Genomic DNA, 57,671 nt, shown 5'->3' on the forward strand with positions numbered 1-57,671 from the left:
ACTTCACCTACTTCAACGCGGTCGCCACGGTCGAAAACGCCCTGTCGAAGGCGAAAGACGAGAAGGCTCTTGCCCGCGTCAACAAGTACCTCATCACCCGCACGTGCCCGGCTTGCGACGGCACGCGCCTGGGGGAGCGGGTGCGTTCCACACTGATTGACGGCATGGATCTGGGCGAGGCCTCTCGCCTGACCCTCACGGAACTGCGCGAGTGGGTCCAGCGCGTCCCCGGCCTCGTCCCGGAGGAAGTGGCACCCATGGCCCGCGTCATTGTTGATGAGATGACCGAGCCGATGCAGCGCCTCGTGGAACTCGGTCTGTCCTATCTGTCTCTCGACCGCGCCTCCTCGACGCTGTCCAATGGCGAGCGTCAGCGCGTGCAGCTCGCCCGCGCCGTGCGCAACCAGACGACTGGGGTCCTCTACGTCCTCGACGAGCCGACCATCGGCCTGCACCCGGCCAACGTTGACGGTGTCCTGGTAATCATCCGTCAGCTCATCGCCGACGGGAACTCCGTTGTCGTCGTCGACCACGATACGCGCGTTCTGGGGGCCGCCGACCACCTCATCGAAATCGGGCCGGGTGCAGGCGCGGACGGCGGTCGCGTCATCTTCCAGGGGTCCATCGACGAGGCCTCCCGTGCCCCCGCTTCTCGCATCGGCCCGTACATGGCTGGGCTGCGTCGGGTTGAGCGTGTGGTGGGGGAGTCTGGTCGGGGCGCGGACGTCGACAGGCGCGGCGCGCTTCACCTGGAAACCTCGCAGATACACACGGTGCAGTCCCTGAGCGTGGACATACCCGTTGGCTCTCTGACGGCCGTCACGGGCGTGAGCGGCTCGGGCAAGACAACGCTCGTGCTGGAGTCGCTGGTTCCCGCACTGCGTGCGCGCCTGGCGGGTGACCCGCTGCCGGCGCACGTGCGCGACGTGGATGCCGCCGGGATCTCCCGCGTCAACCTGATCGACGCGACACCCATCGGTGTCAACGTTCGTTCGACCGTGGCCACGTATTCCTGTGTGCTGGACGAGCTGCGCCGGGCGTTCGCACGCACGGAGGAAGCACAGGCGGCTGGGCTCAAGCCCGGCGCGTTCTCCTACAACACGGGTTCGCTGCGCTGTCCCACATGCGACGGGACCGGGCAGATCACCCTGGACGTGCAGTTCCTGCCGGACGTAGACATCGAGTGCACCGAGTGCCGGGGAAGCCGCTACGGCGCGCAGGCCGCATCGATTCGCCGCGATGGCCTCTCGTTACCCGATATTTTGGCGATGAGCGTCGATGAGGCCCGGGTTGCTGTGCGCGGCCTGAAGAAAGTGGGCGCGCTCCTCGAGACGCTGTCCGGCCTTGGTCTGGGGTATCTGACGCTCGGCGAGGCCACGCCTGCCCTGTCCGGTGGCGAGGCGCAGAGACTCAAGCTGGCCTCGGAGATGGGGAGGCGTCAGGACGGCGCGCTCTTCGTCTTCGACGAGCCGACCATCGGCTTGCACCCGGACGACGTGCAGGTCCTCTTGGATGTGCTCCAGCGCCTCATCGAGCGGGGAGCGACGGTCCTCGTGATCGAGCACGACCTGGATTTGATCCGCTGCGCTGACTGGGTCATCGACATGGGTCCAGGCGGCGGCATAGAAGGCGGTCGCATCGTCGCACAGGGCACCCCGAGCGATATTGCGGCCAACGAGGCCTCGGTGACGGGCCGTTACCTGCGCTGACGGGGTCATCATTACCGGCTCGGCGCCCTGTGCCCGGTCTGGTTGTGGGCCAGGAGTGACTCGGTTTGCCAGTTCCGCGTTTATTCTTGTGTGTTGGGGCGCTGCACCCGATCCGTAGGCAATGCACCTCTTCTGATCGGGTGTAGTGCCCCTGATCGGGTGTAGTGCCCCTGATCGGGTGCAGCGCCCCCGTGCTTCTGGCAGTTGTGGCGGTTGCCGGGGATGTGGGTGGCTTCTGGGAGTTGCCTTCTGCTGGGGGTTCTTTGCGGCCTCGTGTTGTGGTCCTCAGAAATGTTGCATGCAATTCCCGTGTGAACATTTCAAACATTGAAATCGTATCGTTGAAATTGCAATGTTTTGAGGTGCTGCAGAAAGTTCGGGCACCCGAATTGCATGCGACTGATGGTTGATGAAGCGCGTCAGGTGAACTCCTGTGTGCGCACGTCGGCCCACGACACTGTCCGTGATCCCCGGGACGCTTCGACCTGTTGGGCTCAGCTGCGATGTCGTGGTTTGCGGTGCCACCCGTAGGATCCAGCTGCGCGTTGAGGAGCTTACGGTGCCACCCGTAGGGCCGAGCTGCCATGCCCCTGGACAGAACAGCTCACGAAGAAGGCATAACGCAGCGCCCGGCTGCGCAATGGCAGCCGGGCACCGCTGTACCGTGATCAGATCACTTGACGATGACGACTCGCAGGAAGCGGGGGCCGTGCACGCCGTTGACACGGACCAGCTCGATGTCCGAGGTCGCCGAACCGCCGGCGATCCAGGTCATGGGACGCGTCGGGTTCTTGCCGAGGATGTCCACCGCCTGGGGGACCGTGGGAACGATGTCGGCGGCCTTGAGGACGACGACGTGGGTGTCGGGCACGAGCGTGATCGCGCGTCGACCCTGATCGGGCTCTCCGTCGAGAACGATGGTGCCGGAGATAGAGATGGCAACGCGGCAGCGCGTGACGACCGCGTCGATCTCGTCCAGTTCCAGCGTCGGGATGGCCTGCTCGCGGCTATCCTCACGGACCGTGCGGCCGTCGCGGGCGGCGGCCTTCTTGAAGGTCTCGTCCAGCCCGGTCGGCACGACGACGGAGGTGGCCTTCTGGTCGGCCAGGAAGGTCGAGATCGCGTCGGCGACCTCGGACTCCTTGGAGACCACGACGACCTTTGCCGAGTAGTCCTCAAGCTTTTCGATCATTTCGTCGATGACGGCCTGCGAACCGGGCGCGTGCTCGGTGGAACGGATGTAGTCGCGGGGGATCGGGCGCACGGGACGGCCCTGCTGGGAACGGGAGATGGCGTCGCGTGCGCGAGCCAGGATCGCGGTTTTTGCGTCCATGGTGGTGGTGCTCATGTCACGCCTCCTTCGGGGTCGTGTTGGTGGTCATGCCGTGTTCGGAAGCGAGCGGGAGTCCCGTAGCGGGGCGGTCCGTGCGCGGCGCGTTGGCGTCGGAGTCCTTGTGGGTGCGCTTCCACCACTGACGGAAGGTCTCCTTCGGGGCGACCGGCAGGTCGCGTGCGCGCGTCCACAGCGAGGCCGGGAACGGCAGCGCGCCGATGGCACCCTTCTTGGCGAACAGGCGGGTGGCCTTCGTGCCGGTTCCAGCCATCTTCCACAGCGTCGAGTTCGACATGACGGGCGTGGCAACGCCCAGCGCGAGGTCCCACACGTCGGGCACGAGGTTGCGCTTGACATCAACCGTGCGCGCTCGCATGTGGATGAGGATCGTCGGGATGTCGATCTTGACGGGGCAGACCTCGCCACACGCGCCACACAGGGAGGAGGCGAAAGGCAGGGTGTGCACCGGATCGTCCTCGGCGAGGCCCTGGGTGAGCTGCGGGGTGAGGATCGCGCCGATGGGGCCCGGGTAGACGGAGCCGTAGGCGTGGCCGGAGGTGTGCTGGTAGACCGGGCAGATGTTCATGCACGAGCCGCAGCGGATGCAGGCGAGGGCCTGGCGGCCGATCGGGTCGGTGAGGACCTTGGTGCGGCCGTTATCCATGAGGATCAGGTGGAACTCCTGCGGGCCATCGCCGGGGGTGACGCCCGTCCACATGGAGGTGTAGGGGTTCATGCGCTCGCCGGTCGCGGAGCGGGGGAGCAGCTGGGAGAAGATCTCCACGTCCTGGAAGCGGGGGACCAGCTTCTCGATGCCCATCAGGGTGATGAGCGTGTCGGGTAGGGTCAGGCACATGCGGCCGTTGCCCTCGGACTCGAAGATGGAGACGGTGCCGGTTTCCGCGATACCCATGTTGGTGCCGGACACGGCGACCTTGGCGTGCAGGAACTTCTTACGCAGGTGGGCGCGGGCGGCGGCCGTCAGTTCGGTCGGGTCGTCGGAGAGGTCGCGGGGCGCGTCTTCCATGCGATCCAGGAAGATACCGCGGACCTCGGAGCGGTTGCGGTGGATGGCGGGGACCACGATGTGGCTGGGCATGTCGTCGGCCAGCTGGACGATCATCTCGGCGAGGTCGGTCTCGCGAGCGCTGATGCCCTGGTCCTTCAGGTACTCGTTGAGGTTGGTCTCCTGGGTGGCCATGGACTTGACCTTGACGACCTCGGTGACGCCCTTGGACTTGATGATGTCCGCGACGATGCGGTTGGCCTCGTGCTTGTCGCGCGCCCAGTGGACGATGCCGCCGCGGGCGGTCACGTTGCGCTCGAACTCCTCGAGCAGCTCGGGCATGCGCGAAGCGACCTCGAACTTGACGGCCTCGGCGGCGCTGCGCAGCTTCTCCCAGTCCGGCATTTCCGCGACGCGCTGGGCGCGCTTGGAGCGGATCGTGCGGGTGGCGTGGCCCAGGTTGCGGCGCATCTGCGTGTTGGCCAGCGTCTTGTGGGCACCCTCGGGGAAGGAGGGACCCCAGCGGAGGGTGTCCTCGGGGATGGTGACGGTGGTGCGCCAGCCGCCGGTGTGGGAGTCGGGGGCGGAGGGCATTCCGATGAACGTTGCGGTCATGTCAGATCACCTGTGCGCTTTCGGGTGCGAAGGAGATGTTGCCCTCGAAGGGCTGGTCCTTGGTGGATGCCAGGATTTCGGCGAGGTGCATGGGGCGGATGCCGGAGTTGAGGCGGGAGAGGCCGCCGCCGACGTGCATGAGGCAGGAGTAGTCGCCCATGACGAGGACTTCGGCGCGCGTGGACATGACGTTGGTGACCTTGTCCGCGAGCATGGAGGTGGAGGTCTCGGAGTTCTTCATGGCGAAGGTGCCACCGAAACCGCAGCAGACCTCGGCGTCGGGCAGGTCGACGAGGGTCAGGCCCTCGACGGCGTGCAGGAGGCGGTAGGGGCGATCGCCGACCTTGGCGATACGCAGCGAGTGGCAGGTCGGGTGGTAGGTGACGGTGTGGGGGAAGTAGGCGCCCACATCCTCCAGGCCGAGAACGTCGGTGAGGAGTTCGGTCAGGTCGTAGGTGTGCGCGGCGATGCGCTGGGACTGCTTGGCCAGTTCGTGGTCACCCACGTGCTCGGCGACGACCTTCTGCTCGTGGCGCACTGCACCGGTGCAGGAGCCGGAGGGGACGACGATGGCGTCCCACTCGCCGTCGAGCACGGGCTCGAAGGCCTTGACGTGGTTGCGGGTGATCTTGGCTGCGTCTTCGAAGTAGCCGGTGTTGGCGTGCATCTGTCCACAGCACACCTGGCCTTCAGGGAAGACGACTTCGTGGCCGAGGCGCTCGAGCAGCGTTACTGTCGCCTGGGCGGCCTGGGGGAACATGACGTCTGCCAGGCAAGTGGAAAAGAGAGCGATTCGCACTGGGGATCCTTCCTCGTGGGTGCTGTCGCCCATTAGTATGACTGGGTCTGAGGTCCCGGGAGAACAATTCTGTGGGGTCGCCGCTAACTTACCTGTAGAAGTGGCGGAAACGTGCGGAAAAGTCGGGATAAATAATCTGTTGAAAACTGCCTCCGAACGGGTCATCTAGGACCTATGGGACCCGACTTAGAGCAAGGCGATCTTGCGTTTATCGTTTCTCTCTCGTCGCGTGCTCACACGCAGCAACCACGGCCTCGTTCATGGAGGGTTCATGGACGAGGCCGGGGCAGGCAATCGTGGGCGTGGCTCGGTCAGCCGGTGGTGCCCTCGCCGGTGACGATGATGAGGTGGCAGTCGGTAGATGCCGCGAAGTTGGTGATGGTGAACGACCCCCAGTCGGAGTAGATATCGTTCGCCTGTGTGTTGAGGACGTCGTTCGCGTGATCGGAGGGGACCGTGTAGAAGTGGCAGTCCTGCGGCACGTACTGGTAGAGACCCGGGTAGATGCCGGGCAGGAGGGAGTTGTTCCCGTCTGCGCTGTCCGTGAGCATCTGGATAGTGTCGGCGGGGACGGTCGCGACGCCGGTCACCCAGAAGTGGTGGTCGGGGGAAGGCAGCCCGCGTCCCTCGGGGAAGTTGGCCGCCGCGACGTGCCCCTCGGTCGCGCCCAGGGTGGGCATGCGTACGTTAAAGGAATCGGTTCGCTCTTGGACCGTGATCTCCCCGTCGGTCTTGTAGGTGAATTCCGCGAAGCGGGGATCCCCGGGGAGGCGCTCACGTGAGGATGTTGAGCCGAAGGGGTTGCAGGCGGTGGTGAGAGCTGCGACTGCTGCGAGCGTGGCAAGCAGGCGGAGGGGAATCTTCATCGGAGGGCCTTCCTGACGGAGGGACGCGACGGGCGTCGTTGCGGCATTCAGTGCGTCGAGGCTACAAGGGCGCGCAACGTGCACGCAAATAGGGTGGGGCCCGGCAGACGCGCGTCTACCGGACCCCACCGCACACAATGACGGGAATTAGTGCGGCATGTAGGAACCCAGCCACCCCTGGGAGGCGACGAACACCAGGACGCACAGCACCAGGAGCAGGCCAATCGAGTACGGAGCGGCCTTCTTGAGGATCTCCGCGTCCGAGCCCTCCGAATCGACGGAGGTAGCGGCAATCGCCAGGTTCTGCGGGGACACGATCTTGCCGATGCCACCGCCGATGGTGTTGGCGGCCAGAAGGATGGACGGGTCGAGGCCCGCACCCGCAGCGGCGGTCGACTGGAGGTTCGCGAAGAGCGCGCCCGCCGAGGTCGCGGAGCCTGCGACGGCGGTGCCGATCCAGCCCAGGATGGGGGAGAGGAACGCGAAGGCGGCACCCGTCGTCGCCAGGGCGGCACCGATGGAGGTGGTCTGGCCTGAGAAGTTCATGACGAAGGCCAGCGCCATGACGGAGGCGATGGTCAGGATCGCCATGCGCAGCGAGTAGATGGTGCGCGGCAGGACCGTGAACATCTCACCCACGGAGGTCTGGAAGCGACCGTTCGAGGAGTTCGTGCCGTACACGATGGCGACGATGATGCCGGTGACGAAGATCCAGGTGCCGGGGTTGGACAGGATCGACAGCGAGTAGATCGCGGCGCTTGAGGGGGTGCCGTCGGCGGTCAGCAGGTTGCCGTAGACGCCGGGCCAGTGGATCTTGACATCCGTGGAGGAGAAGAAAGCAGCGACGGGCTTGGCCAGCTTCGTGATCGCAATGATGACGACGACGAGGACGTAGGGCAGCAGGGCCAGGCCGATGCGCGACCCGGTGGGCTTGTCGGATTCGTCGGTCGTCGTGGCGAATTCCCCGGGGGTCGTGGGACCCCAGAAGAGGAGGAAGACGTAGCAGGCGGCGAAGCCGAGGAGCGAGGCGACGACCGCGGTCAGCTCGTAGGAAACGGAAGGAGTGAAGAAGTGGCCGACGCCGGCTGCGGCACCCGCGACGAGGGCGAGGGGCCAGAGCTGGCGCACGCCGCGCCCGCCGTCCAGGATGAACAGCATCAGGAACGGGATGAACAGACAGAAGATCCAGGTCAGGTGGCCCATGTCGCCTGCGACGATGACGGGTTCAGCGCCACCGAGCTTGCCGGCGGTCGTCGTGGGGATGGCCATAGCGCCGAAGCCGACGTTGATGGCGTTGCCGACGACGGTGACGACGGCTGCCTTGATCTTCGGGACACCCAAGGTCACGAGCATGGCGCAGGTGATGGCCACGGGCGCGCCGAAGCCAGCCAGGCCCTCGAGCAGGCCGCAGAAGCACCAGGCGACGAGGAGTGCCTGGGCGCGCTGGTCGCCGCGACCGATCGTGTTGAACACGGCCTTGAGATCGGATGATCGGCCCGACTTTTCCGTGAGGTTGTAGAGCCACACGGCCGCGATGATGATGTAGATGATGGGCATGAAGCCCATGGCTGCGCCCTGCGTACCGGCCAGGAGCGCCATGCCGATGGGCATCTTGAACGCGAGGACCGCGATGACGAGGGACGTGACGAGCGAGATGATCGCGCACCAGTGGGTGGCGACCTTGAACACGCCCATGAGGACGAAGAAGAGGACGAGGGGGAGAAGGCCGACGATGGCCGTCAGGAAGACGTTGCCCGCGACGGACGTCGTCGAGGGGGTAAAGGATTGGGCTAACAACAGGGGGGTCATGACTGCTCCGCGCGTCGTTGTGTGGGACATTGGACCTATTTATCATGACATATGAATGGCGCGATTGACGAATGTTGGCGCGGATTTTCAGGCCGTTGGTCCTTGACGCATCCGACGTGTCCGGGTGATGCGTCGTCGGATCGTCGCGCCGCATCTCACGTCCAGTATGCGCAGCCCTCTCTCACGTGACCAGGAGCGTCGATAGACTACGAAGTGTGAAGACTACATCTGACGTTCCCGTTCCCACCGGCTCGCGCATGCCTATTGGCAAGTACCGCGCGTTCCTGGATACGAATCCGATCAACCTGCCGGATCGCCAGTGGCCCTCCAAGCGCATCACGAAGGCGCCGCGCTGGATGTCTACCGACCTGCGCGACGGCAACCAGGCCCTCATCGAGCCGATGGACCCGGCTCGCAAGCGTCGCATGTTCGACCTGCTCATCAAGCTGGGCTACAAGGAGATCGAGATCGGTTTCCCCGCGGCCTCACAGACCGACTACGACTTCGTGCGCTCCCTGATCGAGGACGACGCGGTGCCCGAGGATGTGACGATCTCGGTGCTCACGCAGTCTCGCCCCGAGCTGATCGAACGCACGGTCGAGGCCATGGTCGGCTTCCCGCGCGCGACCGTGCACCTCTACAATGCGACGGCTCCCGTGTTCCGCGAGGTCGTCTTCCACGCTGATAAGGCGCAGACGGTTGAGCTCGCTCAGTCCGGTGCGCGCGAGATTATTGCGCAGGCTGAGAAGCGCCTGGGGGACGAGACGATTTTTGGCTTCGAGTACTCTCCGGAGATTTTTGTCGACACGGAGCTGGATTTCGCGCTCGAGGTGTGCGAGTCCGTCATGGACGTCTGGGAGCCGGGCGAGGGGCGCGAGATCGTCCTGAACCTGCCCTCCACGGTCGAGCGCGCAACGCCGAATGTCTTCGCCGACCAGATCGAGTGGATGAGCCGTAACCTGAGCCGCCGCGAGTACGTGGCGCTGTCCGTGCACCCGCACAATGACCGCGGCACGGGCGTGGCGACGGCTGAGCTGGCGCTGCTGGCCGGCGCGGATCGTATCGAGGGTTGCCTGCTGGGCCAGGGTGAGCGCACCGGCAACGTCGACCTGCTGACGCTGGGCCTGAACCTGTTCAGCCAGGGTATCGATCCGGGCATCGACTTCTCGGACGTGGATGCTATCCGCCGCACGGTGGAGTACTGCACGCAGATGGAGACGTCCCCGCGTGCCCCCTACGTCGGCGACCTCGTTTATACGAGCTTCTCCGGTTCGCACCAGGATGCGATTAAGAAGGGCTTCACCGCCCGCAAGGCCAAGGTCGACGCGGCCGGCGGCGACGAGAACGCTGTCGTGTGGGAGCTGCCCTACCTGCCGATCGACCCGCACGACGTGGGCCGCTCCTACGAGGCCGTGGTGCGCGTGAATTCGCAGTCCGGCAAGGGCGGTGTCGCCTACCTCATGTCGACCGCGCACTCCCTGGAGCTACCGCGCCGCCTGCAGGTGGAGTTCTCCCGCATCGTTCAGCGTCACACGGACACCTACGGCGGCGAGATCAACGCGGCGACGCTGTGGAAGATCTTCGCGGACGAGTACCTGCCCACCAGCGCTGCTCCCGGCCTGGAGCCGTGGGGCCGTTTCGAGATGCGTTCCTCGCAGGTGTCCTCTATCGACGACGAACACGTCGAACTCAATGCGACGCTCATCGACGGTGGCGAGTCCGTGAAGGTCCAAGCGGTAGGTACGGGCCCGATCGACGCCTTCGTCTCGGCGCTGCACGAGTTCGACCTGGACGTGCGTATCCTCGACTACTCTGAGCACGCGATGAGCCAGGGCCGCGACGCGCGCGCCGCAGCCTACGTGGAGGCAGCCGTGGATGGCCAGATCGTGTGGGGTGTCGGTATCGACTCCTCGATCACGCGCGCCTCGTACAAGGCCGTTATTTCGGCGGTCAACCGCGCCCTGCGCTGAGCGCATCGACATAAGAAACACCGGCCTCGTCCCAATGAGCGAGGCCGGTGTTTTGCTGCGCGTCAGGCGCGTGCCGAGGTCATGGTCGGCTTCTGCGCGAATATGGTGAGCGCGTGCAGTACCTGGCCGTCGAGGATGCGGGAGATCCTCTCCGTGAGGATATAGGGGTCGGAACTCATGCCGGAAGCCAGCCACTGGCTGACGTGTCCGAGCACGCAGAGCGTGAAGTGGTCGGCGATGAACACGCGGTCGCCCTCGGTGACTCGCAGGTCTTGGCTCAGCTCGTCAACGATGGGTTCCATGACGGAGTGCAGCTGCTTGTAGAGGAAGATCTGGAATTCCTCCATGCCGAGCGAGGAGAGGACCGAGCGGGTCTCCTCCGGGTGGGACTGCATCCACACGAGCACGGCGAGCAGTCCGTCGGACCATTCGTCGTAGGTGGAGTGGGTGGCGACCTGGTTGCCGACCTCGCGCTTAAAGACCCACACGGTCAGGTCGCGAATGTCGGAAAAATGATAGTAAAAGGCCTGACGGGTCACGCCGGCGGCGCGCGTGAGACCGGAGACTGTCACCTTAGACAGGGGTGTGGTTGTCAGCGCGTCGCGTAAGGCGCGCGCGAGTGCCGTTTTGGCATCAGGATGGGGCATCAGAAGTCCTCGTCAGCGGTAAAAGAGAGGTTACGTGCGGACTGTACATGTCAGAATGCGGAACCGCTAGATACCGCGCCTAGACACAGTTGCCTGTTTGGGTAGCGTGTCCTCTCTTACACGTGAATACGCCGCATATTTTGTGTCTTGACACCATGTTCTGACCGTAATCAAGAAGTTACATTTGGCATTGTAGTAAAGCTTTGTCGCTGTGTCATGCGTGGTGTGTGGGGTCGTTGTTGTGCCCCTTCCTTGGTTGCCTGGTCAGGTTATGGTGCAGGGGTTGTCGTCACAGGGGGTGTGGGGGAGGTGTGTAGAAAGAATCCGGGTGATAGGACATGTTGTGTTGCTGGGGTGGGTCCCTTGTGTCCCTTGGTGTGGCCTTCTCATCCGCACGTGGACCCGCTATTCCGAGCCTGGGCAACCCCGCCCACATGCGGAACAGGCGGCCCACGTGCGGGATAGCCGGTTGATGTGCGGAACAGGCAGACCGCGTGCAGGAGGAGGTAGCCCTACACCAGGCTCGCCGCATCGCGTGCGAACCCGCTATGCGGAGCCTGGGCCTTCTCGTCCGCACGTGGACCCGCTATTCCGAGCCTGGGTAATACCGCCCGCGTACGGAACAGGCGGCCCGCGTGTGGGATAGCCGGTTGATGTGCGGAACAGGCGGACCGCGTGCAGGAGGAGGTGGCCCTACACCAGGCTCGCCGCATCGCGCGCGAACCCGCTATGCGGAGCCTGGGCCTTCTTGTCCGCACGTGGACCCGCTATTCCGAGCCTGGGCAATGCCGCCCGCGTACGGAACAGGCGGCCCGCGTGTGGGATAGCCGGTTGATGTGCGGAACAGGCAGACCGCGTGCAGGAGGAGGTAGCCCTACACCAGGCTCGCCGCATCGTGCGCGAACCCGCTATGCGGAGCCTGGGCCTTCTCATCCGCACGTGGACCCGCTATTCCGAGCCTGGGCAACCCCGCCCACATGCGGAATAGGCGGCCCGCGTGCGGGACAGGTGGTCCGCGTGCGGGATGCGAGGGAGCCTGAGTCGTTGTCGCATGCGGCCAATCCGTGACGGATCGTGGGGCAGCCGCGCACGCTCGCGATGCAGTATGTGCATAGACGAGACAATTGCAACCGACGACGGCGTCGACTTTTCTGTACTGGCGAGGTTGAAAAGTCACCCTTCCAGCAATATGTAGTGTCCTATTGCTCTAAAACCCCGGCCTCGTCGATGTGGACGAGGCCGGGGTGGGGCAAGCTGTGCACCTTCGCGCGGTTGGTGGGAGGTCCGCGTTACTGTGCCAGGCGCGCCAGAGCCGGGGTGGTTTGGTCGGTCATGAGGACGCGCATGCGAGCGATCGCCAGTGAGGGATTGACCTCTAGGCCGGAGAGCATCCACTGGGCGATGTGGGCGGTGGTTGCCAGGGCGAAGTGCTGGGCGACGACGTCGCGCGCGGTGGCCGTGGCCGTACCGGGCAGGCGAGACTCGATGAGTTCCTGGATGTGTGAGGCAAAGAAGGCCCACAGGTCATTCGGCTCGATGGTCTTCATTGCGGAGGCGGTTTCGTCACGATGTTCATGCATCCACAGCATCGTCGTCTCGATGGCGTCGAGCCATTCTCCCGAACCGGTGGTCAGGCGGGCTGTGACCTCCTCGCGGAAAACCCAGGAATTGAGGTCGTTAAGCGAGCTGAAGTGGTAGTAGAAGGCTTGACGGGTGACCCCCGCAGCGCGTGTCAGTGCGCTGACAGAGATCTTTGACAGCGGCATTTGCGTCAGTGCCTGACGCAGCGCAGTACCAAGCTTTTCACGGGCATCAATCGGGGGAGCCATATCTTTCCTTCCTTCGACGGTTACGAGTAAACCATACCACTTACGAGAAAACTATCTACTCGAAAACTACCTTCAAGGTGTTAGACCGACCACGCTGTCAGTTTCTCATACTTTGTTGACAACGCCCACAGATAGACTTGTCGGTGATTCTTACACCACACTTCACAACGAATTTCGCTGGTCGCGACGCCCCGAGCGCGAGGCAACCCCGGCCTCGTACCCGTGACACAATGTGTCCGTGATGAAGTCCTATCGAGACGAGGCGATCGTCCTGCGCACCCACAAACTGGGCGAAGCCGACCGCATCATCACCCTGCTCACTGCCGAACACGGTCAAGTCCGCGCCGTCGCCAAGGGCGTACGCAAGACGACCTCGAAGTTCGGTGCGCGCGTCGAACCCTTCTCCGTCATCGACGCCCAGCTCTACATCGGGTGCACCCTCGACACCCTCACCCAGGTCACCTCCATCGCCCAATACGGCGACGCCATCGCCGCCGACTACGACCTCTACCTGGCGGCAACCGTCGTCGTCGAAACCGCGCAGCGGCTGACCGCCGACGCGCAAGACAGCACCCACTCCCAATACCTGCTGCTCCTCGGTGCCCTCAACGCGCTCGCCCGAGGCCGGCACGACCCCACTCTCGTCCGTACCTCCTACACGCTGCGAGCCCTCGCCCTGGCGGGCTGGGCGCCGTCCTGCTTCGACTGCGCTGTCTGCGGCGCGCAGGGGCCGCACGGGTCGTTCTCGATCCCCGACGGCGGTACCATCTGCGACACCTGTCGTCCGCCCGGCGCATCCTCCCCGGCACCCGACACCGTCGCACTCCTCGGCCAACTCCTCAGCGGCGACTGGGTGCGCGCGGACCGCTGCGAGGCATACGCGCGCACCGAGGCCTCGGGCCTCATCTCCTCCTATACTCAATGGCATCTCGAGAGGCGCCTGCGCTCGCTGACCGTTATCGACAGGAGTCACCAATGACCACCCATCGCCCCACCCCCATGGACCGCGCCCCCAGCGATCCCACGGCACCCCTGCTGGGACCCGGCCAGTGGCACGTGAATGCACCCTCCTTCGGGCGCGGCGAAGTCCCCGCACATGTCGCCCTCATCATGGACGGAAACGGGCGCTGGGCGAACTCGCGCGGCCTGACCCGCACCGAGGGTCACCGGGCGGGAGAGTATGCGCTTATGGACACCATCGCCGGCGCAATCGACGCGGGCGTGCGCTACCTGAGCGTCTACACCTTCTCGACAGAGAATTGGAAGCGATCGCCCGCCGAGGTCTCCTTCATCATGAACTACGCCTCCGACGTACTCGCACGGCGCACCGACCAGCTGGCGCAGTGGGGCGTGCACGTGCGCTGGAGCGGACGTCGCCCGCGCCTGTGGACCAGCGTGATCAAGGCATTGGAAAAGGCTGACCGAGCGACCGCTCATTGCAAGACTCTGGACCTGATCATGTGCGTCAACTACGGTGGGCGCGCCGAGCTGGCCGACGCCGCGCGATCCATCGCCGAGGGCGTGGCTGCGGGACGCCTGAGTCCGCGCGGCGTCAATGAAAAGACCTTCGCGCGCCACCTGTACCTGCCCGACGTCCCCGATGTGGACCTCATGATCCGCACGTCGGGGGAGCAGCGCCTGTCCAACTATCTGCTGTGGCAGATGGCCTACGCGGAGATGATGTTCGTCGATACTCCCTGGCCCGCATTCGATCGCGAGGAGCTGTGGGGCTGCCTGGAGGAGTTCGCGGGGCGTGATCGCCGCTTCGGCGGGGCGATTGACCACGTTGTGCAGTCTTAGTTGCGGTCCTCGGCCAATGAACGGTCGACGGCGGTGCGCTTACGGCGGCCCCACACGACCTTGGCGGTGATGAGACCGATAATGAACGCCAGGCCGGCCCACCCCCACGGGGATCCGGCAATCGCTCGGATCGCCGCGGCGAACACCGCAAGCATGCCGAGGCCGTAGAGCAGCGCCCACAGAACGCACCCGGGGATCATCGCGAACGTGTAGGTGCTCCAGCGCATGCGCACCAGGCCAGCGCCCGCGTTTACCGCCGTCTGGATGCCGACCGTCAGAAAGCACAGAGGGATCGCGATAATGCCCCACTTGTCGAGCATGGCCGCGCCCTTGCGGGGAACCGGGCCGTCAAACCAGCGGGCCATGGCCCCCAGGAATCCGGTGCGTCCGGAGGCGCGCATCGCGCCGGAGGCGACGCCGCGCGCGAGCCAGTAGGTTGACTGCGCGCGGAAGAAAACGACCCCGAACAGAAAGACGAAGAGGAAGATCCCCTCGCGGGCGAATTCCGGGACCATGTTGTCGATTCCTGCGGTGTGCACAAACCCTCCATCGGATACGTAATAAAACGTAGGTTATCCTAACCTATCTATCAGGGTGGAGGGAATCCCCTGCTGCCGCCCGGGTGCCCCTAGTGCGTGGCGGCCTTGGCCTGGCACGAGGAACAGGTGCCGAAGAGTTCCAGGGAATGTTCGACGCCCGCGAATCCGTGAGCCTGTGCGACGCTGGTCACCCACGACTCGATCTGAGACTGCTCGATTTCTTCGGTGAAGCCGCACTCGCGACACACCAGGTGGTGGTGATGATGGTTGCTCGTGCACGAGCGATACAGGGACTCGCCGTCGGAGGAACGCAGCGTATCGACGCGCCCGTCCTCGGCGAGTCCCTGCAGTGAGCGGTAGACCGTCGCAAGGCCCACGCGATGGCCCTGGGAGTGCAGGTCCTCGAAGATCTGCTGGGCGCTGCGGAAATCAGTCACGCGCGTCAGCTCGTCCAAGACGGCCTGGCGTTGCTTGGTCATGCGCTGCATGTGTGGTCCTTACGTGGTGGCGAATTTAGTGGGCGACCGCCTGCTCGGGGTGCTGGTTGTGCGTGCGAGCCACGCGCAGCCGGCGCACCCGGCGAACGTGGTCCACGACTGCCCTGATCATAAACCCGACCGCGTACAGTCCGATGGCACCGACAACGATGGTCGCGCCGGGGGACAGGTCGATGAAGTAGGTCAGGGACAGACCACAGGTGCAGATGAGGACGCCGAGCACCATGGCGATACCCATGGTTGAGCGGAACGAGCGTGCCCCCAGCTGCGCGATGGCAACGGGAATGACCATGAGCGCGCTCACCAGGAGCGAGCCGACGACGCGCATTGCGACCGCCACGGTCAGGGCCGACAAAATCGCGATGAGGAGGGAAAGCGTGCGCACGGGCAGACCCGTCGAGCGCGCAAAGTCCTCGTCGTTGGTCACGGAGAAGAGGGCGGGTGCCAGGCCCACGCCGAGCACAATGATCGCGAGTCCCAGGATCGTAATGAGCGAGATGTCGCTCCAGCGCACGGTCGAGATTGATCCGAAGAGATACGAGTTGAGCTGGGCGGACGTGCCGCCCGCCAGGCCGATCAGCAGCACGCCTCCCGCGATGCCGCCATAAAAGAGCATCGCCAGCGCAGTGTCGCCCGACGTGCGTCCGCTCTGGCGGACCAGCTCGATCGTGATCGCACCCAGCAGGGAGATGATCACCGCGCCCGGGACGGCCCACGAGTCTGCCGGGGATACGTTCGCGAACGTGCCGACCAACCAGCCGAGCGCAACCCCGGTCAGAGAAATGTGCCCGATGCCGTCGCCGAGCATCGCGAGCCTGCGGTGTACCAGATACGTGCCGATGATCGGCGCGGTCAGCCCGACGATGAGCGCGGCCAGGAGGGAACGCTGCATCATCTGGGAAGAGAGAAGGGTGGTCAGGGCGTCAATCATGCGTCTCTCCCGTCCAGATTCCGCTGACGAGGCCTCGGTCGCCCTGTGAGGGAGCGGTGGCCTCAGTGGGGTGACAGTGGTCGCCTCCTCCATGGTGCTGTTCGTGGTCATCCTCAATATGGGGAGGGCCGTCGTAGGAGACGTGCCCGGCGCTGATGTGCAGCTCGCGGTCGAGGAGGGGGCCGAGTTCGCCCAGCTCGTGCAGGACGATGAGGATCGTCGTTCCCTCTGCCTTCGCATCGGCGACGATTGACGCCAGGCGCGCGCGGGAGGCGGCGTCGATCCCGGCCATCGGTTCATCCATGATGAGGAGTTCGGGACGGCGCACGAGGGCGCGCGCGATGAGGACACGCTGAGCCTGGCCGCCCGACAGGATATTCATGGGGGAGTGGGCGCGGTGGGCCATGCCGACGCGCTCAAGCGCCTCCATCGCGCGGGCGGTGTCGCCGGGCAACGCCCACAAGCGTGTCGGGCCAAGGAGGCCGGAGCGCACGACCTCAATGGCGCTGGCACTGATGGCACCTCCCGAAGAGATGCGCTGGGGCACGTAGCCGATCTTCTTCCAGGGCACGCGGCCACGAGCGGTGATCGAGCGGCCGAAGAGGAGGGCATCACCGCTCGTGATGGGGGCAGTGCCCAGGATGGCCTTGAGCGTCGTGGACTTGCCCGACCCGTTCGAACCGGTGAGGGCAACGGTCTGGCCGGCGGGAATGGACAGGGAGATCCCGTGAAGGATCAGGTCCGTATCCCAGGCCACATGCAGATTATCGAGACGCACGACGGCGGTCGCCTCCGCCTGGGAGGCTCCCGCCGTCGTGGTGGTGTCAGTCGTGCTCACTGGCAGTTGTTGGCTTTCGTCAGGGCGTCAATGTTGTCGTTCATGACCGCGGCGTAGTCCTTGGAAGAGTCGGTCTGGGACTCGATCGGATCCAGGACGGCCGTGGAGATTCCAAGGTCAGTGGCCAGGGTCTGCTCGACCTTGGGGTCAATGAGAGCCTCGGTGAAGATGGTCGTCACGCCCTGGTCCTTGACAATCTTGCCAATCTCTGCCAGGCGCGCGGGGGAGGGGGAGGACTCAGGGTCGAGGCCCGAGATGCCCACCTGGGTCAGGCCGGTGCGGTCGGCGAGGTAGCCGAAGGCGGTGTGCGCGGTGACGAAGGTCTTAATCTGGCAGGTCGAGGTCTTCGCGACGAGGTTGTCGCCCAGGGAGGTGAGTTCTTCGTTCAGGGCCTGTGCGTTGGCCTTGTAGGTCTCGGCGTTGGTCGGATCGGCCTCAGCGAGCTTGTCGCCCACCAGGGTTGCGGCATTGGCCATGCGCGCCGGGTCGAGCCAGAAGTGCGGGTCCATGCTCATGTCGTGGTGGTGGTCGTGGTCGGCGTGCTCATGGTCGTGGCCCTCGTGCTCGTGGCCTTCATGGTCGTGGTCGGCGGCCTCCCCAGACTGGGCTTCGCCGGACTGGGCCTCGTCGGTATCCTCGTCCTCGCCCGGATGGTTGGACGTCGAGTCGATCGCAACCAGCTGGGCGGCGGGGGACACGTCGATGACGGTCTTTGGAGCGTGCTGCTCGACGGCCTCGTCGACCGCGCCCTGGAAGCCGGCCAGGTAGACCACCGCGTCAGCGGAGGCCAGGGAGTCGACCATCTTGGGCGAGAGCTCAAGGTCGTGAGGCTCGGCACCGTCCGGGGTCAGCGAGGTGACGGTGACGTGCTCACCGCCGACCTTCTCGGCCAGGTACTTCAGGGGATAGAAGGAAGCCATGACGGTCAGGGTGCCGTCCTTGCTGGTCTTGCCGCCGGTCGATGCGGAGGGGGAGCAAGCAGACAGAGCGAGCGCTGTAGCTGCCGCACATGCGGCGGCGAGGATTCTTTTCGACATGAGAATCATTCTCTGACCTAGTGAGAATGATTGTCAAGACTTTCTCGGAGAGCGAACTTGTCTGATCAGGGCTTTAGTGTGCGTGCGCGGTCGTTCCGCGCACGACCAGGTCGGGTGAAAAGACGTAATCCTCGTGAATGGGGGTGGAGTTGGGTGTGGCCAAGGCCTCGAAAAGATTGCGTACGGCGGCGGAAACGATCGAGGCGACGGGCTGGTGGACGGTGGTCAGGCCTGGGCTGAGGTGGGACATGAGGAAGGTATCGTCGAAACCGATGATGGAGATGTCGTCCGGGACCGACAGTCCCATGGAGGTGATCGTTCGGATCGCGCCGAGCGCCTGTAGATCCGACCCGGTGATGATTGCTGTAACTCCGCGCTCGATCAGTCCGGCCGTATGGGCTGCCGCGGCCTCGTATGTATAGAAGGTCTCCTCAATGATGGGAGCATGGTCGCCGACCAACTCGCCCATGATCTGTGTGAAAGCTTCTGCCTTGCGCAGGGCTGGGACGATGTGGGTGCGGCCTCCTAGGAGGGCGATGCGGGTGTGACCGAGTTCGTGTAGGTGTGCCACGGCCGCGCGGATTCCCAGTGCATCGCCTGTAGAAAAGTCGGGGGCAGGAATCTCGGGGCGGGCGCCATTGATGGTCACGAACGGAATTGAGCGCTGTGTCACATCGAAATAAGGACCAAGGTCTGCCAGGAGGTCAGCATGTCTTCCGGACACGAAAATGAGGCCGCTCACACGATGGTCGAGGAGGGAAGAAAGGTGGTCGAATTCTGAGGTGGCACCCGGTGTTTGGGTCCGAATGAGTGAGATGCCGCCTGCTCGCGACACCTCCTCCTGGAGGTGGTGGGTGAAGGAAGCGAAGATCGGGTTTGTTAGTTCGGGGACGATAATGCCAATCGCCGGCGTGTCGGGGGTGCGCTCAGGGGTCGGTCGGTCGTATCCCAGCTCATCAATCGCAGTCAGGACCTTGCGGCGAGTGTCTGCGGAGACCTGTCCGACGCCGTTGAAGACGCGCGAGACCGTTGCCGTTGAGACGCCGGCGTGTGCGGCGATATCGGCCATGCTCGTGCGGTTTTTCGTCATCGACTCAGCTCTCCTTTGGGTGTGTGCGCACGACGTGATGAGTATAAATGTAACAGCTGGCTCACAATTCGGAAAATTGTTGCAGAAACAAAATCAGACGTATTACAGTGGCAGATAGCAGGTCGCTGATGGAGGCGACCAGCCCGACCAACACAGGAGTAAACATGCGACGTGGCATCGCAGCACTCGGCGCCTTTGCGGCGGTCACCGCCCTGGCTGCTTGCAGTGGCAACACCACCCCGGCCGCGACCGACAACGACACGGCGGCGACCCTCACGATCTGGGCGGACGACACTCGTTTCACGCAGGTCCAGACGTTCGCCGAGGACTTCACGAAAGACACGGGCGTTGCCGTTAACGTCGTTCAGAAGTCCGAGGCCGACATGGACACCGAGTTCACCACCCAGGTGCCCACCGGCAACGGCCCCGACCTGATCGTTATGGCGCACGACAAGCTCGGTGCGCTCGTCGCTAACGGCGTCGTCGCCCCCGTCGACCTGGGCGAAGCCAAGTCCCAGTTCTCCGACGTGGCCGTCAAGGCCGTGACGTACAACGGCCAGACCTACGGTGTTCCCTACGCCGTTGAGTCTGTCGCCCTGGTTCGTAACGACGCCCTGACCACTGACACGCCCACCACCTACGACGACTTGATCTCCTCTGGCAAGGCGTCGGGTGCCGAGTACCCCTTCATCATCCAGATGGGCGACAAGGGCGATCCGTACCACTTCTACGCCTTCCAGACGTCCTTCGGCGCTCCCGTTTTCAAGACCAACTCTGAGGGTGAGTACACCGCCGAGCTGGCCATGAACGGCTCCGGCGGCACCGAGTTCGCCAACTGGCTTAAGGCTCAGGGTGACGCGGGCATCGTGTCCCCCTCGATCACCGGCGACATTGCTAAGCAGAAGTTCCTCGACGGTGCCGCGGCCTACACGGTGACCGGCCCCTGGAACGTCGCGGCCTTCCGTGCGGCCGGAATGAAGGTCTCCGTCCTGCCTGTCCCCGCTGCCGGCTCGCAGGCCGCCCAGCCCTTCGTTGGCGTCCAGATGTTCTACCAGAGCGCCAAGTCCGCCAACCCGGTTGCCGCCAAGCAGTTCTTCAACTACCTGGCGACCCCCAAGGCCCAGGAAGAGATGCAGAAGCTCGGTGGCCGCGCCTCCGCGATGCCCGAGGTTGCCGCTGCTTCCGATGACCAGGACATCAAGGACTTCTCCAAGGTTGCTGAGGGTGGCGCGCTCGCTCCCGCGATCCCCGCGATGGGTGCCGTCTGGAACTTCTGGGGCCAGACCGAGGCCGATATCGTGACCGGCAAGGATACGCCCGACGCTCTGTGGGGCATGATGGTTACCAACATCGAGGGTGCCATCGCCTCCAAGTGAGTCCCCTCGCTCGACGATCCTCGTTCGAGCATGGTCTCACCTCGACGCACAGGAGTGCTCATGCCCGTCCGCCATCCCGCGTTGCGGGCGGGCATGAGTCCCATCGATACACAACGCCGCATGTCGGCGCATAGGCACCCGCGGTGCCCTTCTTGACCGCCGTCAGGCGGATTCCGTCGCAATGACGCGCGAATGCGCACGTGTGGAGGACACGATGTCTGAGCCAGCGAAGGCTACAGAAAAGAAAAAGACGGGGCCCAAGGCCTCGCACGCGAGCGAAGTGACCAAGCCTGGTTTCTTCGTGAAACTCGTCCTAATGATGCTCATCGACGCCCTGGGGCTCTACGGCATGTTCACCGCTTACCTGGTGAAGTCGTGGACGGTTCTTGCCGTCCTGGCCGTTCTGCTCCTCGTCGTGAACTGGGTGTACTTCTCCAAGCGGATGATCCCCGCGAAGTACCTGGTTCCCGGTATGGTGTTCCTGCTCATCTACCAGGTGTTCGTGATGGGGTACACGGGCTACGTGTCCTTCACGAACTACGGGCAGGGTCACAACTCGACCAAGGATGACGCGGTCGCGTCGATCCTGAAGTCTGCAGAGCAGCGCGCCCCCGGTGCGGTGAATCTCCCGGCCGCTATCGTTGAAGACGGCTCGGGCCTCGGCCTGGCCATCGTCGATGCCGAGACCGGTGGCATCAAGGTCGGCAACTCCGAGAAGCCTTTCCACGAGGTGAGTGGCACCCAGTCCGGCGGCATGATCACCGCCGTCGACGGATACACGGTTCTCAAGCTCAACGATATTCTGAAGCGCCAGACCGAGGTCGCTGCCCTGAACGTCCCGGACTCCGAGGATCCCAACGCGGGCCACTACAAGAGCGAGGATGGCACGACCGCCTACCTTGCGAAGTCTCGCTACAACTACGATGAGGCTGCGGACACGCTGACCGACACCGAGACCGGCACGGTCTACACGGCCGACGGCAAGGTCGGCGCGTTCGTCGACGCCGAGGGCAATCAGCTCGATCCGGGCTGGCGCGTCTTCGTCGGCTTCGACAACTACCGCAACATGTTCACGCGCGGCGATCTGGCGGGTCCCTTCATGAAGGCCCTCGTATGGTCCTTCATCTTCGCTGCTGCCTCGGTCCTCTCGACCTTCGCGCTCGGCCTCATCCTCGGCCTCGTCTTCGCGGACAAGCGCATCAAGGGCCGCAAGATCTACCAGTCCCTCATGATCCTGCCCTACGCCTTCCCGGCCTTCCTGGCCACGCTGGTGTGGAAGGGCATGCTCAATAAGGACTTCGGCTTCATCAACCAGGTGCTCCTCGGCGGTGCACACGTCCCGTGGCTCACGGATGGAACGCTGGCGAAGCTCTCGATCCTGGGCGTGAACCTGTGGCTGGGCTTCCCCTACATGTTCCTCGTGTGCCTGGGTGCCCTGCAGTCGCTGCCGGGTGACGTTGAAGAGGCCGCGAAGATCGATGGTGCTTCCGGACTGCGTACCGTGTGGTCCATCAAGCTGCCCCTCGTGCTGCAGTCCACCGTCCCGCTGCTGATCGCGTCCTTCGCGTTCAACTTCAACAACTTCTCGCTCATCTACATGTTGACCGGCGGTGGCCCGAACTACCCGGGCATGGATGTCGGCCAGACTGACATCCTGATTTCGATGGTCTACAAGATCGCGATCGAGTCGGGTTCCCCGAACTACGGCCTGGCCTCGGCCATGTCGATCATCATCTTCATCGTCGTGGGCGTGATCGCGTGGCTCGGTTTCCGCCAGACGAAGACCCTTGAGGAGCTGTGATGAGTGCTGCAAAAGTGACGAAGAAGAAGAGCGAGCCGACCCTCAAGGGCGCGCGCTGGTGGAAAGAGGTCGGATGGCGTCACGTCGTCGCCATCGTCATGATCATCTACTGCCTGGTCCCGCTGCTCTACGTCCTGTCGGTCTCCCTCAACCCGGGTGCGACGCTGACGGGCTCGAACAAGCTGTTCTCGAACGTGTCGTTCGATAACTACCTGTCCCTGGGGTCGGGCAAGTACGCCGCCTACTGGTCGTGGGTCGTCAACTCTCTGATCGTGTCTACCACGACCGCTATCGGTACTGTCCTCATGGGCGCTGCTGCCGCCTACGCGTTCAGCCGCTTCCGCTTCAAGGGACGCCGTGGCACGCTGACCGGCCTCCTGCTGGTCCAGATGTTCCCGCAGATGCTGGCCTTCGTGGCCCTGTACCTGCTGCTCCTGGGTATCCAGGACATCTTCCCGGTCGTGGGCCTGAACTCGAAGCTCGGCCTGATCTGCGTCTACCTCGGTGGCGCGCTCGGCTCGAACACCTTCCTGCTGTACGGCTTCTTCAACTCGATCCCGCGTTCGCTGGATGAGGCAGCGATGATCGACGGCGCGACGCACGCCCAGACCTTCTGGACGATCATCATGCCGCTGGTTCGCCCGGTTCTGGCCGTCGTCGGCCTGCTGAGCTTCATCTCCTCGCTCGGTGACTTCGTGATCGCGAAGGTCGTCCTGCAGGATCAGGATCAGTTCACGCTGGCCGTCGGCATGTACATGTGGGCAGCCGATGAGCGTACCGCCCCGTGGGGCATCTTCGCGGCGGGTGCCGTCCTCGCGGCCGTCCCGGTCATCCTGCTGTTCCAGTACCTGCAGAAGTACATTGTCTCCGGCCTCACCGCCGGCGGCGTCAAGGAGTAAGCGCGCCGCGCCCTCCTGCTTAGCCAGCCCCGACCTCGTCCCCTATCCCCGTGGGACGAGGCCGGGGCTGTTTTGTACGTTCGGGCACCGTGTGGGTCGAGGGCGCAACAAAGCTGCTCAATACCCGCCCGATGTCCGCCTTGTGTCCTGTGCTCGGGCTGGTTGTGGGGCAGGGGTGACTCGGTTTGCCAGTTCCGCGTTTATTCTTGTGTGCCCGGGCACTGCACCCAATCCGTAGGCAATGCACCTCTTCTGATCGGGTGTAGTGCCCCTGATCGGGTGCATCGTCCCGTAACGGGTGCAGCGCCCCCGCTCGGACGCTGCTTCTGGTGGTGTGGCTGTTTGTCCGGGTCGTGGGCGCCTTCGTGCCTGGCTGCCCGCGAGACTTGGCAGCCTCTTTTCGCTCGGAGTCGTCGACTAGATACCCCCGAGTCCTCTGGGCGGCGCTTCCGCCCGGGCTGTCCGTGCGGTGGTTGGTCCAAGATGCTCTCCGCAATACCTGGGGCGAATCAATCTGTTGGGTCTGCGCATTGGCGGGTTAGCGTTGCCATTCGTCGGGCCCAGCTGCGCGGGCGGAGTGTTCGGTCTGCATTCGGGCGCGGGTGTGAGCAGGGGGAGGTGGGGTGCAATCTGAGGTTTGTTTGGTGAGAGAGGTTGACAGGTTAGCTGGTTATATGGTTCATTAGTCATGTAATGAACCGTTGAACCGAGGAGGCTGCCAATGGCACCCACATTCGTCTCGGGGATCCCGATCTACGTGCAGATCGCCGACGACATCCGCGCACAGATCCTGCGCGGTGCCCTACGCGCCGGGGATCAGCTCACCTCCACCACGGAATACTCCGCGACCTACCGCATCAACCCGGCCACCGTCGGCAAGGCCTTCGCGATCCTCGTCGACGAGGGCCTGGTCGAAAAGCGACGAGGCATCGGCATGTTCGTCGCCGAAGGCGCGCGGGATGCCCTGGTGGCCGACGGGCTCGCATCCTACGTGGAGGAGACCCTAAACCCCGCCGTCGATGCGGGCCTCGCCCTGGGCCTCGACCTCGACGCCATCATCGACCACGTCCGCGCCTACGGTGCCGACACAACCGCCAAGGACAACTCATGATCACCCTGACCTCCATCACCCACACCTACCGAGGTGAGATAGTGCCGGCTTTGCTCGACGTCTCCCTCACCCTCGGAGAATCGACTGTCACTGCTCTGGTCGGCCCCAACGGCTCGGGCAAGACGACGCTCATGCAGATCCTCGGCGGTCTGCTTGCCCCCACCTCGGGGAGCATCTCCATCGACGCCGCCCAGGCCAGTGCCGACGACCTGTTCGCCGACTCGATCATGGCCTCGTCCAGCCGAGACCTCGACGATGTCCCCGCAACTATCCTGATCCAATACGCCCGTCTGCGTCCCACCTGGGACGAGCGGCTTTTCGCCCACTACGCCCGGCGCTTCGGTCTGCCGGTCCGTAGTCGCAAGACTCTTGGAAAGCTCTCCGCAGGCCAAGCGGCCGTTGTCACCGGCGCGATTGCCCTGGCATCGGGTGCGCCCATCACCCTCCTCGATGAGATCCAGGCGCCCCTGGACGTGCCCACGCGCTACGCCTTCTACGAGGAGATTCTCGCCCTAGCGGGGGAGTGCATGGAAGGAAAACGTCCGCAGCGCCGCTTCCTCGTTTCCTCGCACATGGTCTCCGAACTCGAAAAGGTCGCCGAAGATGTCATCGTTTTGAAGAAAGGCGTGCTCCTCGCTCATGAGAGCGTCGACGACTTCACCTGCCGAGTCTGTGCATTGACCGGCCACGCCTCCGACGTCGAGCGCCTCCTCGCCGCCCGCCCGGACCTCGCCGTCATCGCCACTCGCGAGCTGGGTCCCACGCGAGAGATCGTCGTGGACCTGCGCGGTGGCACCGTTGATGAAGCCACGCTCGCATCCCACTCCCTGACGTCCTCTCCCTGTTCCTTCCAGGACGCCTTCGCCTACCTCATCCAGGAGAACGACCAATGAGCACCGCACCCACTGTTTCCTCTCAGCCCTCGATCTGGCGACTTGGAATGGTCGACTGGCGATTCGCTTTCGGAGTCTACGCCTCGGTTGTCGTCGGTCAATTTCTCATTAACTCCACGGTGAGCGCCATCATGTACGCGACCTCCGATGACTTCTCGGGGCACGTCGATCAGGCTGCCGTCAACGCTGCCTTCACGACGGGCATCTACCTCCTCATCACACAGATCATCACGACGACGACGTATCTGCGGGCAGCGTCTCTGAGCGGCGCGTCGCGCCGCACCCTGGCACTGTCGACCTACGTGCTAAGCGCTGTCGTTATCGCCATCGCCAGCGTGATCTGGTGGGTGCTCGCCCTGGCTCAGACGCACATTTTCTTCCTGGGGAGCCTTGAGTACCCCCTCGGAGTGGACTCGTGGCTCATCGTCGTGGTCGCCTGGATTGCCTGCGACGGGGCCGGACGCCTCATTGGTGCGGCCTCGCGCCATGGTCGAGGCCCGTGGACGGTCGCCCTCAACATTATCGTGGCGACTGTGCTGGGCATAGCCGGCATCGCCGGTCCGGTCACCTGGCTGGTCCTCACGCTCGTTCACAAGTCCGGCTACCTTCCCCCGATGCACCCTGCCTTCTGGCTGCTCGGCCTCCTCACTCTCGCAGTTGCCGCTGCTGGGTGGCACCTCACCTCCACGGGTAGGATCCGCCGCCTCAACTGAACGCAAGTTGCGCCCGGGGAACATGACCCCTCGACCCTGCCCCGGCCTCGTCCCGCTCAATTCGGACGAGGCCGGGGCGCTTTCTTGGGCTGTCGGACGGTCCGCGTAGCTGGCGTTGTGACTGCGGGGATCGCCGGTATTGGAGGGCCAGCGCTGAATGCACTGGGCGCCACCGATGAGGGCAGCCAATTCTGATGCTGAGGGGTTGCCGCCTTGGCTTTGCTGCGCGGAAAACCGCCGTTTGATGCGGTTATGTGTGCGTCAATGACGTGACGATGCCATCGTGCTCGGTGTATGGCTTTCCCGTGATCCGCCGTCGCTGGGCGGGCATGCCTGACGGGGCCTACTCGTGCGCATGTGGATAGGTTATTCACATGCGGATAGCTTAATAACCTATCCGTATCTTCATAACCTATCCGTATGCTCATAACCTATCCGCGAGCATGCCGAGCGAAGCGAACAGCAGGCTCAGCCAGAACTCCGGGCAGAATCCCGTGGAGAATTGCGGGGGAGGGCGCTGCAGGGATCGGCCAGAACTCCAAGTGCGCACCTGTGGTGGGATCCATGAGTGCACAAGCGGGGAGAAACCGCCCCAAACAGCGGTTATCGACTAGTATCAATGGCGACACGACAGCCAGTCGTGCCCCAGATACTCAAGGAGTGACAAGTGGCTAAGGGACCTTCCCGCCTCGACAACGTGATCAGCCTGGCCAAGCGCCGCGGCTTCGTCTTCCCCTGCGGTGACATCTACGGTGGCACCCGTTCCGCGTGGGACTACGGCCCGCTCGGCGTGGAACTGAAGGAAAACATCAAGCGCGCCTGGTGGAACGCTATGGTCCGCCGCCGCGCCGACGTCGTCGGCCTGGACTCCTCCGTCATCCTCCCGCGCGAAGTGTGGGTTGCCTCCGGCCACGTCAAGGCCTTCACCGACCCGCTCATCGAGTGCCTCAACTGCCACAAGCGCGCCCGCGAGGATCAGCTCATCGAAGAACTCGCCGAAAAGAAGGGCGTCGAAGAGTCCTCCCTGACCACCGCCGACCTCGCCTGCCCGAACTGTGGCGTGCGCGGCCAGTGGACCGAGCCTCGCGCCTTCTCCGGCCTGCTCAAGACCTACCTGGGACCCGTCGACGACGAGGCCGGCCTGCACTACCTGCGCCCCGAAACCGCCCAGGGCATCTTCATCAACTACGCGAACGTCATGAACGCCGCGCGCAAGAAGCCGCCGTTCGGCATCGGCCAGATCGGCAAGTCCTTCCGCAACGAGATCACGCCCGGCAACTTCATCTTCCGTACCCGTGAGTTCGAGCAGATGGAACTCGAGTTCTTCTGCGAGCCCGGTACCGATGAGGAATGGCACCAGTACTGGATCGACTACCGCAAGGCCTGGTACGTGGACCTCGGCATCGACCCGGAGAACCTGCGCGAGTACGAGCACCCCAAGGAGAAGCTCTCGCACTACTCCAAGCGCACCGTCGACCTGGAATACCGCTTTGGCTTCCAGGGCAGCGAGTGGGGCGAGCTCGAGGGCATCGCCAACCGCACCGACTACGATCTGAGCGTCCACTCCGAGGCCTCCGGCGCGAAGCTCGACTACTTCGACCCCAACACCAAGGAACGCTGGACCCCCTACGTCATCGAGCCCTCCGCGGGTCTGACCCGTTCCCTCATGGCTTTCCTCATCGAGGCCTACCACGAGGACGAGGCCCCCAACGCCAAGGGCGGTGTCGACAAGCGCGTCGTGCTCAAGCTGGACCCGCGCCTGGCCCCCGTCAAGGCCGCCGTCCTGCCCCTGTCCCGCAAGCCTGAACTAACCGGCCCCGCCCAGGAGCTGGCCGACGAGCTGCGCGGCATCTGGAACGTCGACTACGACGACGCCGGCGCCGTGGGACGCCGCTACCGTCGCCAGGACGAAATCGGCACGCCGTTGTGCATCACCTACGACTTCGACTCGATCGAGGACCACGCCGTCACCATCCGTGAGCGTGACACGATGGAGCAGGTGCGCATCCCGCTCGACACGGTCAAGTCGTACCTGATCGAACGCCTGGGCTGCTGATTTGTCCATAGCCTCAACGTCCGCAGCGGCCCCGCTTCGCGTGGGGCCGCTGCGCCTGTGGACACCCGTTGTCCTGGCCCCCATGGCCGGGGTGACAGACGCGCCCTTCCGACGCCTGTGCCGCATCATGGGCGAGTCGGGCCTGCCCGACCACCTGCGACCCACCGGCATCCCCTCCTGGGCCGCCGAACCGGGGGAGGGGGCCACGGCCTCGTCCCCTCAGCCTCCGCGCGATGGTGCGGGCGAACCGCGCCACGTTGCCATCCCGCGCGTGGACGCGCCCGCAGGCCTGTACGTCACCGAGATGGTGACCAGCCGCGCGCTCGTCGAGGAAAACGAACGCACCCTGGAGATGGTGCGCCCCGACCCCGCCGAACGCGTGCGCTCCCTGCAGCTCTACGGCGTTGACCCCGCCGTCATGGCCCGCGCCGCGACGATGCTCGTTGAGCGCGACCTCACCGACCACATCGACCTGAACTTCGGGTGCCCCGTCCCCAAGGTCACGAAGAAAGGCGGGGGAGCGGCCCTGCCCTGGAAGCGCGACCTGTTCGCCGACCTCGTCGCCGCCGTCGTGCGCGCCTGCGACCAGGCCGGGGAGCGCGCGGGGCGCGAAATCCCCGTGACCGTCAAGATCCGCATCGGCATCGATGCCGAACACGAGACCGCGACCGACGCCGCCCTGAGTGCGCAAAAACTGGGTGCCGCCGCGCTCACCCTGCACGCGCGCACCCAGAACCAGCACTACGCGGGACGCGCCCACTGGGACGAGATCGCGCGCCTGAAGGAGCTGCTCGACATCCCCGTCTTCGGCAACGGCGACGTCTTCGAGGCCACCGACGCCCTGGCGATGCTGGAGCGCACCGGCTGCGACGGCGTCAGCGTCGGGCGCGGCGCCCAGGGACGCCCCTGGATCTTCCGCGACATCGTCGCCGCCTACCACGGCGGGGCCATTCCGGCTGGCCCCAGCCTCGCCGAGGTCGTCTCCATCATCGAGCGCCACGCTGCCTGGTGCGTCGTCGACCAGGGCGACGAGGGGCGCGCGCTGCGAGAGATGCGCAAACACATCGGATGGTACCTGCGCGGATTCGCCGTCGGCGGCCCCCAGCGCCACGCCCTCTCCATGGTCTCCACCCTCCAAGAGCTGCACGATCGCCTCGAGGATCTTGACCTCAACCAGGCGTTCCCGCCAGCCGCCCGCGGGCCGCGAGGGCGAGCCGGCGGCGAAAAAACACCCCACCTGCCCGACGGCTGGCTGGATCACCCCTACCTCACGCAGCGCGAACGAGAGCGCCTGCACCTGGCAGAAATCGGATACTAAGCGAAGGAATCATGCCTCACTCATCTGCGCCCGACCCCGACCCTGCGCCCGGATTCGTCACCATCGGACGAGCCGCCAAAAAGGCGACCCTCGGGGGACGCACCCAGGTGATCGTGCCCGTCAGTGGTGACGCGCGCGCGCTCACTGATCAGGTTGGTGCGCTCGCTTCCTGCCGCGCTGACATCGTCGAGTGGCGAGCCGACACCTACCTGTTCTCCCTGGTGGGCTCACACTTCGTGGCCGCCTCCGAGGTAGCCGACGACCTGGTGCGCATGGCCCGCTACGTCGCGGACGCCTCGCCCCTGCCCATCCTGGCGACCATCCGCACCTCCGTCGAAGGCGGCGAAGCGTCCCTGGACGACGAGGAGTACTGCGCCCTCGTGACGGCCCTGGCTCCCCACGTCGGAGGCGTCGACGTGGAGATCAGGCGAGACGGGTCTTCGGCGCTCATCGAAGACGCTCATGCAGTCGGCGCGCTCGTCATCGGCTCATTCCACGACTTCGAAGGGACCCCCAGCGACGACCAACTCGCCGAGGTGCTCGCCGACATGAACTACGCGGGTGCCGACGTCCTCAAGTTCGCCTGCATGGCTCACAGTGCCACCGACGCCGCCCGCGTACTCGGTGCGCAGGCCTGGGCGCGCGAGGCCTACGACCGTCCCGTCATCGGCATCGCCATGGGGGCCAACGGCGCGCCGACGCGCCTGGTCGGCTCTGCTCTCGGATCGGCCGCGACGTTTGCGACCCTGCCCGGTGCCGAGGGGAGTGCCCCCGGACAGTTCACCGTCGAGCAGGCCCGAGCGGTCCTCGACATCGTCGAGGGCTTTGAGGCCTAGAGACATGTGTGGGGGCGGGCCTCTCGGCCCGCCCCCACAGCTATGTCAGCGACACGCTAGGAACGCTCACGCCTCCTTGGGAGCCACCGTCACAACCGTGTCAGAGATTCCAACCGGGCCGGGAGCAGCCGGGGTGACCTCGCCGAACTTCTTCTTGTTCGTCACGACCATCGGGGTGATGGTGTCGTAGCCTGCCTCGCGGATGACGTCCCAATCGACCTCAGCCAGGACATCGCCACGCTTGACGATGTCGCCCTTCGAGACGCGGGGCGTGAAGCCCTTGCCGTCCAGCTTGACCGTGTCCATACCGATGTGGATGAGGATCTGGACGCCGGAGGCGGACTTGAGGCCGTAGGCGTGGCCGGTCGGGTAGGCGACCGTCACCTTGCCGTCGCAGGGGGCGACAACGACCGCGTGAGCGGCGGGGGAGATCGCGATTCCGGGGCCGAGTGCGCCGGAGGCAAAGGCCTCATCATTGACGTCCGAGAGTGCAACCAGCTCACCTGCCATGGGGGAGGTCAGCGTCAGGTCAGCCTTGGCCTCGTCGCTGAAAGACGGGGCGGGGGCAGCCTCAGTGGCCGGTGCGGTCGCCTCAGCGGCAGCATCCTCATTGGCCGGTGCGGCAGCGGCGGCGGGAGCGGCGGAGACGCCAGCCTTCATGGCTTCCTTCTTCTCGCGAGCCACAGCCTTCTGCTCCTTCGTGCGGTAGTCGAAGAAGACGACCATCAGGAAAGCAGTAGCGAACGCTGCCAGGATGCCCAGACCGTAGACGGCCATGGGGGTGAAGACGGGGATCGTCAGCAGCGAGGTGAACACGAAGGTGTTCGTGGTTGCGCCGCCGCCGATACCGATGACCAGGCCGCCGACGACACAGCCGGTGAGCATGAGCGGGTAGATGCGCTTGAAACGCAGGTGAATACCGTAGAGGGACGGCTCGGAGATACCGCCGAAGAGGCCCGCGGCCAGAGCACCGGACGCCGTCTGACGCATGTCGGCGTCACGGTCGCGGATCGACAGGAAGAGCACGCCGGCGGTGGCACCGAAGCAGGCGAAGTTCCACGCGCCCATGGGGCCCTGAATGAAGTCGGAGCCGGTCGAGGCGATGTTGGCCAGCTGCAGGGCGTTGAGCGGCCAGTGCAGGCCGAGCGGCACCAGGAAGGGGTAGATGATCGGGATGATGATCGCGAAGACGATGGGGGCGTGGCCGTTGAGCCAGGCCAGGCCGCTGCCCAGGCCGTTACCGATCCAGATCGACAGGGGGCCGATCAGGAAAGCCGTCAGCGGCATGATGATGACGAAGGAGATGAAGGGGACGAACACCATCTGGACGTTCGAAGGAACGATCTTCTTCAGGCCCTTGTAGACCAGAGCCAGGATCGGCACCATCAGCAGCGGCACGAAGACCTGGCCGCCGTAGTCGGACAGCTGCAGGGGCAGGCTGCCAATCTGGGTGACGCACTGCTCGGTGCCCAGGGCATTCGTCGTGCAGGTCGTCTCGGCGAACGAGGCGGCGTTGCTCAGGCCCGTGAAGTTGGGGGTGAGCAGCGACAGGATAACGGCCGTGCCGACCCACGGGTCGATGTCCAGCTTCTTGGACGCGTTGTAGGCGACCATGGCGGGCAGGAAGTAGAAGACCGCGCGCCACATGGAGTTCACGTAGCCCAGCCACGCGGGAATGGTTTCCGCGCGGGTGTCGACGATGTGCAGGGCGTCGAGGACCGCCAGGAACGCCAGGATCAGGGAGGCTCCGAGCAGGACGGGCAGGAGGGGGCGGAACGAGTCGGACAGGTACTCGAAGAACGCGTCGACGAGAGCGTTCTTACCACGCGCCTTCGCGCGGGCGGCGGCCTTAACGTCGTCGTTGGAGGCTGCGGTGCCTGACTTCATCGAGGGCAGGTTGTTGATCTCGTTGAAGACCGACTGAACGGCACCGCCAATGACGATCTGGTAGCGGTCACCCGACTGGGGCACGGCTCCGAGAACACCGTCGATGTTCTCGACCGTGTCCTTGTCGACGACGGAGGCGTCACGCAGCTCAAAGCGGAGGCGCGTGGCGCAGTGGGTAAAGTGAGTGATGTTGTCGGGACCACCGACTGCATCGAGGATTTCCTGTGCCGTGTTGGACACGGGGGACTCCTTCCGTGAATGAGATTCGACGCTGAATGCGACTCCTGAGGTTTAGCATGTTTGAACAAATGAGGAAAGCTCCGTCGGGGTATCTCACAGTAACAATTTGGTAAATTTTCGACATGTGCTGCAATGAGGTCGCGGCAAGTGAGCAAAAAACGTTGAATGGGTGTTTCTTGTCAATGCCTTTTATTCCAGATCAAAACCCATTGGAGCCGTCTCGTAATCTTCGCATCCCCCTCTTTCTTTGACCGGACATTTTGGCGTCATAGGCCGATGAGGGAGAGAGGGCCTCATCGTGACGAGGCCACCGTCCGTGCGGTTCTATCGCTCATACGCGTCGGGCCACGCGGGGCTTGCCGAGCACCGATCACGGACGAGGCCGTGGCGCGCTCGCGGGGTAGGTGTCCAAGTGCGGGGGCACTGGCCGCGTACCATAGGCCCGTGAACGAGTTTTCTTTGGCAATCCCGGGTGTCGATGGCACTGACGCGGCCTCCCCGTACAGCCCGGCCGATTCTGAGCGCTGGGTGCCCGAGGACCACAAGTCGTCGGCGCGCACCGAGTTCGAGCGCGATCGCGCGCGCATCCTGCACTCCTCGGCGCTGCGTCGCCTGGGCGAAAAGACGCAGGTGCTGGGTCCGATTTCGGACGATTTCGTGCGCACACGCCTCACCCACTCTTTGGAGGTTGCCCAGGTGGGCCGTGAGCTCGGCAAAGAGCTGGGGGCTGACCCGGACGTCGTGGATGCCGCGTGTCTGTCCCACGACCTCGGGCATCCGCCCTTCGGGCATAACGGCGAGCGTGCCCTGGATGCTGCTGCGGCCTCGATTGGCGGTTTCGAAGGGAACGCCCAGACCCTGCGTGTCGTCACCCGATTGGAACCCAAGGTGATCGGCGCGGGAGGTGTGCCCGCGGGCCTGAACCTGACGCGCGCGACGCTGGACGCGATCTGCAAGTACCCGTGGGTCAAGTCGGGTGGCCCAGACCTGGCCAAGTCGACGCGCAAGTTTTCGGTCTACCCGGACGACGCGCCCGTGTTCGCATGGATGCGCCAGGGCGCGCCGGCGGGCAGGCGCTGCCTGGAGGCCCAGATCATGGACCTGTCCGACGACATCGCCTACTCGGTGCACGATATGGAGGACGCGGTCGCGACCCGCAAGCTCGACCCCGCCGACCTGTTCGACGACGCGCACTGCGCAGCCGTCATCGCCTCGACGCTGGACTGGTACGGTCCGGCGGTCGCGCGCTCGGACCTGGAGGATGCGCTCGAGCGCATCGTGTCCATGCCCGTGTGGCTGCGCTCCTTCGACGGCTCCTACGCGTCCCTTGCCCACCTCAAGGATGCGACGAGCGAGTTGATCGGCCGCTTCTGTTCGGCGACCGTCGCAGCCACGCGCGAGACCTTCGGTGATGAGCCGCTAGGCCGCTACCGTGCGGACCTGGTCGTGCCGCGGCAGGTGCGCGCCGAGATCCAGATCCTCAAGGGCATGGCCGTCCACTACGTCATGAGTCCGCGCGAGAGTGAGCCGGTGTACTACCAGCAGCGCACGCTCCTGGCGGACCTGGTCGACGCCCTGTACGAGGCCGGGGCCGACTCCCTTGAGCCGGTGTTTGCCGCACAGTGGCGGGCCGCCTCTGATGATCGCGTGCGCCTGCGTGCCGTCATCGACCAGGTTGCTTCGCTCACCGACGTCTCGGCCTCGGCCTGGCACGCGCGCTGGTGCGGGATGCTGTCCTCGCAGCTCTAAGCACAATCGGACCACGCGCGCGGGTGGGCCTCGGTAGACTGAAGCCATGGCGGGTCTGATTCGCAAGGACGATATCGAAGCGGTACGTAACGCAGTGAAGATCGACGAGATCATCGGCGAGCACGTAGCGCTGCGACCCGCGGGCATCGGCTCCCTCAAGGGCTTGTGCCCCTTCCACGACGAGCGCACCCCGTCCTTTAACGTGCGCCCCCACCTGGGCATGTTCCACTGCTTCGGGTGTGGGGAGAGCGGCGACGTCATTTCCTTCGTGCAAAAGATCGACCACCTGCCCTTCACCGAGGCCGTGGAGATGCTCGCGCAAAAGGCGGGGATCACGCTCCACTACGAGGAGGGCGGCACCCGCGTGCGCACGGAGGAGCCGGGCAAGCGCCAGCGCCTCCTGGATGCCCACCGCGTCGCCGAGGAGTTCTACTGCAAGCAGTTGGGCAGCAACGAAGCCCACAGGGGCCGCGAGTTCTTGGCTAAGCGCGGCTTCAACCAGGCGATGTGCGAGCATTTTGGGGTCGGCTACGCCCCGGCCTCGTGGGATTCGCTCACCCGACACCTGCGCTCGAAAGGCTTCACGGACCAGGAGATCCAGGTCGCAGGCCTGGGCACGACCGGCAGCCGCGGCATCTACGACCGTTTCCGTGGACGCCTGGTGTGGCCGATCCGCGACATTACGGGCGCGACAGTCGGTTTCGGTGCCCGTCGCTTGGACGACAATGACAAGGAGTCGCCCAAGTATCTGAACACCCCCGAGACGCCGATCTATAAGAAGTCGCAGCTTCTGTACGGTCTAGATTTGGCGAAGAAGTCGATCGTGACGCAACACAAGGTGGTCATCGTCGAGGGCTATACGGACGTTATGGCCGCGCACGTCGCGGGCGTCACGAACGCGGTGGCCACGTGCGGTACTGCCTTCGGGTCGGAGCATGTGCGCATCATCCGCCGCCTGCTGGGCGACCATGCGGACCCTGCCGCAGGCGTCGTGCTCTCCAGCGGGCGTGCCCACGGATCCGAGGTCATCTTTACTTTCGACGGTGACAGCGCCGGGCAGAAGGCCGCGTTGCGCGCGTACGGGGAGGACCAGAACTTCGCGGCGCAGACCTTCGTGGCGGTGGCGCCGGGTGGCCAAGACCCGTGCGACCTGCGCCTGTCCCAGGGCGACCAAGCGATCGTCGACCTGGTGAACTCGCGCATCCCCCTTTTTGAGTTCGCGATCCGCTCGGTCCTGTCCCAGATGGACCTGCGTAGCGCCGAGGGGCGCGTGCAGGGCCTGCGCGCCTCGGCTGGCATCGTCGCGCACATCAAGGACCTGGCCCTGCGTGCAGAGTACACGCGCCAGCTTGCCGGATGGCTCGGCATGGACATGCGTACGGTCGAGCAGGCGGTCCGGGCGGCGGGCCGCGTTGAGGTGATGACCCCCGGTCCGCGCCCCGGAGAGATCGAGATGGCCGGTGCGGGTCGCCCTGCCCCCACCCCCGTGCGCCGCGGCCCCGAGGATCCGGTGACCCGCGTCGAGCGCCAGGCCCTCGAGGCGGTCTTACAGCACCCGCTCTACGTCGTCGGCTCCGGATTCGAGGAGCTGGACGGCCAAACCTTTACCGTGCCCACGCACCGCGCCGTCCACGACGCGATTCGTGCGGTCGGTGGCCTGGACGCCTTCACGCAGATGATGCGCCAGGCCGAGGCTCACTTCGGCCCCGGCGACAACGCGACCCTGGCGGCGTCACGTCACTTCGTCCAGGTCATCCTCGACGCGGCGGGCGAGTTCATCGGCCCTGCCGTCACCGAGCTGGCGGTCAACCCCCTGCCCGTCGCGGGCGAAGCCGACGTGCGCTCCTACTGCCGCGGCGTCGTCGCGGCCTTGGTTCGCATGGACCTCACCAGACAGTTAGGTGAAACACGTGCGGCCCTGTCGCGCATGAATGAGGAGGATCCGCAGTACTCTGAGGTCTTCCGGTCGCTCATGCGTCTGGAACAACGCAGGCAAAACTACACCGAAAGGGATTAATACAACATGGCAGAAGTGGAGAGCTTCACTCTGGACCATACAGCCGTGAAGGCGCCCTACGTGCGCCTCATCAACGTGGAGGCCGGCCCGAAGGGCGATCAGATCTCGAATTTCGACGTGCGCTTCGTCCAGCCCAACAGCGGCGAAATCCCGAGCTCTGGTCTGCACACGATCGAGCACCTGCTCGCCTCTCTGCTGCGTGACCGCATCGACGGCGTCATCGACTGCTCGCCGTTCGGCTGCCGCACGGGCTTCCACCTCATCATGTGGGGCACCCCCTGCGTCAAGGAGGTGACTGCCGCTATCGCCTCGTCGCTGCACGCCATCGCCGAGGAGGCGACCTGGGAGGACGTTCCGGGCACGGACGTGTACTCCTGCGGCAACTACCGCGATCATTCCCTGTTTAGCGCGCGCGAGTGGAGCCGGACGATCCTCGAGCAGGGTCTGTCTATTGACCCCTTCGAACGCGTCTTCATTGTTCACTGATCGTCGCCACATGAGGCCGGGACCCAGCCGTGAGGTTGGGTCCCGTCTTCATGCGTGGGGGTACAGTGCGAGGGTGAGGCGAGCGCAGGCGCGCCCCGGCCTCGTCGATCAGTCGAGGCCGACCGCCTCGCGCACGCTGGCCTCCAGGGCGCTCGCCGCGCGCTGACCGGTACCGCCCAGCGGACCGTCCGCCGTCAGCACCGAGAAGAGTCCGTCGGGGCCCCGGCGCACCCACGCCGTGATCGTCGTCCCCGCGTCCGTTTCCGTCTGGGCGTGCATGACGATCGAGTGGTTGACGTACTCGCTCGTCTGACGCATGAAATCCGACGGGTCACCCGCGGTACGCCCGGCCAGGGGAGCGCGCGCCGGGTCCACCCACTCCAGCGCGAACAGTTCGTCCTCCGCCTCCCAGCGCGCCCGCGCCACGTCGTACCACGGGAAGATCTCGGGGGTGGGCGTCTCGTCGCCGGACGAGGCCTGGGCTCCGAAGACGCATAGGCCCGACTTTGCGGCCGCCAGCCAGCGCCCGTCCTGAAGCTCCAGGCTGGGGCAGCGGCGCTCGCGGGAGGGCAGGGCGGAGGCGAGGGACTTGGGGAGAGTCGTCATGCGTTGATCGTATCCTTTCTCCGCATTGGTGTGCACAGGCCTATGCGTACGTGAAAGCGTACGATATGATGGGAGCGGAAAGGAAAGATCATGACTGCTGTGAGTGCCACTGCCGCCCGCTCGGATCTGTACCGGCTTATCGACACCGTGAATGAGGAGTCAACCCCGATCACGATCACCGGCCGTCGTGGGAATGCCGTGCTCATTGGCGAGGCCGATTGGTCTGCCATCCAGGAGACCCTCTACCTGCAGGGGATTCCGGGAATGACGGACAGCCTGAAGGAAGCCACTCGTGAGGACCTTGACGATGCCCTCGATGACGTGGAGTGGTAGTCGTGTGGCGGGTCGTTTTCTCCAAGCAGGCCGCGAAGGACGCAAAGAAGCTCTCTGCCAGCGGACTCAAAGCGAAAGCGCAGGCTCTCATTGAGGTTCTGAAAGAGGATCCTTTCGCGGTGCCTCCCCGCTACGAGCGCCTCGTGGGTGACCTCGCCGGGATGTATTCGCGCAGAATTAACATTCAGCACAGGCTCGTCTATGAGGTCTTCGAAGAGGAGCGCACTGTCCGCGTCCTGCGCATGTGGACGCATGACGAGTGAGTCTTCCCCAGGGTGAGAACCTCCACAGGGGGTGGGGGAGTGGGTCACATTCCGAAATCAACCGACCGCAATGCGGACGGCGGGCATATTCTGGCTTCATCTTTGTGAAAAAACCACGACAGGAGGCCTCATGGCATCGACGCAGCACACCCCCACGGAACTTGAGGCTGCTGGCGACCTGGTCCTGCCCGCCGCCGATGAGCTGGCTGGCCGTTTTCCCCTGACCCCCAACGCGCACCCGGCGACGCCGGAAGAGTACGACGAGATCATGTCGACCCTGGCTTTTGGCAAGAAGTTCACGGATCACATGGCCCACATGCGCTGGGCTCGCGAGGGCGGATGGAGTGACCGCGGCGTCATCCCCTACGGTCCGCTTGAGCTGACCCCCGGCACCTCCGTCTTCCACTACTGCCAGTCCGTCTTCGAAGGCATCAAGGCCTACAAGCGCGAGGATGGCTCCGTGTGGACCTTCCGCCCCGGCTACAACGCTGCGCGCCTGAACCACTCCGCCCGCCGCCTGGCCCTGCCCGAGCTGAGCCGCGAGGACTTCGTGGCCTCTCTCGTGGACTACGTGCGCGCCGACGTGAAGTGGGTTCCCGACGCCGAAGGCTCCTCCCTCTACCTGCGCCCCTTCATGTTCGCCTCCGAGGAGTTTGTGGGCGTGCACCCCGCGGGTGTCGTCGACTACTACGTCATCGGTTCTCCCTCGGGTCCCTACTTCAAGGGCGGCCTGTCGGGCGTGGCCATCTGGGTGGAGCGCGAGTATCACCGCGCCGGCCCCGGCGGCACCGGCAGCGCCAAGGCGGGCGGCAACTATGCGGCCTCCCTGCTGCCCCAGATCCAGGCCGAGGCCAAGGGCTTCTCCCAGGTCTGCTTCCTGGACACCTACGAGGGCAAGTACCTTGAGGAGCTGGGCGGCATGAACATGTTCGTCGTCATGGCAGATGGTACCATCCGTACCCCCGAACTCACCGGCGTCATCCTCGAGGGTGGCACGCGCAGTGCGATCCTGCGCATGCTGCGCGACGAGGGCGTGGACGTGCGCGAGGAAAAGATCGCCCTGTCCGAGGTCGTGGACGGCATCCGCTCGGGCGCCGTCGCCGAGGTCTTCGCCTGTGGCACGGCCGCTGTGGTCACCCCGATCACGCGCCTGGCTGGCGACGACTTCGATGTGGAGATCGCGGTGGGGGACAAGACCCGCGAGATCCACAAGCGCCTCACTGACATTCAGTGGGGCCGCGCCGAGGATCCCTACGGCTGGACGTACCGCCTGGTCTGAGCATGATCGCTTGAGGGAGCCACGGCCTCGTCGATTGCACGAGGCCGTGGCTTCTTTATGTGGTCGCGATGCAAAATTGGTCGTTACCGGTCAGTTCGCGCGATGACGTCCAGGAAGTCCCGTATGTGAGGGGGCGGAGTCGTCCCGGCCCAGATGGCGGTGAGCGGGCGGGTGATCTGGAGATTGTTGATCCGAACTCGCACGAGTCGGCCGGCGCGGGCGTCCTCGGACACGGCGAGGGAGCTCAACGCGCCGGGGGCTATGCCGGCCATAATCGCGCTGCGAACGCCGAGCGTGGTCGTCAGCACGGCTGCGGGCTCGGCTGCGAGGGGAAAGCCCGCCTCGGTGAGGGCGTTCTCGAGCGCTTGTCGGGTGCCGCTGCCGGTCTCGCGGAGCACCAACCCAGTGCCCGCCAGTTCACGGACGGACACCCGGCGGGTCTTCGCCCATCGGTGACCGTGCTGCACAACGACTTCGATGGTGTCGTAAGCGACGGTGACCGACCGGAGGCCGGCGGGAACGACAGGGGTCTCGACGAGCCCGAGGTCTGCGGTTCCCTCGCGTATGGCCTCGACGACCGTGCTGCTGTTGGCGGCTGTGAGTTGAACGACCGGGCCGTCATTGCCGTGAGAGATGCGCCACCGGGCGATCCAATCCGGTAGGAGGTGTTCTGCGATCGTGAGGCTCGCGGCGATGCGCATCATCTTCCCGCGATCCGTGCGGAGCGAGTTGACAGCATCCGAGAACTCGTCGGCCGCTGTCAGCAGCGTTGTTCCCCAGCCAACAACCAGCTCGCCTGTCGGAGTCAGTCGGGAGCCCCGTGCGGAACGCACCAGCAGTCGCATGCGCAGATCTTTTTCCAGGTTCCGGATGCGCAGAGATATCGCCTGCTGACTCACGCCCAACTGCGCGCTTGCCGCCGACATGCTGCCTTCCTTCGCGACGAGCGCCAAGACTCGCAGTGCCTCCAAGTCCGGCTCGTAGTGCATCTTCCGCCTCCCAGCCACAAGCATAACTTGTATAGCGGACCGTATCTGCCTCTACTCGCGCAAGCGAGTCCCAGGAAACAATGGATGCATGACAGAGACACAGAACATTGCGACTGCCCGACCGGAACACACGCTGCTTGCCCGAGTCCGCGCGCTCCTGCCCGGGCTTGTCCTCTGCCTGGCCGCGGCCGGAGCATCGTACGGGGTCAGCCTGCTGCTGCCGGGAGTCAGCCCGCTCATTATCGCGATCGTGCTTGGCGTACTCCTGGCCAACGTCGTCCGGCTGCCAGCAGCGGCCTCCGACGGCATCGACTTCTCCGCGAAAAAGCTCCTGCGCGCCGGCATCGTCTTCCTCGGACTCCAGCTGGTACTGACCGACATCCTCGACCTCGGAGCCCCAATGCTGGTCGTCGTCGTGTGCATTGTCGCCGGCGGTCTGCTCGGCACCGTTCTCCTGGGGAGGCTGCTGCGGGTTCCATCCGGGCTCTCGCTGCTCATTGCCTGCGGATTCTCCATCTGCGGCGCGGCAGCCGTGGCGGGCGCGGCAGGGGTCACCGACCCGGACGACGAGGCCGAGGAAGACACCATCACCGCGGTCACCCTCGTGGTGATCTTCGGAACGCTGATGATTCCCCTCATCCCACTGCTCACGAACCTGCTTGGCCTGGGCTCCGAGACGGCCGGGATGTGGGCCGGGGGTTCCATCCATGAAATCGCGCAAGTCGTCGCGGTCGGAGGCATCATCGGCGGCGGAGCGCTCACGGTCGCGGTCATCGTCAAACTCGCCCGAGTGCTGCTGCTCGCCCCGGTCGTGGCCATCCTCAGCATCCGGGAGCGCCGTCTCAGCCGTACGGCAGGCGAACCCAGTCAACAGAGGTCGAGTTCGAAGCTGCCGCCCATCGTCCCGCTGTTCATCATCGGGTTCATCGCCATGGTGCTCCTGCGTTCCTTTATCCCTCTGCCGGACTTCGTGCTGACGACCGGCGGGCTGCTGCAGACAGGGTTGCTGGCTGCAGCGATGTTCGGACTCGGCTGCGGCGTCAAGATTCGGAACCTCATCAAGGTGGGCCTCAAGCCCTTCGCCCTGGCCGCGCTCTCCACCCTCCTCGTCGCCACCATCGCCTATTGCGGAGTCGCCCTCGCCGGCTGAACATGGCTCACCAGGGCGTCACTACGCGCCGCAAACGGTCCAAAGTGACACTGGTGTCAGAACCTAACTAAGGGTATCCTTGGTTGTGTACTCGTGTGCGTCATGTTGATAGGAGCACAATGAAACGTGCGATCGTGGTCGTCTGCTCGTGGGCAGCGGCTCTCTGCCTGGCCGCCGCCTACCTGGCGATCGGCTGGGGTATCGATGATATTGCGGGACACAACGCCTGGTCGACATGGTGGATTGGCGTGCTGGGTGCCCTGGGATCGGGCGTGTTCGCGTGGGCGGTTAGCGCCCTGGGAGCCGCCCAGATGAACCAGATGGAGCCCGCGCTGCGCCACTCGATGATCCGACAGGTCTTCGCCCTGGGGCCCTCACAGCGCACCAACGAGCGCGCGGGCCGCGTCGTCAACTCCGCCACCGACGGTGTCGAGCGTGTCGCCGCCTACAAGGGCATTTTCTTGGCCCCCATGATCGCGTCGCTGACGACCCCGATCCTCGTCGTCATCGTCGTTGCCCTGACGATCGACCCGGCCTCGGGCGGCTTCCTCGCGATTGCGATCCCGCTGGTCCCGATCTGCGTCATGGGCTTCCGCAAGGCTTTCAAGCCGGTGTCCTCACGCTACCGCCACGCTTCGCGTCAGCTCGCCGCCAAGGAGCTCGACGCCATCCAGGGCCTGGGCGACCTGGCCCTCATGAACGCCGGCAAGGACATGGGCAAGCGCCTGGCCGCGGCCGCCGAAGAGGTCCGCTCGAAGGTCATGAGCTACCTGGCCGGCAATCAGCTGATCCTCCTCGTCATCGACTCCGTCTTCTCCCTCGGCATGATCACCGGCGCGATCACGCTGGCCCTTATCCGCTACCAGCAGGGCGCGATCACCGTCGGCGAGGGAATCTCCCTCGTGCTGCTGTCCTCGATCATGCTCGACCCGCTGGACCGCATCGGCCAGTTCTTCTACATCGGCATGGGCGGCATGGCGGCCAACAAGGAGATCAAGAAGTTCATCAAGCAGACCCCGCCGGTCACGGACGCCAAGGGTGTCAAGGCCCCGGCGATCCCGCCCCAGCGCGGCGAGATCCGCCTCAGCGGTGTCTCCTTCTCCTACACCGAGGACACCCCGGTCCTGCAGGGCGCGAACCTGACCCTCACCCAGGGCGAGCATGTTGCCCTCGCTGGCCCCTCGGGTGCCGGCAAGTCCACGATCTCGGCGCTGCTGCAGGGCTTCCTGCGCCCCACGCGAGGCCGCGTGAGCCTCAACGGTGTCGACCTGGCCCGCGCGCCACTGTCGTGGGTGCGCGCCCAGACCGCCGTCGTCGAGCAGAGCACCTACCTGTTCTCCGGCACGCTGCGCGACAACCTGCTCCTGGCCGCCCCCGCGGCCACGGACGACCAGCTCATCGAGGCCCTGCGCGCCGCCCACCTGGGGGAGTTCGTTGACACGCTGCCCGGTGGCCTCGACGCCCGCGTGGGTGCCCGAGGCCTGGCCGTGTCGGGCGGCGAGGCCCAGCGCATCGCGATCGCCCGCGCCTTCCTGAAGAATGCGTCGATCATGATCCTGGACGAGCCCACCGCCCACGTGGACCTGGCCTCCGAGCGCGAGATCCTCGCGTCGCTCGAGACCGTGTGTGCCGGGCGCACGACCCTGACGATCTCTCACCGAGACGCCACCATCAAGGGCGCCGACCGCGTCGCGACCCTGCAGGAAGGAACGATCCGATGACCCGCAGGCAACTGTCTCTTCGACTCCTGTCGATCACGCGGCGTGTCCTGCCGCCGCTCGCGGCCTCCATCGCCGCCCGCATCGTCTTCCTCATGATCGGCATCGCCCTGTTCGCCCTGGGCGGCTGGGCCGTCGCCGGCCTCGCGTCGGGGGAGAGTGCCTGGAGCATCGCCCTCGTCATTGTTTGTGCGATTGGCCTGAGTCTGCTCAAGGGCCTGGCCCGCTACCTCGAGCAGTTCGCTGGACACTTCGTGGCCTTCCACTCCCTGGCGATGCTGCGCAACTACTTCTACGACCAGCTCGAGCCCCAGGCTCCCGCGGGCACGGACCGCCTGGATTCGGGCGACATCATGAACCGCGTGACGAAGGACATCGACCGCGTCGAGGTTTTCTTCGCCCACACGCTCGCCCCCGTCACCACAGCCGTCATTGTGCCGATCCTGACGCTCGTGTGGATGGGCACGACCGTGTCCTGGGCGGTCGCCGCCGTCCTGGGTCCCTTCCTGGTCGTTGTTGGAGCGATCATCCCGTTCCTGGGATCGAGCTCGACCGCCCGCGCGGCCCGCGAGCTGCGCGACGCACGAGGCGCGCTCGCCGCCCATGTCACCGACTCGGTGCAGGGCGTGCGCGAGGTCCTGGCATTTGGCGCGCAGGAGCGACGCGAGGCCGAGATGGATGACATCGAGGCGCACATAGACTCCGGGCTGGGTATCCAGGGCCGCTGGATCGCCCTGCGCCGCGGCCTCAACCAGGCCGCCGTGGCCGCCGGCATCGTCACCGTCGCCATGGTCGCGGGTTCCGAATACCTCGGCGGTGCCCTGACCCTGCCCCAGGTGGGCCTCGCTATCGGCATCGCTATGGGGTCTTTTGGCCCGGTTCTCGCGGTGGAAGAGTTCGCCGCCGACCTGGATCAGGCCTTTGCCTCGGCCGCCCGTGTCTTCGCGATCACCGACCGTGCCCCGGCCGTCGCAGACCCCGCGAACCCGGTGCCGCTTGCCCCCGGCGACATCGTGATCAGCGACGTGACCTTCGCTTACCCGACGGATGAGGACGCGCCCGCCCCTGCCCCCACCGTCCTGGATGGCGTCAGCATCCGCATTCCCGCCGGAAAACGCACCGCTATCGTGGGTGCATCCGGATCGGGCAAGTCGACGCTTGCCTCACTGCTCACCCGCACGTGGGACCCAGCCTCGGGCACGGTCACTATCGGTGGCACGAACGTCGCTGACGCCTCCCTGACGGACCTGCGCTCGACGGTCGCCTTCGCGCCCCAGCGCCCCTACCTGTTTAACGACTCGCTGCGCGCCAACTTGCTCCTCGCGGCACCCGACGCCACCGACGAGGACCTTGAGTCTGCTCTAGAGGCCGTGGACCTCATCGACTGGCTGGCCACGGAAAAGGACGGCCTGGACACGGTCGTCGGTAACATGGGCGAGCGCCTCTCGGGCGGCCAGCGTCAGCGCCTGGCCCTGGCGCGTGGGCTCCTGCGAGACGCACCCATTGTCGTCCTCGACGAGGCCACCAGCCAGGTCGACCCGGCCACCGAGGCGCGCGTGCGCGAGGGCATCGCCCGCGTCGCCGCCGACTCCACGATTGTCGAAATCGCTCACCGCATCAGCGCCGTGCGCGACGCCGACCAGATCGTCGTCATGGACGCCGGCCGCGTCATCGAGACGGGCACGTACGCCGAGCTGCACGCCCGAGGCGGCGCGCTCGCCGCGCTCGAGGCGCGCGAAACCGACGCTCAACCCAGCGCCTGACGCACGCAAGCGGCGCGGGGGATGGGGCTACGGCCTCGTCCCCCGCGTCTTTGTGTGCTCGCTCGCGATAGGATGCACCCTATGGAAAAACTGATCGGCTGGACAAAAGCTGACGCGTGGGGTTCCACGAACGCGATCCCCGAGTTCCTGGGCGCTGCCGCCGGGGACGATCCCGTGTCCGAGGTGTGGTTCGGCACCCACCCGGACGGGCCGACGCTGCTGACGAGCGGCGACACGCTCGCGGAGCACATCGCGGCGGACCCCAAGCGCGCGCTGGGCGGCGGCCTGCTCTACGCCTTCGGCTCGACGCTGCCGTACCTGGCGAAGATCATCGCGCCCGCCCAAACCCTCTCCCTGCAGGTGCATCCGACGAAGGAGATCGCTCGCGAGGGATACCTGCGCGAGGAGGTCCTGGGGATTGAGCGCACGGATCCGCGCCGCGTTTACCGGGACATGAACCACAAGCCGGAGATGATCTACGCGCTCACCGAGTTCAGCGCGCTCGTCGGCTTCCGCGTGCCGCGTAAGGCGCGTGAGCTCCTCGTGGGGCTGGAGGGTGAGCTGGCCGAGCGCCTGCGTCACCGCCTCAAGCTCTCGACCGTGCGCGGCGGCTTACGTTCCCTGGCGACCTGGCTTTTCGACGAGGATTCCCCGGCGACCCCTGAGCTCGTCGAAGAGTTCGTGGAGGCGTGCCGCTGCCGCCTCGCGTCGGGCACGTCCCCCTCGCCGCGCACTGATACGCTCGTGAGTGTCCTGGGGGAGAAGCACCCGGGCGACCCGGGCATTATCGTCGCGTTCCTCATGAACCCGGTGTCGTTGCGCCCCGGCGAGGCCGTCTATATTCCGCCGCGCCAGATCCACGCCTACCAGTCGGGCCTGGGTATCGAGGTTATGGCGTCCTCGGATAACGTCGTGCGCGCGGGCCTGACCCGCAAGTACGTGGATTCCGCGCAGCTCGTGGAGATCACTGAGTTTTCGGCGCTGCCGCCCGTGCGCGTGGCACCCGAGCACCCCTCGGCGACGACGGACCGCTTCCTGGCACCCGCCCAGGAGTTTGATCTGTCCGTGACGACGCTGGCCCCCGGCACACACACCTCCCGCGTCGATGAGGTGGCCGTGCCCGGTGAGGGGCCGCGCATCATCATCGCAACCTCCGGGTCGGTCACGCTGCACGTGAGCGAGGAGCAGGGCGGAGACAGCGTCGAGCTTGGCCGTGGCGAGGCCGTGTTTGTCTCCGCGGCTGAGCGTCGCGTGTGGGCGTACGGTACGGGTTCGTTCGTTCAGGTTGCTGCCCCCTGATCGGGGTGAGCCGCCACGCGGGGACGAGGCCGTGGCTGACTCCGTTGTCAAGTCGTCCCACGTGGTGGTCTTGGTTTGTGAAAAAGTCTTGGTCGTCCTGACTTTTCGCCTAAACTAGAGGTCGGGCCTCGGCTCCGCTCGCTGCGACGAGGTCCGCTTGTCAATCGCAGTGCGGGTACCGCGTGGGGGTACCCGCACTGCGATTCTCTGTATGCCTCAGAAAACGCCGCTCACCCAGTCGGCCAGGGTCTTACACGTGTCGGCTAGCTCGCCCTCATGGGCGTCGTACCCGGCCACGATATCTTCCGTGTCGACATGCACGTTATTCTCTGCCCACACGGTCGCGGTCTCGCGCGTGACCTCGGGGTGGAACTGCACGCCGAGGGCGGTCCCGTACGAAAAAATCTGCGTGTACTTGTCCGAGCGTGCCCACTCGCGCGCGCCGCGGGGCAGCGCGACGATGGCGTCGCCGTGGTCGGCGAAGACCGTGTGGGTCGAAGCCAGGGCCATACGCAGGGGGACAGCTCCGCCTCCGCCCGCCTGATCGTTCGTGCCCCACACCAGGGAGATCACGCCGTATTCCGGACCCGCCGGGTCAGCGACGCTCACGCGCCCGCCGAAAGTCGCGGCGATCAACTGGGCACCCAGGCAGATGCCGAGGACCCGCACGTTCGCGCGCACGCAACGGCGCACGAGCTGGCGCTCGGCTTCCAGCCACGGCCACGCCTCATCGTCGTAGGCGTTCGCTCGGCCACCCAGCAGGATGAGGGCACCCGGCAGGGGAGCGGCGGCCAGGTCGCTGAGGCGCTGCGGGTCCTCCCAGGCGCGCACCACCTCGTGACCGCCGAGGAAGGCGGACAGCTGACCCACCGGGACAATCGGGTCGTTTTGAATCACGAGGACGCTCATACACCAATTGTAGTTGCGATCACGCGTATATACCTACCGGCCTTTGAAGAAGAGGAACAGGTGGCGCTCGCGGATCGACACGGCGGTGATTGCGATACCGATGAGCGTCCACGACGCGGCACACAGGCCCTCGGCCCCCACCAAGCGCATGAGGTCGGCGCGATCACCGGGTGCTGCTCCGCTCAGGATCGTGAGGCATATGCCGGAGGTGACGATACACGCGCCACCCACCCACGCCACGGCCTCGACCAGTTGAAGGAACGTCGTATCCGACGTGTGGAGTCCAGCGTGCAGAGCCGAGGCAATCTCCAGGCGACGCCACCACGTGGCGGCGGCCCCCAAGGTCAGGCCGATGGCGCTCGCGGCGATCCACGCCCACCAGGTTGGCCTGTGCGTTAGTCGCCCGGCCGCGTCGAAAGTCGTCCCGCGCGTAGGGTTCATGGCTAGGACCTGGGCGTTCTGATCGTCGCTTCCAACGAGGGTTGAGCGCGCCAAGGCATCCACGTCGTCGCTGTGCGGCCAGGATTCGTACCAGCACTCGTCGAAGGTCCCCATCGCGGGCACGGGGGCGAGCGCTGCGTAGGCGTAGCCGGGACGGCGCCCGTCGTTTTCGTCCCACGGGTAGGTGCCCGCGACCTCGGCCTGTCCGTGTGTGAGGGGGAGAAGGGTTCCTTGAGGTGTGCCGAGGTCCTCGGCTACCTGCTCAGGGAGCAGAATGCCCGTCGGATCAGCCGTTGTCGTCCCCAGGAGAGAGGCGATTCCGGGCGTGACCTCGTACAGGGGGAGCGACGAGGCAGGAAGGGCGAGCGGGGACAAGCTGGATTCGACCGAGCGAACGGCTCCCGCGCGCACCCCGGGGATTCGCGACAGGGCCTCGCAGGCGGCTCCGTCGATGCCGCCCTGTGCCTGGAGGACTCGCACCGATCCTAGATGGACACGGAAAGAGGCCGCCTCAACGCTGACGGAACGAAGAGAGAACGCGTCCGCGCAGATGATGCCTCCGACCAGGGCGGTGGCCAGGACGGTCAGAATCCCGACGCGTGCCGTCCCGCTCAGGCAGTCCCTCCACGCCTCGGACAGGAGTGCTCGCCACGAGAATGCGCTCATCGCTGTCCCTCCTCATCCTGAAAGTGTGCGAGGTCAATGACGGCGTCGCACTGCGCGCGAATCGACGGATCGTGCGTCGCGATCACGACGCTGACCCCGTCCTCGCGCAGAGAGCCGAGCGTGGAGGCGATGTCGCGAGCCGTGGACTGATCAAGCTGCGCGGTCGGTTCATCCACGAGGAGCAGTGTGGGGGCGCATGCGAGTCCGCGCGCGAGGAGCACACGCTGCGCTTCGCCGCCCGACAGATCCCGAAATGGGCGGGTCGCCAGATGCGCGAGATTGAAAGCGTCGAGGAGCCGGTGTGCCTCCACATTGGCCTGTGCCCGGCTCATGCCGCGGGCCAACAGGGGCAGCGCGACGTGGTCAATCGCGCTGCGCGCGCGAACGCCGAATGGGTTCTGGAAGACCCACGCAATGCGGGGACTCTGTGAACCAGGCGGACGGGGGACGGTGATCGTTCCCTCGGTCGGAGTCTCCCATCCCGCGATCAGCGACAGCAGCGTTGATTTGCCAGAACCGGATGGGCCGATGATGGCGGTAAGGGCACCGTCCTCGCAGCGGGCGCTGAGATGGCGAAAGAGCCACGGGGTGGCGGCGAACTTGTGCCCGACGTTGTCTAGCTCGATGGACATGAGCGTCCCTCGACGGCGGTGTCGACGGCGGAAAGCGGGGTCGTTGGCAGGACGTAGGTTCGGCCAAGCTGAGAGGAAACGATGGAGACGGGAATCGGCGTGCCGCTTGCAAAGACGCACGCGTTCGTCGCGTCTCCGATCACTGAGGCCGGCGGGATGACCGTGACGGTGATGGGGGCGGCGAGCTTCCAGGAGACGGGCAGCTGAACGGGTCCATCGCCGCTCGGGGCGGAGCGGACGAAGTCCGTGTATTCGCGCGAGGACAGGATCGTCGCTGTCAGGGTGGGGTCGGTGATGACGCCGTCAGAGGGGACCGGGTAGTCCGTGTCCCCCAGGGTGATGACGTGGTCCGCGGGATAGGCGTCCGGTGGGACGGAGAGGCGCAAAGAGTCGCGGGAGTCCTCAAGGGCGAGGAGAACCGTCTGCGTATCGACGCTGTCACCCAGGTGAACGGGGACCGACGAGGGGGTGATGGTCGGCGCGGGAATCCACAGGACGTGAGAGGCTTCGATGCGGGAGGGGACACCTCCGGCTCCGTCGTTCACGCCCATTGCCGAGGCCAGGGCCGCTCGTGTGGAGGCGGTGACCCGGTTAGATTCCGCGGGAGCAGCATATCCGAGCCGCGCAAGCTCACCGTTCAGGGCAGCGATATCGGGTCCCGTGGCTCCGTCCACCACGTCCTGATAAAGCGGGGTGGACAGGGCCAAGGCAAGAAGGGGAAGGCCGTCAATCTCGCAGGGGAGAGAACCCGACGTGACGGGAGTTCCCATCGCCGCCTGAAGGGCCGTGATGCGCCCGGCGATGGGGGAGGTGAGTTCGTGAGGCGAGGCCGGGGGAATCGTGAGGGTGAGGGAGCGCGTATCGGTGAACTCGCGCGTGGTGACGGGGACCGTCGGTAGAGCAGATGACGATGCTAGCGAGGCCGGGGTGGGCGGCGAGGCGATGAGAATACCCGCGCTGACCCCGCCCGCACCGGCGATGAGAGCGACAAACGCGGTGAGGGCGAGCCAGCGGCGGGTGGGTGCCATCTCAACTCCTGAGGGTGGTTGTGGTCATGTGCTGGGGTCCTCGAGGCATCTCTGCAAAATGTTGGGCCCCTGAGCTGGGTCGATGAACGGCAGCGCGCTTGAGAGAGGCGTTCCGCTCTCGCGAGCGCGCGCGAGCTCTTGGGCCGTGAAGGACGGCTCAACCGCCTTGTTGCGGATCAAACACTGCGTGTACAGCTCGTTGAAATCCCGGTGATCCGGGTTGACTCGCATGTCGAACTCGAGCGCCTCGATGATCGGCTCACCGGCATCGATGGAACAGGCGGAGACGAATTCTTGTTGCTGTTCCTCAGATATGGAGGAGCCAATCGGCTGATCGGGGACGCTCAGCGTGCCGCCCGGGCCAAAAGACGCGCCGGTGACGCCCTTGTCCGTCAGGCAGCTCAGCACGCGCTGACGCATGTCCTGGAGTTCTGCCTCGCTGATGGCAGAGTCGGCGAGGACAGATTGAACGAATTCGTTGGACGCCCACTCATTGCGCGCCTGCTCAATGTCGGCCGCCCACGGCCCCTCCGCCGCAGGTGTGGTCTGTTGGCAGCCGCATACTGTGGCGACGGCGACAACAACGGCTGCGAGCAGACCAGCGCGCGAACGGATGACGTGCGTGCCCTCCCTGTTGTGCGCTCCCATGATGTTCTCCCTTGAACAGTTGGAATCCGGGTGCCTTCTCACAGGATAGCGAGGAAGCAACTCTGTCACCTGTAGGACAGGAAGGTGAGTTGGAAGTTCGGCATGCACGTGCCCCGGACGTGCTGCAGCCCCCAGTCCCGGAACCCGACGCGGCGTGCGATCCCCACCGCGGCGAGCCGACCCAGAATTGGGGGCTGCAACACGTGTTTAATTGTGTGAGGCAAAGCTCAAAGAATGGGGAGCTTTGCCTGAGAAAAGCCTGGGAAAGGCGCGCGGGGTGGATGCTCATCCACCCCGCGCGCCCCAGGTCAGCAATCAGACGATCACTTCGATGCGAGGCGAGCGCCCTGCGCCAGCGCCTCTAGCTTCGCCCACGCAATCGACGGGTAGATACGTCCGCCCAGGCCGCAGTCCGTCGACGCCACGACACGCTCGTCGCCCACAATGTCCGCAAACTGGCGGATACGCTGAGCCACCAGCTCCGGGTGCTCCACAACGTTCGTCGAGTGCGACACGACGCCCGGGATCAGGTACTTGCCCTCGGGCAGTTCGATGTCGCGCCAGATCGTCCACTCGTGCGCGTGGCGAGCATTCGCCGCCTCGAACGTCGGGCCATTCGCGTTGACCAGCAGGGCCAGATCCACGATGTCCTTGAACGCAATATCCGTCGTGTGCGGGCCGTGCCACGAACCCCAGCACACGTGGAAACGCACCAGATCCGGATCGATGCCCTCCAGCGCATGGTTCAGTGCATCAATACGCACGCGAGAGAACGCGCGGTAATCCTCAACCGACGGCTCCGGGTTCATCTGATCCCAGCCCTCCGCGATATCCGGCGCATCAATCTGCACCGTCAGGCCCGCGTCCGTAATCCGCTTGTACTCCTCGCGCAGCACGTCCGCACACGCCCACACCACGGCCTCGTCGTCCTCATAGAACGCGTTAGCCACGCGAGCCGCCGAACCCGGCGAAATCGCCGCCACGAAACCATCCGACACGGGCTTACCCGCCGCCGCGAGCGCGTGCTTCGTGCCCGCGATGTCGCGCTCCACGGCCTCGGCACCGATGTAGGTCAGCTCGCCCGTGATCGTCGGGAAGGTGATCGGGTTGCGGTTCGCGATGTGAATACCCGAATCCGGATCCGCGTACGCGTCCGCGAAACGCTGCCAGTCGCGGCGCTCAGCAAACGACGAGAAGGACAGGCGGCCATCGCGGCCGGCGGGGGGACGCACGTCGAAACGCTGGACGTCCTCAAAGGACAATCCGCCGAAACGCGAGAAGGAATACGTCCACCACGCACCGTAATCAACCGCGTCGATCATCGCGTGGCCGTACTCGCCGTCGTTGACGATATCCAGGCCGATCTCGGCCTGACGCTTCACAACGCCGTCAACCTGATCCTGCAGAAGGGACGTGAAATCAGCATCGCCAAGCGAGCCCTCGCGGCGCGCGCGATTCGCCTCAATCAACTCGGGGGTACGGGGCAGGGAACCAACATGAGTGGTGCGAATAGTCATCGCAGTCCTTTCTCTTCACTGTGCCCTCAGCCTACGTTTCGCGCGTCGAGAACGGGGACAAATGCCTGATCGTGGACATATGGAATTAACCACGAGGCCGGTTAGGTGCTATTTCGTGCACGCGCCCCTTGCGTTTTCCTTGACATCGCGCCCCCAAGCGTCCACACACTGACACGGCGTCCCGCCGGGCGAAGCCCCCGGAATACCGCGCGAAAACCACCCGCACCCAGCCCCGGCCTCGTCCACGAGACGAAACCCGCACGGAAACGCGGCGCACACGCTCCTACTGTGGAGTCATTACACGGCAACAGAAAGGCACATCATGAGTCGCCCGCTGCGCTCGGCAACATCCACCCAAGGCCGCAACATGGCCGGAGCTCGCGCCCTGTGGCGCGCCACCGGCATGACAGACGGCGACTTCGGCAAGCCGATCATCGCCATCGCCAACTCCTACACCCAGTTCGTGCCCGGCCACGTGCACCTGAAGAACATGGGCGACCTGGTCGCCGGAGCCATCGAAGCGGCCGGCGGCGTCGCCAAGGAATTCAACACGATCGCCGTCGACGACGGCATCGCCATGGGCCACGACGGCATGCTCTACTCCCTGCCCAGCCGCGACCTCATCGCCGACTGCGTCGAAACCATGGTTAACGCACACCGCGCCGACGCCCTCGTGTGCATCTCCAACTGTGACAAGATCACCCCCGGCATGCTCCTGGCCGCCATGCGCCTGAACATCCCCACCATCTTCGTTTCCGGCGGCCCCATGGAATCCGGTGCCGCCGTCGACGGCGTCGTCGAACACCGCCTCGACCTCATCGATGCCATGGTCATGGCCGTCGACGACTCCGTCAGCGACAACCAGCTGGCCAGCATCGAAGCCAACGCGTGCCCCACCTGCGGCTCCTGCGCCGGCATGTTCACCGCGAACTCCATGAACTGCCTCAACGAGGCCATTGGCCTGGCCCTGCCCGGCAACGGCACCACCCTGGCCACCCAGATCGAACGCAAGAAGCTCTTCACCGAGGCCGGCGCGCGCATCGTCGACATGTGCCGCGCCTACTACGAGAACGAGGACGACTCCGTCCTGCCGCGCTCCATCGCCACGAAGGAAGCCTTCGAGAACGCCATGAGCCTGGACGTGGCCATGGGCGGCTCCACCAACACCGTCCTGCACATCCTCGCCATCGCCCACGAGGCCGGCGTCGACTTCACGCTCGATGACATTGACGCGATCTCGCGCCGCGTGCCCTGCCTGTGCAAGGTGGCCCCCAACTCCACGACCTACCACATCGAGCACGTCCACCGCGCCGGCGGCATCCCCGCCCTGCTCGGCGAGCTTGACCGCGCCGGCCTGCTCCACCGCGACGTGCACTCCGTCCACTCCTCCAGCCTGGCTGACTGGCTGGGCGCGTGGGACGTGCGCGGTGGGAGCGCCACCGACGAGGCCACGCACCGTTTCCTCGCCGCCCCCGGCGGCGTGCGCACCACGCAGGCCTTCTCGACCGCCAACCTGTTCGAATCCCTCGACACTGACTCCGAGAACGGCTGCATCCGCTCCGTCGAGCACGCCTACACGAAGGACGGCGGCCTGGCCGTCCTCTACGGCAACATCGCCGCCAACGGCGCGATCATCAAGTCCGCCGGCATCGACGAGTCCCTCTTCCACTTCGTCGGCAAGGCCTTCGTCGTCGAGTCCCAGGAGGAAGCCGTCGAGGCCATCCTCAGCAAGCAGGTGAAGGAAGGCGACGTCGTCGTCATCTTGTACGAGGGCCCCAAGGGCGGCCCCGGCATGCAGGAAATGCTCTACCCGACCTCCTACCTCAAGGGCCTGGGCCTGGGCAAGAAGTGCGCGCTCATCACCGACGGTCGCTTCTCCGGCGGCACGTCCGGCATCTCCATCGGACATATCTCGCCCGAGGCCGCGGCCGGCGGCGCGATCGGCCTCGTGCGCACCGGCGACGAGATCGAAATCGACGTCAACAACCGCGTCCTGCGCGCGAACGTGAGCGACGAGGAACTTGAGCGCCGCCGCGCCGAAAAGGGTGCCGCGCCGTGGAAGCCCTCCAAGCAGCGCCCCCGCAAGGTCTCCGACGCCCTGCGCGTCTACGGCATGCTCGCCGCGTCCGCCGACAAGGGCGGCGTGCGCGTCCTGCCCGACTGGGCGTGAGTCAAGCGCCTACAATCGTGGGCATGCATGGAGAGTACAAAGTCCCCGGAGGCAAGCTCGTCGTCGTCGACACCGACGTGGAGGAGGACCGCCTCGCGCGCGTGAGCGTGTCGGGCGATTTCTTCCTCGACCCCGACGACGCGCTCACCCGGATCACCGCGTCCCTCGAAGGGGCCCCGGCCTCGTCGAGCGCCAAGGATCTGGCCGCGCGCGTCGCCGGTGCCCTCCACGAGGGTGACACTCTCATGGGCGTGACCCCCGAGGCCGTCGGCATCGCCGTGCGCCGCGCCCTGGGTGCCGCCCTGTCGTGGGATGACATCGACTTCGACGTCATCCACGGCCCCGTCGTCGATCCGATGATCAACGTCGCCATGGACGAAACCCTGGTCGAGGACGTGGCCGCGGGACGCCGCAAGCCCTTCATGCGCCTGTGGGAATGGAACGGACCGCAGGTCGTCATCGGCTCCTTCCAGTCCTACCAGAACGAAATCCAGCAGGACGGCGTGGAGCGCTACGGCATCACCGTGTCGCGACGCGTCACCGGCGGCGGTGCCATGTTCATGGAGCCCGGCAACTGCATTACCTACTCGCTCGTCATCCCTACCGCCCTCGTGGAGGGAATGAGCTTCGAGCAGGCCTACCCCTACCTCGATCAGTGGGTCATGGAGGTCCTCGACAAGCTGGGCATCAAGGCCACATACGTGCCGCTCAACGACATCGCCTCCGAGTACGGCAAGATCGGCGGCGCCGCGCAGAAACGCTGGGCGAACGGCTACATGGTCCACCACGTGACCATGGCCTACGACATCGACGCCATCAAGATGAACGAGGTCCTGCGCATCGGCATGGAGAAGATCCGAGACAAGGGCACCCGCAGCGCCGTCAAGCGCGTGGACCCCATGCGCTCCCAGACCGGCCTTCCCCGCGAGGAAATCCTCCAGGCGTTCTTCGACCACTTCAAGGAGAAGTACAACGCCACGGTCGGCACCATCACCGACGAAGACCTCGAGGTCGCACGCCAGCGCTGCGAGACGAAGTTCGCGCGCGAGGAGTGGGTGCACCGCATCCCCTGAGAGCTCGGGTGCTTCGCTCGCTCGGTGTGAGCCGTGCGCTCCCGTTGACCGCTTCGGTATCGTCTCATTGACGAGGCCGGGGTGGGTTTTCGCGTTCCCACGCGGCTGCGCGCGTGACAGCGTCCGAGAATCGGCGTCGGAGTAACATGGACACATGTCGAGCGAAGCAATGCAGCCGAAACACGAAACCTTCAGGCTTTCCGAATTGCGTGACCTGGTGGCGACGGGACGCGTGCGGATCCCCGACTTTCAACGTTCCTTCCGGTGGACGAACCGAGACGTCGTTGCCCTCTTTGATTCCTTGCATCGGGGGTATCCCATCGGGAACCTGCTCATGTGGAAACGTGAGGCCCCGGCGCAGCGGGTCACCGTTGGTGCCATCGATATCGACGCCCCCCAGCGTTCGGACGCACTATGGCTCGTCGACGGTCAGCAACGTGTGACGAGTATCGTCAACGCGATGGATGCTCGCAGTCAACGAGATGGTCGTTTTGCGGTTGGGTACGATCTGGAAAATGCCTGCGTTGTCTCAACTCTGGGGCGTCATTCTCGCGCCGTCATGCCGCTCTTTCGTCTCTTCGACTTTGAGAGCGCCTGGCAGTGGTTCGAGGAGAACACCGAATTCCAGGCGTTGCGCGGCCGCTACCAGGAGGCCTTCAATACCTTTAACGCCGTGAGCGTTCCGGCGACTGTGCTGGAGGGAGCGGACGAGGATAAGCTCCGCGTTATCTTTGATCGCATTAATCAGAGCGGTAAGAAGCTCAAGTCTTTCGAGGTGTTTGAAGCGCTCAACAGCTCCGCATCCGATGGACGTACTCTGCGCTCGGTTTCGGATGCCGTTGCCCGTTCAACGAACTTTGGGCTGATTTCGGAAGACCAGGTCTTGAATGTACTGAAAGCTCGTCGGCATCCAGACTACGTTCGCGATGTGCGCGATGAGTTTGGAGACGAGCGACGGAGGATCTGCGATTTTCCGGACGAAGATCGTGACACCGCATACGCCGAGACGGAACGCGTTCTGATGAAAGCGACGCGATTCCTCCAAGAGAATTGTTGTATTCCCCATGCAACGTTGCTGCCGTACGGGGCGATTCTGGTGGTGGTGTCGCGCTTCTTCGCGCTGTTCCCCGAGCCGAAGCGTCGCAATAAAGAGCTGCTCAAGCGCTGGGTGTGGCGGACGATTTACAAGACTATCGGTATGACTTTGAGCAGTGCGAGCGGACAAACCAGAGCGTTTCTGAAAGACGTGCGCCGCGGAGATGAATCCGGTTCCGTTCAGAGACTACTGGAGAGCGTCGGTGAGCGGGGGGCCTCGAAACACGTCACGATTCCCGATGCGCGCATGAATCGCTCGGATGCTAAGGCATGCGTGTGTGCCATGTGGTCCTACTACGCTCGGGCGGACGACTATGCGGGTCAGGCGTCGATTGCCGTGTTTGATTCGCTCGTCGATGACTACGGTAGTGTGGCTGATCTCCTCGTGGAATACGTGGGGCGTCGTTGGTTTGAAGGGACAGATGTCAGTCGATATTCGTCGCTCGCAAATCGAGTGTTGATGGTCAATGAGGAGGCTCTGCGGGACGAGGAAGCGGCCTTAGCCTTCATGACAGCCCACCGGAACATGCTCATGCTCCCCGAGGCGGTAGAGGAGCGCGAGTCTTCAGCCGATCCGGTGGAATTGGTTGATCGGCGTGAGGAACTGTTGTCCGCGCGTGTGAACGAATTCTTCGAACTGATGATGGCATGGGATTACGTGTCCTTTGCCCCCGTTGAATTGACGTGAAAGGAACACAGATGTCGCTCTATTCGCCCGACGTTGAGTTTCGTGTTCGCCTGCATGGCATCGACATCGGGACAGTCTCGTGCTACTCGTCCAAGAGTTCGTTTCGGTTCTCCGATGAGTACTACTGGCGTGCGGATCGGTCTGTTCTTGGCTTCTGGTTCGAGAATGGGATGCGCCGTGAGGCGGGGGTGAAGGGGCGCTCTGTTCTTCCGCTGTGGTTTTCTGACCTCCTGCCTGAAGGGTTACTTCGAACGATTGTGTGTGCTCAGCATGGACTCCGTGAGGAAGATGAACCCGGCATTCTCGCCGTGCTCGGTGACGATTTGCCGGGAGCCGTGACGGTATCACGTATTGGAGATCCCATTCCGGGGCCAGCGGATGATGCCATGCAATCCAGTGATTCCACGTCGTTCTCAAAGGACACACGGATTCGCGCATCTATTGCCGGCAACGTCCTGAAGTTTTCGATGAAGTCTCGCGATCAGCGCCTGACTTTGCCCGGCAGTGGTGAGTATGGAGACCGTATCGTCAAGCTGCCGCCGCCGGGTGAGTACGACGCTCTCGTTCACAATGAGTTCTACGTGATGTCGCTCGCCAAAGCGTGTGGTATTGAGGTTCCTGACTTCGATGTTGTGCATCGGGAGAACGTCGAGATTGCGCCCTCTGATTGGGCAACAGCCGAGGAACACGCATTCAGCATTGCGCGC

49 protein-coding genes (2 of these 49 running past the window's edge) are annotated in these 57,671 nt (G+C 65.1%); 27 read left to right on the forward strand and 22 right to left on the reverse strand.

Annotation, left to right across the window (positions count from 1 at the left end; translation table 11 throughout):
* Window positions 1-1,709 carry the 3' portion of an excinuclease ABC subunit UvrA gene (locus tag O3932_RS01045; protein ID WP_371535586.1) on the forward strand. It extends 757 nt beyond the left edge of the window, so only the last 1,709 of its 2,466 coding nucleotides appear in the window; its start codon lies off the left edge, out of view; its stop codon occupies window positions 1,707-1,709.
* A gap of 673 nt (window positions 1,710-2,382) precedes the next feature.
* Here the strand turns inward: O3932_RS01045 and O3932_RS01050 are convergent.
* The 5 genes from O3932_RS01050 to O3932_RS01070 form a co-directional block, all read right to left on the reverse strand.
* Window positions 2,383-3,057, reverse strand: a complete 675-nt coding sequence (locus tag O3932_RS01050) for an LUD domain-containing protein (RefSeq protein WP_296504845.1) — start codon at window positions 3,055-3,057, stop codon at window positions 2,383-2,385.
* Window position 3,058: 1 nt separating this feature from the next.
* Entirely contained in the window at window positions 3,059-4,663 is a 1,605-nt protein-coding gene (locus O3932_RS01055) for a LutB/LldF family L-lactate oxidation iron-sulfur protein (protein ID WP_296504843.1), read from the reverse strand.
* Window position 4,664: 1 nt separating this feature from the next.
* Window positions 4,665-5,462, reverse strand: a complete 798-nt coding sequence (locus tag O3932_RS01060; protein WP_371535589.1) for a (Fe-S)-binding protein — start codon at window positions 5,460-5,462, stop codon at window positions 4,665-4,667.
* Between the two features lie 311 nt (window positions 5,463-5,773).
* Window positions 5,774-6,328, reverse strand: coding sequence for a hypothetical protein (locus tag O3932_RS01065; protein WP_009647400.1), 555 nt, complete (start codon window positions 6,326-6,328; stop codon window positions 5,774-5,776).
* 147 nt (window positions 6,329-6,475) lie between these two features.
* Window positions 6,476-8,137 (reverse strand): L-lactate permease, encoded by a 1,662-nt coding sequence (locus tag O3932_RS01070; protein ID WP_371535592.1) that lies wholly within the window; start codon window positions 8,135-8,137, stop codon window positions 6,476-6,478.
* A gap of 215 nt (window positions 8,138-8,352) precedes the next feature.
* Between O3932_RS01070 and leuA the strand changes: the two genes are divergently transcribed.
* On the forward strand, window positions 8,353-10,107 hold the full coding sequence (gene leuA / locus O3932_RS01075) for a 2-isopropylmalate synthase (RefSeq protein WP_314570275.1): 1,755 nt from the start codon (window positions 8,353-8,355) through the stop codon (window positions 10,105-10,107).
* A 62-nt stretch (window positions 10,108-10,169) separates the two neighbouring features.
* On the opposite strand, the gene O3932_RS01080 is transcribed toward leuA, so the two are convergent.
* On the reverse strand, window positions 10,170-10,754 hold the full coding sequence (locus tag O3932_RS01080) for a TetR/AcrR family transcriptional regulator C-terminal domain-containing protein (protein WP_371535594.1): 585 nt from the start codon (window positions 10,752-10,754) through the stop codon (window positions 10,170-10,172).
* Between the two features lie 1,289 nt (window positions 10,755-12,043).
* Window positions 12,044-12,583: a TetR/AcrR family transcriptional regulator gene (locus O3932_RS01085; RefSeq protein ID WP_371535597.1), complete on the reverse strand. Its 540-nt coding sequence runs from the start codon at window positions 12,581-12,583 to the stop codon at window positions 12,044-12,046.
* Between the two features lie 241 nt (window positions 12,584-12,824).
* On the opposite strand from O3932_RS01085, the gene recO reads away from it, so the two are divergent.
* On the forward strand, window positions 12,825-13,562 hold the full coding sequence (recO, locus tag O3932_RS01090) for a DNA repair protein RecO (RefSeq protein ID WP_371535671.1): 738 nt from the start codon (window positions 12,825-12,827) through the stop codon (window positions 13,560-13,562).
* Entirely contained in the window at window positions 13,559-14,383 is an 825-nt protein-coding gene (locus tag O3932_RS01095; protein WP_009647501.1) for an isoprenyl transferase, read from the forward strand. The genes recO and O3932_RS01095 overlap by 4 nt, the downstream gene beginning before the upstream one ends.
* Here O3932_RS01095 and O3932_RS01100 read toward each other — a convergent pair.
* The 6 genes from O3932_RS01100 to O3932_RS01125 form a co-directional block, all read right to left on the reverse strand.
* The gene (locus tag O3932_RS01100; RefSeq protein WP_371535600.1) at window positions 14,380-14,922 is read right to left on the reverse strand and encodes a DedA family protein; all 543 of its coding nucleotides are present in this window, start codon (window positions 14,920-14,922) and stop codon (window positions 14,380-14,382) included. The genes O3932_RS01095 and O3932_RS01100 overlap by 4 nt on opposite strands.
* Before the next feature lie 89 nt (window positions 14,923-15,011).
* Window positions 15,012-15,410 carry a Fur family transcriptional regulator gene (locus tag O3932_RS01105; protein WP_009647508.1) on the reverse strand — a complete coding sequence of 133 codons (399 nt, stop codon included), beginning with the start codon at window positions 15,408-15,410 and terminating at the stop codon, window positions 15,012-15,014.
* Window positions 15,411-15,435: 25 nt separating this feature from the next.
* Window positions 15,436-16,350 carry a metal ABC transporter permease gene (locus O3932_RS01110; RefSeq protein WP_009647479.1) on the reverse strand — a complete coding sequence of 305 codons (915 nt, stop codon included), beginning with the start codon at window positions 16,348-16,350 and terminating at the stop codon, window positions 15,436-15,438.
* Window positions 16,343-17,188: a metal ABC transporter ATP-binding protein gene (locus tag O3932_RS01115; protein ID WP_299239111.1), complete on the reverse strand. Its 846-nt coding sequence runs from the start codon at window positions 17,186-17,188 to the stop codon at window positions 16,343-16,345. Before O3932_RS01115 ends, O3932_RS01110 begins: the two co-directional genes overlap by 8 nt.
* On the reverse strand, window positions 17,185-18,234 hold the full coding sequence (locus O3932_RS01120) for a metal ABC transporter substrate-binding protein (protein WP_034504356.1): 1,050 nt from the start codon (window positions 18,232-18,234) through the stop codon (window positions 17,185-17,187). The genes O3932_RS01115 and O3932_RS01120 overlap by 4 nt, the downstream gene beginning before the upstream one ends.
* A gap of 64 nt (window positions 18,235-18,298) precedes the next feature.
* Window positions 18,299-19,315: a LacI family DNA-binding transcriptional regulator gene (locus O3932_RS01125; protein ID WP_009647486.1), complete on the reverse strand. Its 1,017-nt coding sequence runs from the start codon at window positions 19,313-19,315 to the stop codon at window positions 18,299-18,301.
* A 164-nt stretch (window positions 19,316-19,479) separates the two neighbouring features.
* Between O3932_RS01125 and O3932_RS01130 the strand changes: the two genes are divergently transcribed.
* The 9 genes from O3932_RS01130 to aroD all read left to right on the forward strand — a co-directional run bounded on the left by O3932_RS01130 (window position 19,480) and on the right by aroD (window position 30,318).
* Entirely contained in the window at window positions 19,480-20,691 is a 1,212-nt protein-coding gene (locus O3932_RS01130; RefSeq protein WP_009647496.1) for an extracellular solute-binding protein, read from the forward strand.
* 214 nt (window positions 20,692-20,905) lie between these two features.
* Window positions 20,906-22,492, forward strand: a complete 1,587-nt coding sequence (locus O3932_RS01135; protein ID WP_371535605.1) for an ABC transporter permease subunit — start codon at window positions 20,906-20,908, stop codon at window positions 22,490-22,492.
* Entirely contained in the window at window positions 22,492-23,391 is a 900-nt protein-coding gene (locus O3932_RS01140) for a sugar ABC transporter permease (protein ID WP_371535607.1), read from the forward strand. Before O3932_RS01135 ends, O3932_RS01140 begins: the two co-directional genes overlap by 1 nt.
* A 721-nt stretch (window positions 23,392-24,112) precedes the next feature.
* On the forward strand, window positions 24,113-24,502 hold the full coding sequence (locus O3932_RS01145) for a GntR family transcriptional regulator (protein ID WP_371535609.1): 390 nt from the start codon (window positions 24,113-24,115) through the stop codon (window positions 24,500-24,502).
* The gene (locus O3932_RS01150) at window positions 24,499-25,395 is read left to right on the forward strand and encodes an ABC transporter ATP-binding protein (protein ID WP_296504817.1); all 897 of its coding nucleotides are present in this window, start codon (window positions 24,499-24,501) and stop codon (window positions 25,393-25,395) included. The genes O3932_RS01145 and O3932_RS01150 overlap by 4 nt, the downstream gene beginning before the upstream one ends.
* Window positions 25,392-26,108: a hypothetical protein gene (locus O3932_RS01155; protein WP_371535611.1), complete on the forward strand. Its 717-nt coding sequence runs from the start codon at window positions 25,392-25,394 to the stop codon at window positions 26,106-26,108. Before O3932_RS01150 ends, O3932_RS01155 begins: the two co-directional genes overlap by 4 nt.
* A gap of 667 nt (window positions 26,109-26,775) precedes the next feature.
* The gene (locus O3932_RS01160; protein WP_009647499.1) at window positions 26,776-28,164 is read left to right on the forward strand and encodes a glycine--tRNA ligase; all 1,389 of its coding nucleotides are present in this window, start codon (window positions 26,776-26,778) and stop codon (window positions 28,162-28,164) included.
* An 82-nt stretch (window positions 28,165-28,246) separates the two neighbouring features.
* Window positions 28,247-29,482 carry a tRNA dihydrouridine synthase DusB gene (gene dusB, locus O3932_RS01165; protein WP_371535673.1) on the forward strand — a complete coding sequence of 412 codons (1,236 nt, stop codon included), beginning with the start codon at window positions 28,247-28,249 and terminating at the stop codon, window positions 29,480-29,482.
* A gap of 11 nt (window positions 29,483-29,493) precedes the next feature.
* Window positions 29,494-30,318, forward strand: a complete 825-nt coding sequence (gene aroD / locus O3932_RS01170; protein WP_371535613.1) for a type I 3-dehydroquinate dehydratase — start codon at window positions 29,494-29,496, stop codon at window positions 30,316-30,318.
* Between the two features lie 66 nt (window positions 30,319-30,384).
* Here the strand turns inward: aroD and O3932_RS01175 are convergent, their stop codons facing one another.
* Window positions 30,385-32,445 (reverse strand): glucose PTS transporter subunit IIA, encoded by a 2,061-nt coding sequence (locus O3932_RS01175; protein WP_371535615.1) that lies wholly within the window; start codon window positions 32,443-32,445, stop codon window positions 30,385-30,387.
* A gap of 444 nt (window positions 32,446-32,889) precedes the next feature.
* Between O3932_RS01175 and O3932_RS01180 the strand changes: the two genes are divergently transcribed.
* The 3 genes from O3932_RS01180 to O3932_RS01190 are packed head-to-tail and all read left to right on the forward strand — an operon-like array spanning window position 32,890 to window position 36,697.
* Window positions 32,890-34,194: a deoxyguanosinetriphosphate triphosphohydrolase gene (locus tag O3932_RS01180; RefSeq protein ID WP_314569161.1), complete on the forward strand. Its 1,305-nt coding sequence runs from the start codon at window positions 32,890-32,892 to the stop codon at window positions 34,192-34,194.
* A gap of 46 nt (window positions 34,195-34,240) precedes the next feature.
* Entirely contained in the window at window positions 34,241-36,211 is a 1,971-nt protein-coding gene (gene dnaG, locus O3932_RS01185; RefSeq protein ID WP_371535617.1) for a DNA primase, read from the forward strand.
* 6 nt (window positions 36,212-36,217) lie between these two features.
* Window positions 36,218-36,697 (forward strand): S-ribosylhomocysteine lyase, encoded by a 480-nt coding sequence (locus O3932_RS01190; protein ID WP_034504364.1) that lies wholly within the window; start codon window positions 36,218-36,220, stop codon window positions 36,695-36,697.
* 108 nt (window positions 36,698-36,805) lie between these two features.
* On the opposite strand, the gene O3932_RS01195 is transcribed toward O3932_RS01190, so the two are convergent.
* The gene (locus tag O3932_RS01195; protein ID WP_371535619.1) at window positions 36,806-37,303 is read right to left on the reverse strand and encodes a hypothetical protein; all 498 of its coding nucleotides are present in this window, start codon (window positions 37,301-37,303) and stop codon (window positions 36,806-36,808) included.
* Window positions 37,304-37,393: 90 nt separating this feature from the next.
* On the opposite strand from O3932_RS01195, the gene O3932_RS01200 reads away from it, so the two are divergent.
* The 3 genes from O3932_RS01200 (at window position 37,394) to O3932_RS01210 (ending at window position 39,178) form a co-directional block, all read left to right on the forward strand.
* On the forward strand, window positions 37,394-37,636 hold the full coding sequence (locus O3932_RS01200) for a type II toxin-antitoxin system Phd/YefM family antitoxin (protein WP_009647502.1): 243 nt from the start codon (window positions 37,394-37,396) through the stop codon (window positions 37,634-37,636).
* 2 nt (window positions 37,637-37,638) lie between these two features.
* Entirely contained in the window at window positions 37,639-37,899 is a 261-nt protein-coding gene (locus O3932_RS01205; protein ID WP_314569169.1) for a Txe/YoeB family addiction module toxin, read from the forward strand.
* A gap of 130 nt (window positions 37,900-38,029) precedes the next feature.
* On the forward strand, window positions 38,030-39,178 hold the full coding sequence (locus tag O3932_RS01210) for a branched-chain amino acid aminotransferase (RefSeq protein WP_371535622.1): 1,149 nt from the start codon (window positions 38,030-38,032) through the stop codon (window positions 39,176-39,178).
* Between the two features lie 83 nt (window positions 39,179-39,261).
* Here O3932_RS01210 and O3932_RS01215 read toward each other — a convergent pair whose 3' ends face one another.
* Window positions 39,262-40,167, reverse strand: a complete 906-nt coding sequence (locus tag O3932_RS01215) for a LysR family transcriptional regulator (RefSeq protein ID WP_009057105.1) — start codon at window positions 40,165-40,167, stop codon at window positions 39,262-39,264.
* Window positions 40,168-40,255: 88 nt separating this feature from the next.
* On the opposite strand from O3932_RS01215, the gene O3932_RS01220 reads away from it, so the two are divergent.
* The 4 genes from O3932_RS01220 (at window position 40,256) to manA (ending at window position 46,097) form a co-directional block, all read left to right on the forward strand.
* Entirely contained in the window at window positions 40,256-41,317 is a 1,062-nt protein-coding gene (locus tag O3932_RS01220; RefSeq protein WP_371535624.1) for a YeiH family protein, read from the forward strand.
* Window positions 41,318-41,436: 119 nt separating this feature from the next.
* Window positions 41,437-43,038, forward strand: a complete 1,602-nt coding sequence (locus O3932_RS01225; protein WP_371535626.1) for an ABC transporter ATP-binding protein/permease — start codon at window positions 41,437-41,439, stop codon at window positions 43,036-43,038.
* Window positions 43,035-44,798 (forward strand): thiol reductant ABC exporter subunit CydC, encoded by a 1,764-nt coding sequence (cydC, locus tag O3932_RS01230; protein ID WP_371535629.1) that lies wholly within the window; start codon window positions 43,035-43,037, stop codon window positions 44,796-44,798. Before O3932_RS01225 ends, cydC begins: the two co-directional genes overlap by 4 nt.
* Window positions 44,799-44,879: 81 nt before the next feature.
* Complete coding sequence (gene manA, locus O3932_RS01235; RefSeq protein ID WP_009647481.1) at window positions 44,880-46,097, forward strand: mannose-6-phosphate isomerase, class I; 1,218 nt, start codon at window positions 44,880-44,882, stop codon at window positions 46,095-46,097.
* A 216-nt stretch (window positions 46,098-46,313) separates the two neighbouring features.
* Here manA and O3932_RS01240 read toward each other — a convergent pair whose 3' ends face one another.
* From O3932_RS01240 to O3932_RS01265, 6 genes are all read right to left on the reverse strand, one after another.
* Window positions 46,314-47,006 carry a type 1 glutamine amidotransferase gene (locus O3932_RS01240; RefSeq protein ID WP_034504371.1) on the reverse strand — a complete coding sequence of 231 codons (693 nt, stop codon included), beginning with the start codon at window positions 47,004-47,006 and terminating at the stop codon, window positions 46,314-46,316.
* 33 nt (window positions 47,007-47,039) lie between these two features.
* Window positions 47,040-48,113 carry a hypothetical protein gene (locus O3932_RS01245; protein WP_371535633.1) on the reverse strand — a complete coding sequence of 358 codons (1,074 nt, stop codon included), beginning with the start codon at window positions 48,111-48,113 and terminating at the stop codon, window positions 47,040-47,042.
* Entirely contained in the window at window positions 48,110-48,745 is a 636-nt protein-coding gene (locus O3932_RS01250) for an ABC transporter ATP-binding protein (RefSeq protein ID WP_371535636.1), read from the reverse strand. Before O3932_RS01250 ends, O3932_RS01245 begins: the two co-directional genes overlap by 4 nt.
* Complete coding sequence (locus O3932_RS01255) at window positions 48,730-49,773, reverse strand: hypothetical protein (protein WP_371535638.1); 1,044 nt, start codon at window positions 49,771-49,773, stop codon at window positions 48,730-48,732. Before O3932_RS01255 ends, O3932_RS01250 begins: the two co-directional genes overlap by 16 nt.
* Before the next feature lie 24 nt (window positions 49,774-49,797).
* The gene (locus tag O3932_RS01260) at window positions 49,798-50,421 is read right to left on the reverse strand and encodes a hypothetical protein (RefSeq protein WP_371535640.1); all 624 of its coding nucleotides are present in this window, start codon (window positions 50,419-50,421) and stop codon (window positions 49,798-49,800) included.
* A gap of 323 nt (window positions 50,422-50,744) precedes the next feature.
* Complete coding sequence (locus O3932_RS01265; RefSeq protein ID WP_371535642.1) at window positions 50,745-51,938, reverse strand: cobalamin-independent methionine synthase II family protein; 1,194 nt, start codon at window positions 51,936-51,938, stop codon at window positions 50,745-50,747.
* Between the two features lie 322 nt (window positions 51,939-52,260).
* On the opposite strand from O3932_RS01265, the gene ilvD reads away from it, so the two are divergent.
* The 4 genes from ilvD to O3932_RS01285 all read left to right on the forward strand — a co-directional run.
* Entirely contained in the window at window positions 52,261-54,108 is a 1,848-nt protein-coding gene (ilvD, locus tag O3932_RS01270; protein ID WP_299239461.1) for a dihydroxy-acid dehydratase, read from the forward strand.
* 23 nt (window positions 54,109-54,131) lie between these two features.
* Window positions 54,132-55,181, forward strand: coding sequence for a biotin/lipoate A/B protein ligase family protein (locus O3932_RS01275; protein ID WP_371535644.1), 1,050 nt, complete (start codon window positions 54,132-54,134; stop codon window positions 55,179-55,181).
* A gap of 154 nt (window positions 55,182-55,335) precedes the next feature.
* Complete coding sequence (locus tag O3932_RS01280; protein ID WP_371535647.1) at window positions 55,336-56,964, forward strand: DUF262 domain-containing protein; 1,629 nt, start codon at window positions 55,336-55,338, stop codon at window positions 56,962-56,964.
* A gap of 11 nt (window positions 56,965-56,975) precedes the next feature.
* Window positions 56,976-57,671, forward strand: partial view of a type II toxin-antitoxin system HipA family toxin gene (locus tag O3932_RS01285; RefSeq protein WP_371535650.1) — the 5' portion only. Its footprint extends 564 nt past the window's final position; only the first 696 of its 1,260 coding nucleotides appear in the window; its start codon is at window positions 56,976-56,978; its stop codon lies beyond the right edge, outside the window.

The sequence above is a fragment of the Pauljensenia sp. 20925_1_25 genome (genome assembly GCF_041433955.1).
Lineage (GTDB): Bacteria > Actinomycetota > Actinomycetes > Actinomycetales > Actinomycetaceae > Pauljensenia.

What these genes read in the sequence shown, in the direction of transcription:
- O3932_RS01050 (WP_296504845.1), bottom strand. Translation starts at nt 3,057, where the DNA reads ATGAGCACCACCACCATGGACGCAAAAACCGCGATCCTGGCTCGCGCA.
- O3932_RS01055 (WP_296504843.1), bottom strand. Translation starts at nt 4,663, where the DNA reads ATGACCGCAACGTTCATCGGAATGCCCTCCGCCCCCGACTCCCACACC.
- O3932_RS01065 (WP_009647400.1), bottom strand. Translation starts at nt 6,328, where the DNA reads ATGAAGATTCCCCTCCGCCTGCTTGCCACGCTCGCAGCAGTCGCAGCT.
- O3932_RS01070 (WP_371535592.1), bottom strand. Translation starts at nt 8,137, where the DNA reads ATGACCCCCCTGTTGTTAGCCCAATCCTTTACCCCCTCGACGACGTCC.
- O3932_RS01080 (WP_371535594.1), bottom strand. Translation starts at nt 10,754, where the DNA reads ATGCCCCATCCTGATGCCAAAACGGCACTCGCGCGCGCCTTACGCGAC.
- O3932_RS01085 (WP_371535597.1), bottom strand. Translation starts at nt 12,583, where the DNA reads ATGGCTCCCCCGATTGATGCCCGTGAAAAGCTTGGTACTGCGCTGCGT.
- recO (WP_371535671.1), top strand. Translation starts at nt 12,825, where the DNA reads ATGAAGTCCTATCGAGACGAGGCGATCGTCCTGCGCACCCACAAACTG.
- O3932_RS01095 (WP_009647501.1), top strand. Translation starts at nt 13,559, where the DNA reads ATGACCACCCATCGCCCCACCCCCATGGACCGCGCCCCCAGCGATCCC.
- O3932_RS01105 (WP_009647508.1), bottom strand. Translation starts at nt 15,410, where the DNA reads ATGCAGCGCATGACCAAGCAACGCCAGGCCGTCTTGGACGAGCTGACG.
- O3932_RS01110 (WP_009647479.1), bottom strand. Translation starts at nt 16,350, where the DNA reads ATGATTGACGCCCTGACCACCCTTCTCTCTTCCCAGATGATGCAGCGT.
- O3932_RS01120 (WP_034504356.1), bottom strand. Translation starts at nt 18,234, where the DNA reads ATGATTCTCATGTCGAAAAGAATCCTCGCCGCCGCATGTGCGGCAGCT.
- O3932_RS01125 (WP_009647486.1), bottom strand. Translation starts at nt 19,315, where the DNA reads ATGACGAAAAACCGCACGAGCATGGCCGATATCGCCGCACACGCCGGC.
- O3932_RS01130 (WP_009647496.1), top strand. Translation starts at nt 19,480, where the DNA reads ATGCGACGTGGCATCGCAGCACTCGGCGCCTTTGCGGCGGTCACCGCC.
- O3932_RS01135 (WP_371535605.1), top strand. Translation starts at nt 20,906, where the DNA reads ATGTCTGAGCCAGCGAAGGCTACAGAAAAGAAAAAGACGGGGCCCAAG.
- O3932_RS01140 (WP_371535607.1), top strand. Translation starts at nt 22,492, where the DNA reads ATGAGTGCTGCAAAAGTGACGAAGAAGAAGAGCGAGCCGACCCTCAAG.
- O3932_RS01145 (WP_371535609.1), top strand. Translation starts at nt 24,113, where the DNA reads ATGGCACCCACATTCGTCTCGGGGATCCCGATCTACGTGCAGATCGCC.
- O3932_RS01150 (WP_296504817.1), top strand. Translation starts at nt 24,499, where the DNA reads ATGATCACCCTGACCTCCATCACCCACACCTACCGAGGTGAGATAGTG.
- O3932_RS01155 (WP_371535611.1), top strand. Translation starts at nt 25,392, where the DNA reads ATGAGCACCGCACCCACTGTTTCCTCTCAGCCCTCGATCTGGCGACTT.
- dusB (WP_371535673.1), top strand. Translation starts at nt 28,247, where the DNA reads ATGGCCGGGGTGACAGACGCGCCCTTCCGACGCCTGTGCCGCATCATG.
- aroD (WP_371535613.1), top strand. Translation starts at nt 29,494, where the DNA reads ATGCCTCACTCATCTGCGCCCGACCCCGACCCTGCGCCCGGATTCGTC.
- dnaG (WP_371535617.1), top strand. Translation starts at nt 34,241, where the DNA reads ATGGCGGGTCTGATTCGCAAGGACGATATCGAAGCGGTACGTAACGCA.
- O3932_RS01190 (WP_034504364.1), top strand. Translation starts at nt 36,218, where the DNA reads ATGGCAGAAGTGGAGAGCTTCACTCTGGACCATACAGCCGTGAAGGCG.
- O3932_RS01195 (WP_371535619.1), bottom strand. Translation starts at nt 37,303, where the DNA reads ATGACGACTCTCCCCAAGTCCCTCGCCTCCGCCCTGCCCTCCCGCGAG.
- O3932_RS01200 (WP_009647502.1), top strand. Translation starts at nt 37,394, where the DNA reads ATGACTGCTGTGAGTGCCACTGCCGCCCGCTCGGATCTGTACCGGCTT.
- O3932_RS01210 (WP_371535622.1), top strand. Translation starts at nt 38,030, where the DNA reads ATGGCATCGACGCAGCACACCCCCACGGAACTTGAGGCTGCTGGCGAC.
- O3932_RS01215 (WP_009057105.1), bottom strand. Translation starts at nt 40,167, where the DNA reads ATGCACTACGAGCCGGACTTGGAGGCACTGCGAGTCTTGGCGCTCGTC.
- O3932_RS01220 (WP_371535624.1), top strand. Translation starts at nt 40,256, where the DNA reads ATGACAGAGACACAGAACATTGCGACTGCCCGACCGGAACACACGCTG.
- O3932_RS01225 (WP_371535626.1), top strand. Translation starts at nt 41,437, where the DNA reads ATGAAACGTGCGATCGTGGTCGTCTGCTCGTGGGCAGCGGCTCTCTGC.
- cydC (WP_371535629.1), top strand. Translation starts at nt 43,035, where the DNA reads ATGACCCGCAGGCAACTGTCTCTTCGACTCCTGTCGATCACGCGGCGT.
- manA (WP_009647481.1), top strand. Translation starts at nt 44,880, where the DNA reads ATGGAAAAACTGATCGGCTGGACAAAAGCTGACGCGTGGGGTTCCACG.
- O3932_RS01240 (WP_034504371.1), bottom strand. Translation starts at nt 47,006, where the DNA reads ATGAGCGTCCTCGTGATTCAAAACGACCCGATTGTCCCGGTGGGTCAG.
- O3932_RS01245 (WP_371535633.1), bottom strand. Translation starts at nt 48,113, where the DNA reads ATGAGCGCATTCTCGTGGCGAGCACTCCTGTCCGAGGCGTGGAGGGAC.
- O3932_RS01250 (WP_371535636.1), bottom strand. Translation starts at nt 48,745, where the DNA reads ATGTCCATCGAGCTAGACAACGTCGGGCACAAGTTCGCCGCCACCCCG.
- O3932_RS01255 (WP_371535638.1), bottom strand. Translation starts at nt 49,773, where the DNA reads ATGGCACCCACCCGCCGCTGGCTCGCCCTCACCGCGTTTGTCGCTCTC.
- O3932_RS01260 (WP_371535640.1), bottom strand. Translation starts at nt 50,421, where the DNA reads ATGGGAGCGCACAACAGGGAGGGCACGCACGTCATCCGTTCGCGCGCT.
- O3932_RS01265 (WP_371535642.1), bottom strand. Translation starts at nt 51,938, where the DNA reads ATGACTATTCGCACCACTCATGTTGGTTCCCTGCCCCGTACCCCCGAG.
- ilvD (WP_299239461.1), top strand. Translation starts at nt 52,261, where the DNA reads ATGAGTCGCCCGCTGCGCTCGGCAACATCCACCCAAGGCCGCAACATG.
- O3932_RS01275 (WP_371535644.1), top strand. Translation starts at nt 54,132, where the DNA reads ATGCATGGAGAGTACAAAGTCCCCGGAGGCAAGCTCGTCGTCGTCGAC.
- O3932_RS01280 (WP_371535647.1), top strand. Translation starts at nt 55,336, where the DNA reads ATGTCGAGCGAAGCAATGCAGCCGAAACACGAAACCTTCAGGCTTTCC.